This window comes from Variovorax sp. CF079 (genome assembly GCF_900101545.1).
Taxonomy (GTDB): Bacteria; Pseudomonadota; Gammaproteobacteria; order Burkholderiales; family Burkholderiaceae_C; genus Variovorax.
In genome coordinates this window covers 1-56328 of the sequence record NZ_FMZU01000012.1, presented here as the reverse complement: position 1 = coordinate 56328, position 56328 = coordinate 1, and the positions used below count along the sequence as shown (strand labels likewise).

The 56328-nt window shown below is 66.4% G+C and carries 53 protein-coding genes (1 of these 53 only partly in view); 19 read left to right on the top strand and 34 right to left on the bottom strand.

Features of this window, described 5'->3' with window-relative positions; genetic code table 11:
- On the bottom strand, positions 1 to 1051 hold the 5' portion of the coding sequence (locus tag BLS74_RS17145) for a 2-oxoadipate dioxygenase/decarboxylase HglS (RefSeq protein ID WP_093108342.1). It extends 338 nt beyond the left edge of the window; 1051 of the gene's 1389 nt are visible here — the first part of the coding sequence; the start codon lies at positions 1049 to 1051; its stop codon lies off the left edge, out of view.
- A gap of 163 nt (positions 1052 to 1214) precedes the next feature.
- Between BLS74_RS17145 and BLS74_RS17140 the strand changes: the two genes are divergently transcribed.
- Positions 1215 to 2162, top strand: coding sequence for a LysR family transcriptional regulator (locus BLS74_RS17140; RefSeq protein WP_093108494.1), 948 nt, complete (start codon positions 1215 to 1217; stop codon positions 2160 to 2162).
- Here the strand turns inward: BLS74_RS17140 and BLS74_RS17135 are convergent.
- The 4 genes from BLS74_RS17135 to BLS74_RS17120 form a co-directional block, all read right to left on the bottom strand.
- Positions 2130 to 2504 carry a GFA family protein gene (locus BLS74_RS17135; RefSeq protein WP_093108341.1) on the bottom strand — a complete coding sequence of 125 codons (375 nt, stop codon included), beginning with the start codon at positions 2502 to 2504 and terminating at the stop codon, positions 2130 to 2132. The two genes, BLS74_RS17140 and BLS74_RS17135, sit on opposite strands and share 33 nt — an antisense overlap.
- A complete protein-coding gene (locus BLS74_RS17130; RefSeq protein ID WP_093108340.1) occupies positions 2501 to 3289 on the bottom strand; it encodes an amino acid ABC transporter ATP-binding protein in 789 nt (262 codons plus the stop codon). The genes BLS74_RS17135 and BLS74_RS17130 overlap by 4 nt, the downstream gene beginning before the upstream one ends.
- Position 3290: 1 nt before the next feature.
- The gene (locus tag BLS74_RS17125) at positions 3291 to 3998 is read right to left on the bottom strand and encodes an amino acid ABC transporter permease (protein ID WP_244503918.1); all 708 of its coding nucleotides are present in this window, start codon (positions 3996 to 3998) and stop codon (positions 3291 to 3293) included.
- Positions 3999 to 4104: 106 nt separating this feature from the next.
- A complete protein-coding gene (locus BLS74_RS17120) occupies positions 4105 to 5025 on the bottom strand; it encodes a transporter substrate-binding domain-containing protein (protein ID WP_244503917.1) in 921 nt (306 codons plus the stop codon).
- Positions 5026 to 5467: 442 nt separating this feature from the next.
- Here BLS74_RS17120 and BLS74_RS17115 point away from each other — a divergent pair, with 442 nt between their 5' ends.
- The 6 genes from BLS74_RS17115 (at position 5468) to BLS74_RS17090 (ending at position 13730) form a co-directional block, all read left to right on the top strand.
- Positions 5468 to 6604, top strand: a complete 1137-nt coding sequence (locus BLS74_RS17115) for a saccharopine dehydrogenase family protein (protein WP_093108338.1) — start codon at positions 5468 to 5470, stop codon at positions 6602 to 6604.
- A gap of 72 nt (positions 6605 to 6676) precedes the next feature.
- Positions 6677 to 8428, top strand: a complete 1752-nt coding sequence (locus tag BLS74_RS17110; RefSeq protein ID WP_093108337.1) for a thiamine pyrophosphate-binding protein — start codon at positions 6677 to 6679, stop codon at positions 8426 to 8428.
- Between the two features lie 54 nt (positions 8429 to 8482).
- Positions 8483 to 9988, top strand: coding sequence for an L-piperidine-6-carboxylate dehydrogenase (locus BLS74_RS17105; protein WP_244503904.1), 1506 nt, complete (start codon positions 8483 to 8485; stop codon positions 9986 to 9988).
- Positions 9989 to 10051: 63 nt separating this feature from the next.
- Positions 10052 to 10882: a transporter substrate-binding domain-containing protein gene (locus BLS74_RS17100; protein WP_244503903.1), complete on the top strand. Its 831-nt coding sequence runs from the start codon at positions 10052 to 10054 to the stop codon at positions 10880 to 10882.
- A gap of 68 nt (positions 10883 to 10950) precedes the next feature.
- Positions 10951 to 12066 (top strand): enolase C-terminal domain-like protein, encoded by a 1116-nt coding sequence (locus BLS74_RS17095; RefSeq protein ID WP_093108334.1) that lies wholly within the window; start codon positions 10951 to 10953, stop codon positions 12064 to 12066.
- 407 nt (positions 12067 to 12473) lie between these two features.
- Positions 12474 to 13730, top strand: a complete 1257-nt coding sequence (locus BLS74_RS17090; protein ID WP_093108333.1) for an NAD(P)/FAD-dependent oxidoreductase — start codon at positions 12474 to 12476, stop codon at positions 13728 to 13730.
- 36 nt (positions 13731 to 13766) lie between these two features.
- Here the strand turns inward: BLS74_RS17090 and BLS74_RS17085 are convergent, their stop codons facing one another.
- From BLS74_RS17085 to BLS74_RS17050, 9 genes are all read right to left on the bottom strand, one after another.
- Positions 13767 to 14411, bottom strand: coding sequence for an alpha/beta hydrolase family protein (locus BLS74_RS17085; protein ID WP_348272431.1), 645 nt, complete (start codon positions 14409 to 14411; stop codon positions 13767 to 13769).
- Between the two features lie 90 nt (positions 14412 to 14501).
- Positions 14502 to 15485, bottom strand: a complete 984-nt coding sequence (gene dhaK / locus BLS74_RS17080; RefSeq protein ID WP_093108331.1) for a dihydroxyacetone kinase subunit DhaK — start codon at positions 15483 to 15485, stop codon at positions 14502 to 14504.
- The gene (gene dhaL, locus BLS74_RS17075) at positions 15482 to 16114 is read right to left on the bottom strand and encodes a dihydroxyacetone kinase subunit DhaL (RefSeq protein ID WP_093108330.1); all 633 of its coding nucleotides are present in this window, start codon (positions 16112 to 16114) and stop codon (positions 15482 to 15484) included. Before dhaL ends, dhaK (BLS74_RS17080) begins: the two co-directional genes overlap by 4 nt.
- Positions 16111 to 17142 carry an ABC transporter ATP-binding protein gene (locus BLS74_RS17070; RefSeq protein WP_093108329.1) on the bottom strand — a complete coding sequence of 344 codons (1032 nt, stop codon included), beginning with the start codon at positions 17140 to 17142 and terminating at the stop codon, positions 16111 to 16113. Before BLS74_RS17070 ends, dhaL begins: the two co-directional genes overlap by 4 nt.
- Positions 17129 to 18241: an ABC transporter ATP-binding protein gene (locus BLS74_RS17065; protein WP_093108328.1), complete on the bottom strand. Its 1113-nt coding sequence runs from the start codon at positions 18239 to 18241 to the stop codon at positions 17129 to 17131. The genes BLS74_RS17070 and BLS74_RS17065 overlap by 14 nt, the downstream gene beginning before the upstream one ends.
- Position 18242: 1 nt before the next feature.
- Positions 18243 to 18413, bottom strand: coding sequence for a hypothetical protein (locus tag BLS74_RS34415; protein ID WP_170855626.1), 171 nt, complete (start codon positions 18411 to 18413; stop codon positions 18243 to 18245).
- Positions 18410 to 19357 carry a carbohydrate ABC transporter permease gene (locus BLS74_RS17060; RefSeq protein ID WP_093108327.1) on the bottom strand — a complete coding sequence of 316 codons (948 nt, stop codon included), beginning with the start codon at positions 19355 to 19357 and terminating at the stop codon, positions 18410 to 18412. The genes BLS74_RS34415 and BLS74_RS17060 overlap by 4 nt, the downstream gene beginning before the upstream one ends.
- Entirely contained in the window at positions 19354 to 20304 is a 951-nt protein-coding gene (locus BLS74_RS17055) for a carbohydrate ABC transporter permease (protein WP_093108492.1), read from the bottom strand. The genes BLS74_RS17060 and BLS74_RS17055 overlap by 4 nt, the downstream gene beginning before the upstream one ends.
- A 23-nt stretch (positions 20305 to 20327) precedes the next feature.
- A complete protein-coding gene (locus BLS74_RS17050) occupies positions 20328 to 21668 on the bottom strand; it encodes an ABC transporter substrate-binding protein (RefSeq protein ID WP_093108326.1) in 1341 nt (446 codons plus the stop codon).
- Positions 21669 to 21833: 165 nt separating this feature from the next.
- Between BLS74_RS17050 and BLS74_RS17045 the strand changes: the two genes are divergently transcribed.
- From BLS74_RS17045 to BLS74_RS17005, 9 genes are all read left to right on the top strand, one after another.
- Positions 21834 to 22865, top strand: a complete 1032-nt coding sequence (locus BLS74_RS17045) for a LacI family DNA-binding transcriptional regulator (protein ID WP_139191705.1) — start codon at positions 21834 to 21836, stop codon at positions 22863 to 22865.
- 58 nt (positions 22866 to 22923) lie between these two features.
- Positions 22924 to 23910, top strand: a complete 987-nt coding sequence (gene dhaK / locus BLS74_RS17040; protein ID WP_093108324.1) for a dihydroxyacetone kinase subunit DhaK — start codon at positions 22924 to 22926, stop codon at positions 23908 to 23910.
- 27 nt (positions 23911 to 23937) lie between these two features.
- On the top strand, positions 23938 to 24969 hold the full coding sequence (locus BLS74_RS17035; protein WP_093108323.1) for a LacI family DNA-binding transcriptional regulator: 1032 nt from the start codon (positions 23938 to 23940) through the stop codon (positions 24967 to 24969).
- Positions 24970 to 25089: 120 nt separating this feature from the next.
- Positions 25090 to 26076, top strand: coding sequence for a Bug family tripartite tricarboxylate transporter substrate binding protein (locus BLS74_RS17030; protein WP_093108322.1), 987 nt, complete (start codon positions 25090 to 25092; stop codon positions 26074 to 26076).
- An 8-nt stretch (positions 26077 to 26084) separates the two neighbouring features.
- Complete coding sequence (gene gudD, locus BLS74_RS17025; RefSeq protein ID WP_093108321.1) at positions 26085 to 27419, top strand: glucarate dehydratase; 1335 nt, start codon at positions 26085 to 26087, stop codon at positions 27417 to 27419.
- Between the two features lie 25 nt (positions 27420 to 27444).
- Positions 27445 to 28239 (top strand): HpcH/HpaI aldolase family protein, encoded by a 795-nt coding sequence (locus BLS74_RS17020; RefSeq protein ID WP_093108320.1) that lies wholly within the window; start codon positions 27445 to 27447, stop codon positions 28237 to 28239.
- Between the two features lie 15 nt (positions 28240 to 28254).
- Positions 28255 to 29139 carry a 2-hydroxy-3-oxopropionate reductase gene (locus BLS74_RS17015; protein WP_093108319.1) on the top strand — a complete coding sequence of 295 codons (885 nt, stop codon included), beginning with the start codon at positions 28255 to 28257 and terminating at the stop codon, positions 29137 to 29139.
- A 260-nt stretch (positions 29140 to 29399) separates the two neighbouring features.
- Positions 29400 to 29567: a hypothetical protein gene (locus tag BLS74_RS34410; RefSeq protein WP_170855625.1), complete on the top strand. Its 168-nt coding sequence runs from the start codon at positions 29400 to 29402 to the stop codon at positions 29565 to 29567.
- Positions 29568 to 29575: 8 nt separating this feature from the next.
- Complete coding sequence (locus tag BLS74_RS17005; RefSeq protein ID WP_093108317.1) at positions 29576 to 29824, top strand: hypothetical protein; 249 nt, start codon at positions 29576 to 29578, stop codon at positions 29822 to 29824.
- 6 nt (positions 29825 to 29830) lie between these two features.
- On the opposite strand, the gene BLS74_RS17000 is transcribed toward BLS74_RS17005, so the two are convergent.
- From BLS74_RS17000 to BLS74_RS16985, 4 genes are all read right to left on the bottom strand, one after another.
- Complete coding sequence (locus BLS74_RS17000; RefSeq protein WP_093108316.1) at positions 29831 to 30814, bottom strand: S1C family serine protease; 984 nt, start codon at positions 30812 to 30814, stop codon at positions 29831 to 29833.
- A gap of 81 nt (positions 30815 to 30895) precedes the next feature.
- Positions 30896 to 31735, bottom strand: a complete 840-nt coding sequence (locus BLS74_RS16995) for a pirin family protein (RefSeq protein WP_093108315.1) — start codon at positions 31733 to 31735, stop codon at positions 30896 to 30898.
- Positions 31732 to 32319, bottom strand: a complete 588-nt coding sequence (locus tag BLS74_RS16990; protein ID WP_093108314.1) for an NADPH-dependent FMN reductase — start codon at positions 32317 to 32319, stop codon at positions 31732 to 31734. Before BLS74_RS16990 ends, BLS74_RS16995 begins: the two co-directional genes overlap by 4 nt.
- 38 nt (positions 32320 to 32357) lie before the next feature.
- A complete protein-coding gene (locus tag BLS74_RS16985; protein ID WP_093108313.1) occupies positions 32358 to 32735 on the bottom strand; it encodes a DoxX family protein in 378 nt (125 codons plus the stop codon).
- A 129-nt stretch (positions 32736 to 32864) separates the two neighbouring features.
- On the opposite strand from BLS74_RS16985, the gene BLS74_RS16980 reads away from it, so the two are divergent.
- A complete protein-coding gene (locus tag BLS74_RS16980; protein ID WP_093108312.1) occupies positions 32865 to 33785 on the top strand; it encodes a LysR family transcriptional regulator in 921 nt (306 codons plus the stop codon).
- Here the strand turns inward: BLS74_RS16980 and katE are convergent.
- Together katE and BLS74_RS34405 are read right to left on the bottom strand one after the other, a co-directional pair.
- A complete protein-coding gene (gene katE, locus BLS74_RS16975) occupies positions 33782 to 35962 on the bottom strand; it encodes a catalase HPII (protein WP_093108311.1) in 2181 nt (726 codons plus the stop codon). The two genes, BLS74_RS16980 and katE, sit on opposite strands and share 4 nt — an antisense overlap.
- A 49-nt stretch (positions 35963 to 36011) precedes the next feature.
- Positions 36012 to 36158 (bottom strand): hypothetical protein, encoded by a 147-nt coding sequence (locus BLS74_RS34405; RefSeq protein ID WP_170855624.1) that lies wholly within the window; start codon positions 36156 to 36158, stop codon positions 36012 to 36014.
- 303 nt (positions 36159 to 36461) lie between these two features.
- Here BLS74_RS34405 and BLS74_RS16970 point away from each other — a divergent pair, with 303 nt between their 5' ends.
- The gene (locus BLS74_RS16970; RefSeq protein WP_093108310.1) at positions 36462 to 37277 is read left to right on the top strand and encodes a transglutaminase-like domain-containing protein; all 816 of its coding nucleotides are present in this window, start codon (positions 36462 to 36464) and stop codon (positions 37275 to 37277) included.
- Positions 37278 to 37281: 4 nt separating this feature from the next.
- On the opposite strand, the gene ligD is transcribed toward BLS74_RS16970, so the two are convergent.
- The 13 genes from ligD to BLS74_RS16905 all read right to left on the bottom strand — a co-directional run bounded on the left by ligD (position 37282) and on the right by BLS74_RS16905 (position 52098).
- Positions 37282 to 39822 carry a DNA ligase D gene (gene ligD, locus BLS74_RS16965; RefSeq protein WP_093108309.1) on the bottom strand — a complete coding sequence of 847 codons (2541 nt, stop codon included), beginning with the start codon at positions 39820 to 39822 and terminating at the stop codon, positions 37282 to 37284.
- Between the two features lie 8 nt (positions 39823 to 39830).
- A complete protein-coding gene (locus BLS74_RS16960; protein WP_093108308.1) occupies positions 39831 to 40784 on the bottom strand; it encodes a non-homologous end joining protein Ku in 954 nt (317 codons plus the stop codon).
- An 80-nt stretch (positions 40785 to 40864) separates the two neighbouring features.
- On the bottom strand, positions 40865 to 41689 hold the full coding sequence (locus BLS74_RS16955; protein WP_093108307.1) for an amidohydrolase family protein: 825 nt from the start codon (positions 41687 to 41689) through the stop codon (positions 40865 to 40867).
- Complete coding sequence (locus BLS74_RS16950; protein ID WP_093108306.1) at positions 41686 to 42684, bottom strand: hydroxyacid dehydrogenase; 999 nt, start codon at positions 42682 to 42684, stop codon at positions 41686 to 41688. Before BLS74_RS16950 ends, BLS74_RS16955 begins: the two co-directional genes overlap by 4 nt.
- Entirely contained in the window at positions 42681 to 43778 is a 1098-nt protein-coding gene (locus BLS74_RS16945; RefSeq protein ID WP_093108305.1) for a LacI family DNA-binding transcriptional regulator, read from the bottom strand. The genes BLS74_RS16950 and BLS74_RS16945 overlap by 4 nt, the downstream gene beginning before the upstream one ends.
- A gap of 17 nt (positions 43779 to 43795) precedes the next feature.
- Positions 43796 to 45667: a TRAP transporter large permease gene (locus tag BLS74_RS16940; RefSeq protein WP_093108304.1), complete on the bottom strand. Its 1872-nt coding sequence runs from the start codon at positions 45665 to 45667 to the stop codon at positions 43796 to 43798.
- Positions 45668 to 45671: 4 nt separating this feature from the next.
- On the bottom strand, positions 45672 to 46700 hold the full coding sequence (locus tag BLS74_RS16935) for a TRAP transporter substrate-binding protein (protein ID WP_093108303.1): 1029 nt from the start codon (positions 46698 to 46700) through the stop codon (positions 45672 to 45674).
- Between the two features lie 128 nt (positions 46701 to 46828).
- The gene (locus BLS74_RS16930; RefSeq protein WP_093108302.1) at positions 46829 to 47113 is read right to left on the bottom strand and encodes a hypothetical protein; all 285 of its coding nucleotides are present in this window, start codon (positions 47111 to 47113) and stop codon (positions 46829 to 46831) included.
- 74 nt (positions 47114 to 47187) lie between these two features.
- Positions 47188 to 47868 (bottom strand): response regulator, encoded by a 681-nt coding sequence (locus tag BLS74_RS16925; RefSeq protein ID WP_093108301.1) that lies wholly within the window; start codon positions 47866 to 47868, stop codon positions 47188 to 47190.
- Positions 47865 to 49412, bottom strand: coding sequence for an ATP-binding protein (locus tag BLS74_RS16920; protein ID WP_093108300.1), 1548 nt, complete (start codon positions 49410 to 49412; stop codon positions 47865 to 47867). The genes BLS74_RS16925 and BLS74_RS16920 overlap by 4 nt, the downstream gene beginning before the upstream one ends.
- 57 nt (positions 49413 to 49469) lie before the next feature.
- A complete protein-coding gene (locus BLS74_RS16915; RefSeq protein WP_093108299.1) occupies positions 49470 to 50210 on the bottom strand; it encodes a response regulator in 741 nt (246 codons plus the stop codon).
- A gap of 19 nt (positions 50211 to 50229) precedes the next feature.
- On the bottom strand, positions 50230 to 50973 hold the full coding sequence (locus BLS74_RS16910; protein WP_244503902.1) for a nuclease-related domain-containing protein: 744 nt from the start codon (positions 50971 to 50973) through the stop codon (positions 50230 to 50232).
- Entirely contained in the window at positions 50974 to 52098 is a 1125-nt protein-coding gene (locus tag BLS74_RS16905; RefSeq protein ID WP_093108298.1) for a TolC family protein, read from the bottom strand.
- A 344-nt stretch (positions 52099 to 52442) separates the two neighbouring features.
- Here BLS74_RS16905 and BLS74_RS16900 point away from each other — a divergent pair, with 344 nt between their 5' ends.
- The gene (locus BLS74_RS16900; RefSeq protein WP_093108297.1) at positions 52443 to 53600 is read left to right on the top strand and encodes a porin; all 1158 of its coding nucleotides are present in this window, start codon (positions 52443 to 52445) and stop codon (positions 53598 to 53600) included.
- 154 nt (positions 53601 to 53754) lie between these two features.
- Here BLS74_RS16900 and pilQ read toward each other — a convergent pair whose 3' ends face one another.
- Positions 53755 to 55851, bottom strand: a complete 2097-nt coding sequence (pilQ, locus tag BLS74_RS16895; protein ID WP_093108295.1) for a type IV pilus secretin PilQ — start codon at positions 55849 to 55851, stop codon at positions 53755 to 53757.
- Between the last annotated feature and the right edge of the window lie 477 nt (positions 55852 to 56328).

The window sequence follows — 56328 nt, the reverse complement described above, 5'->3', positions numbered from 1 at the left end:
CAAGTCCCGCCCGCTGCAGCGCCCGTGCATCATCCGGGAAGGCTTCGAAGACTCGCGCCAGAGCCGATGCCCTCGACCCTGCATCGCGCCCGGCCTCCAAAGAAGCTTTCAATAGATCGTCGTAGAGCGCACGCCCTTTGGGCGTGAGCGCGCAACCGCGCTGTTCGATCTCGCCGAACCGGGCCGTGTGAGTGCCGTCAGCGCCTTCGGCTCCCTGGAAGCGGATCGGCTCTTCCAGGGCGAGAAAGCTCGTTTGGCGCAACAGGATCGGGCACTTGCGCTTCGGCGGACCTTCGATCGCGTCTTTCGCACGGATGCCCTTCTCCAGCATCGCCGCCTGCGCCTGGTCGATGTCGAGCACGCGGGGGGTCAGATGGTTGATATGCGGCCCCTTGAAACACACCACATCGGCGATGAGCGGATGCGACGCTCTCAGCTGCCGATAAGTCTCGATGTCGACGGTCGCCTCGCTGTGCCAGCGAAAGGTCTCGAGCGCCTGCGCGACGAACTCTTGCGTGTCCCGGCCGGACAGGCCGCCATCGCGCTCCGCGCGGTCAATGAGCTCGAGGCAGCGCGGCGTGAAGATGCTGCGCCCGACGAGGATCTTCGCGGCACGCTCGCGCAGTGCGGCGTCGCCGATCAAGTCCAGACGCAAGAGCGACGTGAACACCCGGAAAGGGTTTCGCTTGAGCGAAGAATCTTCGACGGGACGGAAGGCTGTCGCGTGCACCGGAACGCCGGCCACCGAAAGGTCGTAGTAGCCGACCGCTCGCATGCCCATGACGGCGAACAAGCGGCGCATGACCGCGAGCTCCTCGACGGTCCCGAGACGAATCGCGCCGTGACGCTCCACGTCCAGGCGATCGAGCTGGCCGGCCACACGCAGGCGGTCGGCGAGCTCTTTGCTCTCTTGCAGCACCTCGGCATTGATATCGGCGACGAGATCGAGCAGGGCACCGTACTGAGGCACCTCGGTCTTGTACATGCCGGACAGTGCCCGCGAAAACAATGTACGGATGTCGTCGGGTTCCACAAACGCGTTCGTCTTCATGGGCGGTTCCTGTGAAGAATTCGGAGGGGTAACTATCGTCAAAAGGGCGAGCGATTGATAGCGATATGTTGGAACGATTTCATGTCAAAATGGAATCAACTCGCTCAGCAGGCGCGCACGCCGTATATAGGGCAGCCCTTCAACCTATTGCGCATTGATCATCATGTTCAGACGAGAATTTCTTCCCTCCATGGCGCAGCTCATGGCGTTCGAAAGCGCTGCACGCCATGCAAGCGTTTCGCGCGCAGCACAGGAACTCCATCTCACGCAAAGTGCGATCTCGCGCCAGATCAAGCAGCTGGAGGATCAGCTCGGCACAGCACTCTTTCATCGCGTGCGTCAGCGCATCGTGCTGACGGATGCGGGCCGCGTCTATGCGGCGGAGCTGCGCGCAGGCCTGGAGACAATGTCGAACGCCACCCAGCGCGTGATGACCATGGGCGGCATCGGCGAGGTTCTCAATCTGGCCGTGCTGCCGACGTTCGGGACACGATGGCTCATTCCCCGGATGAGGCGCTTCGCTGCGCTGCAGCCTGGCGTCACGGTCAATTTCGCGTCAAGAACGGAACCCTTCGACTTTGCGCGCGAGCCCTTCGACGCGGCCATCCACTTCGGCGTCGACTTCTGGCCGGGCGCCTCCTGCGATTACCTTCTCGGCGAAAGCGTCGTCCCTGTTTGCAGTCCTGAGTTCAAGCGCCGCAGCGGCATTCACACCCGCGAGGATCTTGCGGGTCAGTGCCTCCTTCACCAATCGTCGCGGCCCATGCAGTGGGCGGAATGGTTCGAGCAGGTCAAGATCGCGGCGCCGCATGCCATGCGCGGCCCGCGCTTCGAGCAATTCGCAATGCTCGCGCAGGCCGCGGCGAATGGACTCGGGGTGGCGCTGGTACCCAAGTTTCTCGTCGAGGAAGAGCTCGCATCGGATCGATTGATCGTCCTGTTCCGTGAGGCGCTGATCACCCAGCGGGCCTACTACGTCGTCGTTCCAGAGACCGGCGCAGAAAATCGCCTTGTGCTGGCATTTCGGGACTGGCTCGTTGGCGAGGCCGCCGCGGCGCGGCCGCGCGGCCAGACGAAATCACGCGAGCCAGCTGCGGCCGTCGTACGCTGAAACCTCGATGGCGCGGCCCGCTGTCGCGACCTCGTCGACGCAATTCAGGTTCACGTTCACCTGTTCAGGCGCCGAGCGCGGGTTGCAGTGCGTGTGGATGCCACAGTGCCGACAGAAGTAATGATTGGCGCGTAGCGTGCCAAAGCGATACACGGACAGCTCGTCTGCTCCCGACTTCAGAACGAAGCGCTCCGCCGTGACCCGGTGATGCAGTGCAGCCTTGCGCACGCAATAGCTGCAGTTGCAGCGCACACCCTTGGTGAGATCCGAAGAAAAACAGAAGCGGACCGCACCGCAGTGGCATTGTCCAGGGTGCCAGGACAGTCGCGCCTCCACGCTCATGCCAACGCAGCGTTGGCAGACTCCGACGCCTTGAATCGCCCGAGAAAGGCGCGCGTCGATTCCTGCCGCGGGTTGTCGATCACAACGCTCGGCGGGCCGCATTCCGCGACAACGCCGTCGCGCATGAAGATCACCTGATCGGCGACCTCTCGCGCGAAGCCAATCTCGTGCGTCACCAGGATCATCGTCATGCCTTCTTTGGCCAGGGCCTTGATGACGTTCAAGACTTCCCCGACCAGTTCCGGATCCAAGGCCGAAGTGGCTTCATCGAACAGCATGACCGTTGGCTTCATGGCGAGTGCTCGCGCGATCGCGACGCGCTGCTTCTGTCCGCCGGAAAGCTTGTCCGGGTAGTAGTCCGCTCGGTCCAGCAAACCCACCTTGGCCAGCAGCGCGCGCGCCTCGGACTCGGCTTGCGCCTTTGGCGTCTTGAGGACGGTGACCGGGCCTTCCATGACGTTCTGGAGGGCCGTCATGTGCGGAAAGAGATTGAAGTGCTGGAACACCATCCCCGTAGACGCCCTGAACCGCGCGAGCTTTCGCTCGTTGGGCAGCGTCGTGTGCGCACCGTTGAACTCGATCGTCTGCTCACCCACCGTGATGCGACCACCGTTCGGGACCGACAGGAGATTGATGCAGCGCAGAAGCGTCGACTTGCCGGACCCGGACGGCCCGATCATCGCGACGACTTGGCCGCGCTCGATCGTGAGCGTGATGTCCTTCAGGACCACGTTCTGTCCAAAGGCCTTTTTCAGGTTGGAGATTTCGATCAGGGGACGGGACACTTCACACCTCCTTCGGGCCAGCGCCGAATTCCATGCGTTTGGCCCAGATCGTGATGGGCAGCAGAACCGCGAAGTACGTGATCGCGATGAAGGTGTAGATCTCCAGAGGACGGTAGGTGTCGTGTGCGATCACCTGACCTTGATACAGCAGGTCGGGGACGGCCAGTACGGAGAGCAGCGAAGTGTTCTTCAGCTGCATGATGGATTGGTTCATCAGCGGCGGGACCATCTTCTTGAACGCCTGAGGAAGGATGACGCGTCGCAGCAGTTGCAGGCGCGTCATGCCGAGCGCCTTCGCTGCCTCCGTTTGTCCGGCGTCGATCGAGATGATCCCCCCGCGAACGATCTCCGAGTAGAAGGCGCCGCCATAGAGCGTCAGGCAGAGCGTGGCGGCCACCATGGCCGACATCTCGATGCCGGTCAGAACAGGCAAGGCGTAGTAGAACCAGACAAGCTGAACGAGCACGGGCGTGCAGCGGAACACCTCGATGTAAGCGCGCAGTGGCGCGGTCAGCAAGGGACTGCTGGAGAGCCGGCCCAGGCCGGTCACCAAGCCAACCAACAGCCCCAGGATGACGCAGACCACCGTGAAGATCAGCGTGTACATCAGGCCGCTGAGCAACAAGCCCCGGTACTTCCACAACACGGCGAAGTCCCAGTCATACCCTGCTGCCCCGGGGACCGGACCACCGCCGGAGAAGTGCTTCATGGCCGCCCAGATGCCAGCAAGGGCGAAAAGCACCAGGAGCGCTATGCCAAGTTGAGAACGGCTCTTCGGCTCGTTCGAGGTGTCCGCGTAATCCATGAGAGTCTCCTCAGAACTTGATTTCAGGCGGGAATGCGCTTGCGGGAACGCCTGCGAGCTTCTCCATGTTCTTGAGGATCACGCCGCGGACTTCGCCCTTGCCGCGAACTTCGGACAACCAGGCGTTGACCGCCTTCTGCATGCCCGGATCCGACTCCTTGCGCAGGCCGATGCTCACCGGCGCGGTGTAGACGGGCTGCGGGATGTACATGGTACCGATGGAGCCGCGCTTCGCGAGCAACGGCTGCGCCAGCAAGATCACGAGAATCTGGCAATCAGAGCGTCCCGCTTGCAGGGACATCGTGGCGGCGCCCGAGTTTTCCAGGCGCGTGACCTCAGCCTTGGGCAGCACGCGCGTCGCCAGTTGGTCATGACTCGAGCCGACGTCCACGACGATCTTCGTCTCGGGCGTGTTCAGCTGCTCCCAGGTCTTCTGCGGACTGCCCTTCTTGCAAACCACGGTGTAGGTGTTGTCGAAGAGCGTCTCGGAGAAGTTCACAACTTCCTTGCGGGCCGGCGTCGGCGCCATGCCGAACATGGCATCGATCTTGTTGGATTGCAGGTCGAGCACGGCGTTGCCCCAGGTGGTCTCGACGTACTCGACCTTGGCCCCGAGCTTTTGTGCAAGGCTTTCCGCGAAGTCCGGTCCGAAGCCTTCCCACTTGCCACTGCTGATGTCCTTGGCGAAATACGGAACGGCGCCGGCAACCGCACCGACGCGCAGGACCTTGGTTCGTTGCACCCTTGCCAACGAGCTTTCAGGCTCTTGCGCGGAAGCCGAACCGAAAGCGCAGACGGTAGCCACGGCCACGAGAGCGCGGAAGAGGTTTCGTTTGGTAAACACGGTATCTCCAAGCAAGAAGCTCGCCATTGAAAAAAAGGAAAGAACGCTTTCCAGCTCGGGATGAAGTCTAGAAGTCAGTGCTGTCACAAACAACGTGGCACATCGTCAATACGACGAAAATCTATCGTCATACCGACAGCGTTCTCGGCGAAACGTATGCTATCTCGCCTTTCCGCGGTTTCTTAGCCGCTGACTGCCGCAACGGGTGCGCAGGCCGACTTCAGACCTAAAGCTCATCAGCCTCGGCGATCTTGCGTTCGGAATGCGTCTGCGATGGACAACTTGAGGCGCGTGGTGCACCAGTTGCAAGCGGCACGAGGATCTCAACCGCGACGCATCCAGCCAATCGGGAAAAACGCGAGTGCGCTGCGTGCTCACACACGCTCAACCTCGCGCGCTGGCAACTCGACGAACACCCTCGTCAGTTTGACGAAGCGGCTGGCTCTTTCGACGATCTGCTCTCTACCATCTGTCAAGACTCGCTTCTACATTTTCATTCAACGGGCACACATGCTCACTGGGGAATGAAATGACGAAGCTGCAGATCGACAACGTTCTGGTTCTGGGTGCTGGCAAGGTCGGCAGCACGGTGGCGGACATGATCGCGGAGTACCACCGCTTGCCAGTCACGCTCGCCGATGTGAAGCCGGGTCGCGGTGTTGAGAGCGACACGTTGGTGCGCCGAATCGCGCTCGACGTTGAGAGCGCGAAGGATCTGGGCGCGGCGCTCTCGGCCCATTCGGTCGTGATCAACTGCCTGCCCTTCTACCTCGCGCAGCGCGTGGCCACCGAGGCTGCAAGGCGCGGCGTCCACTACTTCGACCTCACCGAGGACGTGGCTGCGACGAAGGCCATCCGAGAGATCTCGAAGGACGCGACTTCGGTCCTCATGCCGCAGAGCGGCCTGGCGCCCGGCGTGATCGGCATGCTCGGAGGCTACCTGGCCGGCCGCTTCGACGAGCTCTACGACCTGCGTCTGCGCGTCGGCGCCCTGACGCGCAACGCAACGAACAGCCTGCGGTACAACTTCACGTGGAGCATCGACGGCGTCATCAACGAGTACTGCAACCCGTGCGATGCCATCGTCAACGGCCAGCTCGTATCGGTGCAACCGATGGAGGGACACGAGACCTTCACGCTCGACGCAGAAGCGTTCGAAGCCTTCAACACGTCGGGCGGCCTGGGTACCCTGTGCGAGACCCTGAAGGGGAAGGTCAGAAACCTCGACTACAAGACCATCCGCTATCCGGGGCACCGCGCCGCGATGGACTTCCTCCTGCACGACCTGCGCCTGATCGAGCGCCGCGACCTGCTGCGCCAGGTGCTCGAGCACGCCGTCCCGCACAGCCGTGAAGACGTCGTGATCCTGTTTGCCTCGGCGTCCGGCCTGCGCGACGGCCGCTTCGAACAGGAGACGCGCGTCGGACGTGTGTTTGGTGCTCCGCTGCGCGGAAAGGACCGCACAGCCATCGAACTCACCACCGCCGCTGGCGTTGTCGGCGTGTTCGAGTTGCTGCAGCAGGGGAAGCTTCCGGCGCGCGGCTTCGTCGGCCAGGAGCAGGCCCCGCTCGAACAGTTCCTCGCGACCAAGGTCGGTCACTACTACAAGGGCCTCGGTGTCTCGTCCGCCGCCAGCGCGGCCACAGGCGAACCCGCGCACGCCTGATCAGTTCTTCGGCGGTGCCGGCATCGGGTCGGCACCGCTGCCCTCTTTCGCAATCCAAAAGTGGAGCTTCCCATGCGTGGTGCAGATGTGCTCGTGCAAATGTTGATCAACTACGGCGTCGACGTTCTCTTCGGCGTCCCCGGGGACACGAACGTTCCCTTCTATGAAGCGCTCCAGCGCCGCACGGGCGATATCGAACACGTGATGGCGCGCGACGAGCGCTCCGCCGGGTACATGGCCGACGCATACGCGCGCCTGACCGACAAGCCGGGCATCTTCGAGTGTCCGTCGGGAGCCGGCGCGATGTACTCGATTCCTCCGGTTGCCGAGTCGAACGCCTCCTCGGTGCCTGTCATTCTCCTGACGATCGACCTCCCGCTGCCGGGCGAAGGCCGCGGCATGATCACCGAACTCGATTGCGCGAAGCTGTTCGAGCCGGTGACGAAGATGTCGGTGCAGATCAAGTCGGCGGACAAGCTCCCCGAGATCATCCGGCGCGCGTTCCGGGTCGCCTGCTCCGGAACCCCCGGCGCAGTGCACCTGCAGATCCCGGAGGACATGCTCCTCGCCGAGATCGACCCGAACACGATCTCGCTGCACGCCGAGCCCGAGTGCAAGACCTTCCCCGCATTTCCGATGGCGCCGGCTCCTGGAAAGCTGGACGAACTTTTCGGCCTGCTCAAGGCGGCGCGCAAGCCGCTGTTCGTTGCAGGCGGTGGCGTGAACCGTTCGTGCGCCGGAAGCGCTCTCACCGACATCGCGGCCAGGCTCAACGTTCCGGTCGTCAACACGATCACCGGGCAGGGCTCCTTGCCGGACGACCATGTCCTGGCCATCGGCGTCATCGGCGACAACGGCTTCCACCCCCACGCCAACCGCGCCCTGGAAGAGTCCGACCTGGTGATCTTCGTCGGCTCGCGGATGGGCTCCGTGGTCACGGTGGGGTGGACCTTCCCGAAATCGACGCTGAACAAGCGCGTGGTGCAGATCGACATCAATCCCGAGCGTCTCGCGAACAACTACGAGAACCTGCTGTCGATCGCCGGCGATGCGCAGCTCGTTCTGCAGCAGATGTTGAAAGAGACTCCCGTGGACTTCGACACGTCGAAGCACCAGAAGTGGGTCGACCACCTCAACGAGTACCGTTCGAATTTTTGGGAGCATGCCGAGTCGGTGCTGTCCCTGGACGACGTGCCGCTGCGGCCCGAGCGCGTCGTTCGCGAGTTCAACAAGCGCCTGGAGAAGTACGGCAAGGCCGTCCACATTCTTTCGGACGCCGGCACGCCGACCCCCTACATGACCCGCTTCCTGCGGATCGGCGATCGTCGCACTCGTTTCGTGATTCCCCGCGCATTCGGTGGCTTGGGTTCGGCCATCCCGGCGGTGGTCGGCGCCTGGTACGCGGACAAGAACCGACGGCCGATCGGCATGTTCGGCGACGGGTCTTTCAACATGACCGTAGGCGAACTCGAGACGCTGGTGCGCAAGAAGGTCCCCGCGCTGATGATGCTGTTCAACAATGGCTGCTTCGGCTGGATCAAGGGGCTTCATCGCCTGAAGGGTCACGACGAGTGCTTCGGCGTCGACTTCCTGCCGCCGCGCGGCCAAGCCATTGCAGAGGCCTTCGACATCAAGGCCTGGACCGTCACGACGCCGGACGAGTTGATCGCGGCGCTGGACGAAGCTTTCGAATACGACGGCCCTTGCCTCATGGACATCCGCGTCGAATCGCTCGCCGATCGAGTGCCGCCGGTCTATTCCTGGCTCACCAAGAAGGGGCTCGACCCCCTGGCGCTGCAGCCCGAAGACGTCGCCTACCTGTAAACCCGTGGGCGCGCGCAGCCGCACGCCCAGTTGCCGATGAGTCGAGGAAACAACATGAGTGAACTGCTGTCCGTCTTCCAGCGCTGCGGCATCGAGCCGGGCGAATACCAAAGCGGCTCGCTTGCCGTGCGCTCTCCCGTTGACGGCGCCGAGCTGGCCCGCCTGCACGAAACGCCTGCGTCGCAAATGAACGGGATCATCTCCAGGTCCAAGGCCGCCTTTCTCAAGTGGCGCACCGTGCCGGCCCCCGTGCGCGGCGAACTGGTGCGCCTGTGGGGCGAGGAGTTGCGCCAGGCGAAGAAAGACATCGGCTACATCGTCTCGATCGAGGTCGGAAAGATCATCGAAGAAGGCCAGGGCGAGGTTCAGGAAGGCGTCGACATCTGCGAGTTCGCGCTGGGCCAATCGCGGCAGCTTTGCGGCAAGACCATCGTGTCCGAGCGTCCTGGCCATCGGATCATGGAGCAATACCATCCGCTGGGCCCGGTCGCGGTCATCACCGCGTTCAACTTTCCGAGCGCGGTGTTTGCGTGGAATGCGGCGCTCGCCCTGGTGTGCGGCGATCCGGTGATCTTCAAGCCGTCGGAAAAGGCACCGCTGTCGGGGCTCGCCACATTCAAGGCGCTCGAGCGCGCCATCGCCCGCTTCGGCAACAAGGCGCCTGAAGGACTGGCCCAGATCGTGATCGGAAAGGCGCCACTGGCCGAAGCCCTGGTCGAAAGCCCATCGATTCCGCTCATTTCGGCGACCGGATCCACGCGGATGGGTCGCGCCGTCGGCCCCAAGGTCGCCAGCCGGTTCGGCAAGCGCATCCTTGAACTCGGCGGCAACAACGCCATGGTCGTCACGCCGGCGGCAGACCTTGACATGGCGCTGCGTGCCATCCTGTTCGGCGCTGTCGGCACCGCGGGGCAGCGCTGCACGTCGCTGCGCCGCCTGATCGTTCATCGCTCCGTCAAGGACGCGCTCCTCCAGAAGCTGTTGAAGGCCTATTCGACACTGCGGATCGGAAATCCCCTGACATCCGGCACCTTGGTCGGCCCGCTGATCGACGAAGACGCCTACAACGCGCTGCAGAAGTCGATCGCGGCCGCCAAGGAGCAAGGCGGCAAGGTGTTGATCGGCGGAGAGCGCGCGCTCGAGCAGGAGTTTCCGAAGGGGTTCTACGTGCATCCAGCCATCGTCGAGATGCCTGAGCAAACTGCCATCGTGCGTCACGAGACCTTCGCCCCCCTGCTCTATGTGCTGACCTACGACGACTTCGACAACGCGATCGAAGTGCACAATGATGTGCCGCAGGGCCTGTCATCCTGCATCTTCTCGAACGACATGCGCGAGGTCGAGACCTTCATCTCCGCAGCCGGCTCGGACTGCGGGATGGCCAACATCAACATCGGGCCGAATGGCGCCGAGATCGGCGGCGCCTTCGGTGGGGAGAAGGAAACCGGCGGCGATCGTGAAAGTGGCTCCGATTCCTGGAAGCAGTACATGCGTCGCACCACCAACACCATCAATTACTCGACCGAACTGCCTTTGGCCCAGGGCATCAGCTTCTTCTGAGCTCAACCGGCGCTGCACCCCTCTTCCTTCCCTTTCCTCAACGCATCCGAAATGGAGTCGATCATGAAACGTCGCAATTTTGTTGCTGGTTCGATGTTGGTGGCCTCCGCCGCTCCGTGGACGGCGGCGTTCCCGCAAGCGAACGAATCGACTTGGGAGCGCGTGACGCGCACCAAGGTCATGCGCGTCGGCGCCGTGGATGGCGGACTCCCGTACTACAAGAAGGATCTCGTGAGCGGTGAGTGGCTCGGCTGCATGGCCGACCTTTACCGCGGTCTGGCGAAAAGCATGGATGCAAAGCTCGACATCACACCGACCAGCTGGGGCAACTCCGTGCTCGAACTGCAGTCGCAGAAGATCGATATCTTTTTCGGCCTGAATCCGACGCCCGCACGCTTGGCGGCGATCGACTTCACAGATCCGATCCTCAATATCGCATTCACCGCGGTGTGTAGAAAAGGCTTCACGCCCAAATCCTGGGCAGATCTCGATCAGCCCAACATCAGGATCGTGGTGGACAAGGGCTCTTCGCATGACACCCTCGTCACGCGGCTACTCAAGAGCGCGAACATCACGCGCCTGGAAAGCGCGGTTGATGCGACGCTCGCGTTGCAGGTCGGTCGCGCTGACGCTCAGATCCTTGTCTTGCCGTTGGCCCTGAGCCTGGCCAGCAAGAATCCCGCGGTGGGTCAAGTGGTCATACTGACGCCCGAAGAAAATGCGACCTCTAATGGCGGCGTTCGCAAGGAGGCCGACTCGAGGTGGCTCAAACATGTCAATGGTTGGCTTGCCGCCGAACGCGCAAGCGGCAACATTCGCAAGATCTTCATCTCGAACCTCAAATCTGTCGGGGGCGTCAGCGAAGACAAGATTCCGCCCCAGATCAAGGTCTGACCGTCGGGGCCCATGGTCTCAGCAGAAAACGGACCGCGTTTGACCTTTAAAGATCACGATTACACATCATGAAAATCCAAAACATTGAGGTACACCTGCTCGAATCGCCCATCAAGATGAAGCGTTCGCAAGGTGTCGGAAGCATTGCCGCCTCCATCAAACGCGTGGTGGTCCGTGTTCGAACCGACCAAGGCATCGATGGCATCGGCGAAGGGCAGGCATGGGAGGTCTTTTCGGGAACCAACGAGAACCTGTTCCATGGGATCGCGCAGTACTTGCGGCCCGTGCTCTTGGGCAAAGATCCACGCGATATCCCACTGCGCATGATGGAGTGCGACCGCGCGCTGGTCGGTAGCCCAGAAGCGAAGGCGGCCGTGGAAATGGCGCTGTTCGACATTTGCGGCAAGGCGGCAAGCTTGCCCCTGTACGCGTTGATCGGCGGCAAGGTAAGGGACAAGATTCCCTTTTCCTTCTCCATCGCCAATCCAGACATCGACGACGACATCGAGCTGGCAAAACAGATGCTGTCCGATGGACATCACATTTTCAAGATAAAGACTGGATTCGCATCGCATGCCGAAGACATGCGCAGGCTCTCGCTACTTAGAGAACATCTTGGCTTCGAATTCGATCTCCGGATCGACTACAACCAGGGTCTTCAGCCCTACAACGCGCTTCAGCAGCTGCGCGATGTCGAACAGTTTAAGCCCACTTTTATCGAGCAACCGGTGCCGCGAGATGCCATCGCGGCGATGACGCAGATCGCGGCGGCATTGGACACGCCTGTCATGGCCGACGAAAGCGTATTCTCGCCGGCCGAGGCGCTTCGCACTATCGTGGAGCGCGCCGCCGACATCATCAGCATCAAGCTCATGAAAGCCGGCGGAATTGGCAAGGCCATGAAGGTGAATGCGGTGGCCGAAGCTGCAGGTCTTCCATGCTACGGCGGCACGCTATGGGAGGGCGGCGTCGCGCTCGCTGCGGCTTCTCATTTCATTGCCGCGAGCTCCAACGTGTCTTTGGGCTGCGAGTTCTACATGCCCAAGTATGTCTTCCAGGAGGACATTCTTGTGCAGATGACACCGGCCGAAGCAGGGCACGTGCATGTGCCGAGCGGCCCGGGAATCGGCGTCGAGATCGATTGGAAGATCGTAGAAAAGCAACGCATCGCGCTCGCCGCGTAAATGTGGATATCAGCGCACGCAGCGAGACCGCGCCATCCGGCGCCATGGACCGGCCGAGTGTGGGCATCCAGCCATTGGGCAGCATCTATGGACAATAGCGTTCTGCTCGTGGGCGTCGATCTGGGGGGCTTTCCCTGCGCTCTCGAACTCCAGCGTCGGCGCGCCACCATCACCCTGCTGGAGCGCATGGAATCGGTCCGGGAAACGTCACGATGCAATGTCGGCGCCATCGCATGCAGCTCGTTGATGCTGGTCAGCAGTCCCTGCCAGCGGCGCTCCCGCTCCAGCCTTCTGGGGAATTGCACGACCCCGTCTCGCAACTGCCGCTGGCGCAGGCCATCACGGTCGATTGATCCGACTGCGCCCTGCGCCGCCGGCATGCAAACTCGGATGGATCTGTTCACCCGATGAAAAACACCGTTGCCATTCTGGGCGCCGGCATCGTTGGCGTGTCGTGCGCGCTCGAGCTGCAACGGCGGGGCCATGACGTGACGATCTTCGATCGCGTGGCGCCAGGTCGCGAGACCTCGTACGGAAACGCCGGCGTCATCGCACGCAGCTCGCTGATGCCCTTCAACAATCCCGGGCTGTGGGCATCTCTTCCAAAGCTGTTGAAGAACAATTCGGCGCAGTTCCGCTACGACCCACTGTTCCTGGCAAGGAACCTGCCTTGGGCGCTGGGCTTTCTTTCCAGCGCGCGCTCGAGCGTCTTCAATGAGACCACCGCCGCGCTCGACGCATTGATCCAGCTCTCGACCAAGGAGCACCAACGCTTGCTCGCCGAGGCGGGAGCCGCACACCGATTGCGCGCCAATGGCTGGCTTTTTCTCTATCGAAGCGAACAGGGCTTCGACGGCAGCCGGCTGTCTCGCGACACCTTCGACAAGTTCAGCATCTCGACACAGGCGCTCGATGCGCAAGAGCTTTCGGACCTCGAGCCTGATCTGAAGCATCTTTTTCCCCGTGCGCTCTGGATCAAGGACACGTCCTCTGTCGACAGTCCCGGCCGAGTGGTGGAAGCGTACGCGAAGCTTTTCGTCTCACGAGGAGGACGGATCAAGCAGGCCCTCGTCGGCGGACTTCGCCGGGCGGCTGCAAATGACGCGTGGCAGATCGTCGAGGAGGACGGCAGAGCCCATGAGGTCTCTCGGGTCGTGCTCGCCCTGGGACCATGGACCAAGGAATTTGCCAGGAAGTCGCTCGGCATATCGGTGCCGATGGCGTTCGAGCGTGGCTATCACATGCACTATGGCGCCGCCGGCGGCGCCACGCTCAGTCGCCCGATCTACGACACCGGCGGCGGGTATGTGCTTTCACCCATGGAGCAAGGCTTGCGCTTGTCCACCGGTGTGCAACTCACCGCGCGCGATGCGCCGAAAAACCTGAGCCAGCTCGAACTCGCAGAACGATCGGCACGGGAAGCTTTTCCCTTGGACGGACGGCTCGAAACAGACCCTTGGCTCGGAAGCAGACCCACGCTTCCGGACAGTCGGCCGATGATCGGTGAATGCCCTCGACATCCCGGCCTGTGGCTCGCGTTCGGTCATCAGCACATCGGCTTCAGCACCGGCCCCGGCACTGCCTCCTTGCTGGCGTCCATGATGGTCGGCGAAGCTTGCGCCTTCGACCCGGCGCCATTCCGGCCTTCTCGTTTCATTCACTGAGGACAAGCGTGGGCCTGGCGCTCGCACGCCCGGTCTCTATGGCATTGCCAGGTGCCAAGCCTGCATCCAGATCGCCATGCCGTCGATCACTTCTTCCATCACCTCGCCGTCGTCGCGGCCGGAGCGCCGGGGCACGTGAAAAGAGTGGTCCGCATAAGCGACCTCCATCAGCGACCCGCGGTCTCCCAGTTCCTCGACCACCGAGCGAATCCTGCAGAGCTCGGCGAGCTTGTCCTCCGTGCCTTGAATGAACAGCATGGGCAACTGCACGTCGAACAGGTGCGCCGCGCGGTCGGTCGAAGGCACCCCTGCCGGATGCAGCGGAAAACCCAGGAAGACGAGGCCGGCCACGCCGGGCAGCGGCGCCAGCGCCTGCGCCTGCGACGTCATCCGGCCGCCGAACGACTTGCCGCCCGCGAAGAGGGGAAGCGCGCCGAACATCTCGGAGGCCCGCGCGGCAGCGGCCCGAACCGCGGCATGGGCAACGCGAGGTGAATCAGGACGTTTGCTGCCAAGCTCCATGTACGGAAACTGGTAGCGCAAGGTCGCGATCCTTCGTGCGGCCAAGCCGTCCGATACCGCGCCCATGAACGGATGCGCCATGCCCGCACCCGCGCCGTGAGCGAACACATAGCAGGCAGTCGGATCAGCCGGCGCCTGCACGAGCGCGGAGACGCTCACGCTGCCGTCGACGGGAATGGAGATCTTCTGCGTTTCAGGCGTCATGCAGAGTGGGAGGGAGTTGAACCCCAAGTATGCAGCGCACCGCCCCTACCAGCGCAGCGCCGCCGTGTGCACCGGCGCATCCCACAGCGACACCAGTTCGTCATCGAGCAAGCTCACGGTCAGTGAGGCGCCCGCCATGTCGAGCGAAGTCGTGTAGTTGCCGACCAGCGATCGGACCGGCTTGAGTCCCTCGGCCTCGAGGCGCCGGTTCGCCGCATGGTGCAGCAGGTAGAGCTCCATCAAGGGTGTGCCGCCGAAGCCGTTGACGTGCAGCAGCACCTGGCGCCCAGCCTGGGCCTTCAGGTCGCCGAGGATCGCATCCATCAGCGTGCGCACGATCTCGTCGGCCGGCATGTGGGCGGCGCGCCGCCGCCCGGGCTCGCCATGGATGCCGACGCCGATCTCGATCTCGTCGGGCCCGATGTCGAAAGTGGGCCGCCCGGCCGCCGGCACCGTGCAACTCGTGAAGGCCACGCCCATCGATGCGGTGGCCGCGTTCACGCGGTCGCCCAGCGCCTTGCACTCAGCCAGCGTCGCGCCCTGCTCGGACAGCGCCCCGACCATCTTCTCGACGACCAGCGTGCCGGCCACGCCGCGGCGGCCGGTCGTGTGGGTTGAGTTCTCCACCGCCACGTCGTCGTTGACCAGCACGGTCGCGTTCTCGGTTTCGAGCATCTCGCTCGCCATCTGGAAGTTCATGCCGTCGCCGGCATAGTTCTTGACGATGAAGAGCACACCCTGGCCGGTTTCGGTGGCGGCCGCGGCGGCCAGCATCTGGTCGGGCGTGGGGCTGGTGAACACCTGGCCCGGGCAGGCCGCATCGAGCATGCCGCGGCCGACGAAGCCGGCGTGCAGCGGCTCGTGGCCCGAGCCGCCGCCGGAGATCAGCGCCACCTTGTTCGCCGCGCGCTCGCGCCGGGCGACGAAGGTGGGCTCGAACTCGACGCGCAGCAGCTGCGGATGCGCCTCCACCATGCCGGCCAGCGCCTCGCGCAGCATCGCGTCCACGTCGTTGACGAACTTCTTCATGCGATTTCCTTCCATGTGTCGCACACCGCGGTAATGGCGACTTCGCAGGTCTTCGAGCCCGGGTCGATGTGGCCGAGCGCGCGTTCGCCGAGGAAGGAGGCGCGGCCCTTGGTGGCGGTCATGTCGCGCGTGGCGAGCATGTTGCGGTGGGCCTCGGCCGTGAGCTGCTCGCACACCTGCGGCAGCGGCGTGTTTTCTTCGGCGAGGCGTTGCAGCAGGCGCGAGACCGGGATCAGCACGTCGAGCATGGTCTTCTCGCCGAGGTCGGCCTTGCCGCGGCTCTTGATGGCCTCGACGCCATCCGCGAAAGCGGCGGCGAACTGCCGGCGGTCGGGCTCGTCGATGCCGGCGAGGGTCTTGCCCATCGCGATGAAGAAGCTCGATATCAGCGGACCCGAGGCGCCGCCGATGGTCGACAGCAGCTTCAGGCCGATCTTGCCGAAGGCCGCACCGGGCGCGAGCGGCGCCAGCTCGTCGCGCATCGCCATCAGCACATCGCAGCCGCGGCGCACGTTGATGAAGTGGTCGCCGTCGCCGATCGCGCGGTCCAGCGATTCGATCTGGCTCTCGTTGGCGAGGATCGCCGCCTGCACGGCTTCCAGCGCGTCGATGATGTGTACCGTTTTCATGGGACTTCCTGGATTCGGGGTGCGGCGATGCGGCATCCGGCCGCATCGAAGAAAAGACAGCGCTCGGCGGGAAAGCCGAAGCGCGCCTCGGAACCCGGCGCGAGCGGCGCGTCGAGCATCACGCGCGCATGCACCTCCACGCCCTGCCGCTCGGCCACCAGCTGGTGCTTGACCAGTGAGCACTCGATGATCTGGAAGCCGGCCGCCTCGCCCTCCGGCGAGAGCAGCACGTCCTCGGGGCGGATCGCAACGTGCGCGGTGCCGGCCGGCGAGCGGCCGTCGAACCATTGCGCCGGCAGCACGTTGATGGCCGGCGAGCCGAGGCGCTGCGCCACCGGCAGCGTGTGCGGGTCGCCGTAGACCGCGAGCGGTGTGCCCACCTGCTGCAGCACGCCGCGTTCGAGGATGCCGATGCGGTCGGCCATGGTGGTGGCCTCCACGTGGTCGTGCGTCACGTAGATCACGGTGGCGCCGGTGCTGCGCTGCAGGCGCCGGAGCTCGACGCGCAATTCCTCGCGCAGTTGCGCATCGAGCGAGGAGAGCGGCTCGTCCATCAGGAACACGCGCGGCCGGCGCACCAGCGCGCGGCCGATGGCCACGCGCTGCATCTCGCCGCCCGAGAGCTCGGTGGCGCGGCGCGTGAGCTTGGCCTCGATGTGCAGCATGGCCGCCACTTCCTCCACCCGGCGCTTGACCTCGGCCGGCTCGCTGCGCCGCAGCGGCGAGCGCAAGGGGAAGGCGAGGTTGTCGAAGACGGTGAGATGCGGGTAAAGCGAGTACTGCTGGAACACGAAGGCGCAGTCGCGGCTCGCGGGCAGGCTGTCCGTGATGTCGTGGCCGTCCATGCGGATGCGCCCGGCATCGGGACGCTCCAGGCCGGCGATGAGGCGCAGCGTGGTGGTCTTGCCGGCGCCGCTCGGGCCCAGCAGCACGAGGAATTCGCCGTCGGCGACGTGGAGGCTCAGCTCCGTCACCGCCTTGACCTCGCCGAAGGCGCGGCTCACGCCGCTAAGTTCAATGCTGGCCATGGCGCAAGGCCTCCCGGTGGTGGCGCGTGGTCGCGCTGGCAAGCAACTGCTCGGTGCCGGCGTCGAAGAGCACGATGCGCGCGGTGTTGAAGCCGATGGCGACACGGTCGCCCAATGCCGGCCGTTGCGACTTGTCGATCAGCGCCTTCAGTGTGCCGGCCGCGGTGGCGAGCTCGGCGATCCAGTGCGAGCCGAAGTACTCGACATGCCGCACCTCGGCCGCGAGCCCTTCGCCCGGTGCAGCGACCTGCACGTGCTCGGGCCGTACGCCGAGGACCGCTGCGCCGGCGCCTTGCTCGATGCGCGGCACCGTCACCGGCAAGCCGGCCAGCGAGACCGCGTCATCGCCCGCGCGCACCGCGCCCGAGATCGGCACGAAGTTCATCGGCGGCCGGCCGATGAAGCGCGCGACGAACATGCAGCTCGGAAAGTTGTAGATGCCGCCCGGCTCGTCGGCCTGCAGGATCTCGCCCTGGTTCATCACGACGATGTGGTCGGCCAGCGCCATCGCCTCGTTCTGGTCGTGCGTGACGAACACGGTGGTGGTGCGCAGGCGCTCGTGCAGCTTGCGCAGCTCTACGCACATCAGCTCGCGGAACTCGGCGTCGAGTGTGCCCAGCGGCTCGTCCATCAGGAAGGCCTGGGGCTGCCGCACGATCGCGCGGCCCAGCGCGACGCGCTGCCGGTCGCCGCCCGAAAGCCCGCCCACGCGCGCGCCGAGCAGGTGCTCGATGCGCAGGATGGCCGCGACATCGGCCACGCGCCGATCGATCTCGGCGCGCTTCAAGCCTTCGTTGCGCAGCGGGAACTCGAGGTTGCCGCGCACGCCCAGGTGCGGGTAGAGCGCGAAGAGCTGGAACACCATCGCGATGTCGCGTTCGCGCGGGCGCAGGTAGGTCACGTCCTGGCCCGCGAGCGTGATCGAGCCGGAGGTCGGGAACTCGAGGCCGGCCAGCATGCGCAGCGTGGTCGTCTTGCCGCAGCCCGAGGGGCCGAGCAGCACGACGAACTTGCCGTCTTCCAGCGTCAGTGTGGAGTCGCGCACGGCGACGAAATCGCTGAAGCGCTTGTGCAGCTTTTCGATGCGGATCTCGGCCATGTCAGTGCAGCTTTCCGGCGACCGTATAGCCCGCGACCCCGGCCAGCAGAACGGCGAAGGACCAACTGTAGATCTCGAGCGACCAGGGCTGCATCAGCATCGCGAGGCCGAGCCCGATGAGGGCGATGCTGGCGGGCTCCCAGCGCGCGCGGGACAACCAGTTCTTCTTCATTTCCGAATCGCTCCGAAGGTGATGCCGCGCAACAGGTGCTTGCGCAGCAGCACGGTGAACACCAGCACCGGCAGCAGGAACAGCGTGGTGCCCGCGGCCATGGCCGGCCAGTCGAGGCCGCCCTCGCCGATGATGGTCGGGATGAAGGGCGGCGAGGTTTGCGCCGTGCCGCTGGTGAGCAGCAGCGCGAAGGCGTACTCGTTCCACGCGAAGATCAGGCAGAAGATCGCGGTGGTCGCGATGCCGGTGGCGGCCTGCGGCAGCACCACCTTGATGAAGGCCTGGAAGCGCGTGTAGCCGTCGACCATGGCGGCCTCCTCGTACTCGCGCGGGATCTCGTCCATGAAGCCCTTGAGCAGCCAGACCGAGAGCGAGAGATTAACCACCGTGTAGAGCAGGATCAGCCCGAGGTGCGTGTCCGACAGGCCGACCGCGCGGTACATCAGGTAGATCGGGATCGCCACCGCGATCGGCGGCATCATCCGCGTCGACAAGATGAAGAACAGCAGATCGTCCTTGCCCGGCACGCGAAAGCGCGAGAAGGCATAGGCCGCGAGCGTGCCCAGCACCACCGACAGCAGCGTCGAGCCGAAACCGATCAGCACCGAGTTGAGATAGCGGTCCGAGAAGCGCGAGGGCCCGGCCAGGATCATCTGCTGCTCGCGCACCAGGCCTTCGTACCAGGTGGCGGGCGGCGGCAGCGCGGCCAGTTCCTGTGCGCCCACGCGCGAGCGGGTGGTGAAGAGGTTGACGTAGCCGATCAGCGAAGGCTGCGTGATGACCTGCGGCGGATAGGCGATCGCATCCTGCGGCGTGCGGAAGCTGGTGAGGAGGATCCACACCAGCGGGATTAGCGAGATCAGCGCGTAGCCGATCACGACGATGCCGGCGAAAGCCTTCGCGCGCGGCGTCGGGTCGAGCGGGCTGTGGACGGCGTTCTTCATCGTTGCTTCACCCGATCGAGGAATCGCACCGTCACGAGCGAGAGCCCGTAGATGGCCACGAAGAGGATGATGGCCAGCGCCGAGCTGTAGCCGGTGCGCCATTTCTCGAAGGCCTCGCGCTTGAGCTTGATCGACGCCAGCTCGGTCACCGAGCCCGGGCCGCCGTTGGTGAGCTGGTCCACGAGGTCGAACATCTTGAAGTTCTCGATCACGCGGAACAGCACCGCGAGGATGATGAAGGGCATCACCATCGGCAGCGTGATGCGCCAGAACTTGGTCCACTCGCTCGCGCGGTCGATCTCCGCGGCCTCGTAGAGATAGGGCGGGATCGAGCGCAGGCCGGCCAGCAGCAGCAGCATCACGTAGGGCGTCCACATCCAGGTGTCGACCAGCACGATGGCCCAGGGCGAGAGCTTCGTATCGCCGAGCATGGTGAAGGTGCCGGGCCCGCCGAAGAAGTTGACGATGTAGTTGAAGATGCCGTACTGCGGCTCGAAGAAATACTTCCAGAAGGTGCCGACCACCGCCGGCGCCAGCATCATCGGCAGCAGGATCGCGGTGCTCCAGAAGCTGTGCGTGCGAAAGCGCCGGTTCAGCATCAGCGCCAGGCCGAAGCCGAGCAGCAGCTGCAGCGTGATCGAGCAGGTGAGGAAGTGCGCGGTGGCGCGCATGTTCTCCCAGATCGACTCGTCGTTGAGCACCCGCGAGTAGTTGCCGATGCCGACCCACAGCACCTCGGCGCCCGGCCGGTTGGCGCGGAAGTTGGTGAAGGACAGCCAGATCGTCCAGATGAGCGGGAAGATGTTGAAGGCCAGCAGCAGCAGGATCGTCGGGCCGACGAAAAGCCATGCCAGCGCGCGGTCGGAGAGGCCTTGGCCGGGCACCCTGCCGCGAACGGCGATGCCCGGCTCGGCGCGAACGGTGGTGGCCAACGGGAGGGCGCTCATGGTCGGCTCCGCCGTCTCACGCTTCAAGGCTTGATCTTCCCGTCTTCCTTGAAGACCTCGGTCCAGTCCTTGAGCAGACCGTCGAGCGCTTCCTGCGGCGTGCCCTTGCCGGCCACCACGTAGTCGTGCGTGCGCTTCTGCATCGCCAGCAGCAGTTGCGCGTAGCTCGGCTCCTGCCAGAAGTCACGCACGATCTTCATCGAGTCGAGGAACACCGGCGCGTACGAGGTGCTCTTCTCGAAGCCCGGCTTGCCGAGCACCGCGTTGTGGCACGAGAAGCCGCCCGCGTCCCACCATTTCTGCTGCACCGAGGGCTGCGCGAACCACTTGATGTAGTCGAGTGCGAGCTCCTTCTTGTCGGAGTACTTGACGACCGAGATGCCCTGGCCGCCGAGCTGCGCCGCGGCGACCTTGGCCTTGGGCATGGTGAAGAAGCCGGTCTTCTCGCCGCCCACGTTCGGGTCCTTCGCGATGCCGGGGAAGAAGGCGATGAAGTTCATCTGCATCGCGACCTGGCCCGACTTGTAGGAGTCGAGGTCCTCGGTCATGTAGGCGTTGGAATGCCCGGGCGGCGTGCAGCAGTCGAACAGCTCCTTGTAGAACTTGAGGCCGGCCACGGCCTCGGGGCCGTTGATGAAGCCTTTCATGTCGTACGGCTTCTTTGGGTTGTCGTACTGCATGCCGTAGGCGTACAGGGTGTTCGTCACGCCCATCGTGATGCCCTCGGAGCCGCGCTCGGTGTAGAGCGCCGCGCCGTAGACCTTCTTGCCGTCGATCGTGCGGTTCTGGAAGAACTGGCCGATCTGCTTGAACTCGTCCCAGGTCTTGGGCGGCGCGAGCTCGCGGTTGTACTTGGTCTTGAACTCCGCCTGCAGCTCGGGCCGGGCGAACCAGTCCTTGCGGTAGGTGAAGGCCACGGCATCACCCATCGCGGGCAGCGCCCAGTAGTTCTTCGTGCCCTTGGGCCAGGTCGAGTAGCCCTCGACGGTGGCGGGCATGAAGTCGCTCATCTTGATGCCGTTCTTGTCGAAGAACTCGTTGAGCTTGATGTAGTGGCCCTCGGTCGCGGCCGAGCCGATCCACTGGCTGTCGCCAATCAAAAGATCGCACAGCTTGCCCTTGGAGTTGAGCTCGTTGAGCATGCGCTGCGCGAAATTCGGCCAGGGCACGAACTCGTACTTCATCTGCACGCCGGTCTGGGCGGTGAAGTCCTTCGACAGCTCCACCAGCGCGTTGGCCGGATCCCAGGCCGCCCAGCACAGCGTGAGCTGCTTGGTCTGGGCCTGCGCGGCACCGGAGGCCAGCGTCAGCGCCGCGAGGAGCGCCGTGCCGAAAGTCGATCGCTTGTTCGTCAACCACTTCATTGCTTCATCTCCTGTTGGTCATGGGACGATTGAAGAATAAAGATTGCAGTAAATAAATCAATCAACGCAAACCCTAAGACCTCAGACGGATCGGGATAGTCCGGTGAAACCCGGCGATCGACATCGGCGACACTCCTGATTGATTTATTGAGGCGCTTTCCGCACTTGGCCACTTCCGTCACCATCACCCAGATCGCCGAGGCGGCCGGCGTCAGCACCGCCACCGTCGACCGCGTGCTGAACAGCCGCCCCGGCGTCAACCCGGTCACCGTGCAGCGCGTGCGCGACGCGATGAAGGAACTGGGCGGCGCCGTGCCGATGCGCGGCCGGCCGCGCTCGACCGAGAGCTATCGCTTCGCCTTCGTGCTGCCTTCGACCCGGCGCGGCTTCTTCGACCTGGTGGATCGCGTGATCGCGCAGGCGGCAGGCGACTTCCGCCACCAGCACATCACCGAAGTCACGCGCCGCCTGCCGGCCCACGATGCGGCGGCCTTCGCCGAGGAGCTCGCGCGCCTCTCGGACATGGACGGCGTGGCCCTGCTGGCGCCCGACACGCCGGCGGTGAAACTGGCCGTCAACGAACTGGTGCGCGCCGGCGTGCACGTGGTCACCCTGTTCTCCGACGTCGCGGGCTCGATGCGCGAGACCTTCATCGGCGCCGACAACCGCGCCGCCGGCCGCACCGCGGGCCTGCTGCTCGGGCGCGAGGCGCCGGCCGGCCAGGGTCACTGCGCGCTGCTGTCGCCGGCCACGCGCTATGCGGCGGAGATCGATCGCGGCATCGGCTTCGCGCAGGTGCTGGAAGAGCGCTTCGCGGGCGCGCGGCTGCTGCGCGTGGACGACATGCCGGAATCGGAAGACGAGGCCTACCGCCGTGCGCGCGAGGCGCTGGCCCCCCAGGCCACGGGCGGGCGCCTGACCGCGGTCTACAACGTCGGCCCCGGCAGCCACGGCGTGCACCGCGCGCTGGCCGAGCACGGCTACGACGCCTCGCTCGGCGTGATCGCGCACGACCTGCTCGACATGCACCGCGCGATGCTGATCTCGGGCGCGTTGAGCTTCGTGCTGCACCAGGACGTGCATTACGTGGTGACCACCGCGGCGCGCGTGCTGCGCGCGCTGTGCGAAGGCGTGCGCGGCGCGCTGGCGGTCAGCAACCCGCGCGTCGACATCCTCACTGCGGAGAACCTCGCATGACAGCCGCACCCGATCGCCCCACGATGCCCTCTTCATGTTCGCCCCGCGAGGACACGCGATGAAGAAATTCATCAACTACGTCGACGACGCGGTCGTCGAAAGCCTGTCGGGCCTCGCGTCGGCGCACGAGGCGCTGCTGGCCGTCGAGTTCGACCCGACCTTCGTGTGCCGGCGCGTGCCCAAGAAGGACGCGGTGGCCGTGGTGTCCGGCGGCGGCTCGGGGCACGAGCCGCTGCACACCGGCTACGTGGGCCGCGGCATGCTGGACGCGGCCTGCCCGGGGCAGGTCTTCACCTCGCCCACGCCCGACCAGTGGATGGCCGCGGCGCACCGCGTGAACGCCGGCCGCGGCGTGCTCTTCATCGTCAAGAACTACGCCGGCGACCGCCTCAACTTCCAGATGGCGAGCGACATGCTGGTCGATCTCGACCACCTGATGGTGGTGGTCGACGACGACGTCGCGATCGACCATTCGACCCACGGGAGCGGCCGCCGCGGCGTGGCCGGCACCGTGATCGTCGAGAAGATCGTCGGCGCCGCGGCCGAGGCCGGCGCCGACCTGTTCGACTGCAAGGCGCTGGGCGACCGCATCAACAGCTGCACCGCCTCGATGGGCGTGGCCTTCAACAGCTGCATCGTGCCGGCCTCGGGCGTGGCGACCTTCGAGATCGGCGAGCAGGAGATGGAGCTCGGCGTCGGTATCCACGGCGAACCCGGGCGCCAGCGCCTGCCCTTCGCGCCGGCGGTCGAGATCGTCGACCTCTTGCTCGACCCGATCCTCAAGGATCTTTCGCTCGCGCGTGGCCGCGAGGTGCTGCTGCACGTCAACGGCCTGGGCGGCACGCCGCTGATGGAGCTCTACCTGCTGCAGCACCATGCGCGCCGGCGGCTCGCCGCCGAAGGGCTGACGGTGGCGCGCACGCTGGTGGGCAACCACACGACCTCGCTCGAGATGGCGGGCGCCTCGCTCACCGTGACCGCGCTCGACGACGAGGCCAAGCGGTTGTGGGACGCACCTGTGCATACGCCGACACTGCACTGGTAGCGCTATCGCGCCGCTAGAATCCGGCCCATGAACCCCGAGGCCACCCCGGCGCGCCGCACCCGTCGCGGCAGCGGTGCCGTCACGCTGCACGACGTCGCCAAGCTCGCCGGCGTGGCGCCCATCACCGCGTCGCGCGCGCTCAACACGCCGGCGCAGGTGTCGGCCGAGGTGCTGAAGAAAGTCACCGACGCGGTGGCCCGCACGGGCTATGTGCGCAACGGCCTGGCCGGTGGCTTGGCATCGACGCGCAGCCGGCTGGTGGCCGCGGTGGTGCCGACCATCGCCGGGCCGGTGTTCCTGCAGACCGTGCAGGCGCTGACCGAGGCGCTCGCCGAGAGCGGGTACCAGCTCATGCTGGGCCAGAGCGGCTATGCCGAATCGCGCGAGGATGCGTTGCTCGAGGCCATCATCGGCCGCCGGCCGGATGGCATCGTGCTCACCGGCATCATGCATTCGGCCGAGGGACGCAAGCGCCTGCTGGCCGCGGGCATTCCGGTGGTCGAGACCTGGGACCTCACGCCCACGCCGCTGGACATGCTGGTCGGCTTCTCGCACGTCGAGGTGGGGCGCGCGGTGGTCGACTTTCTACGCAACAAGGGGCGCAGCCGGCTCGCGGTGGTGGCCGGCGACGACGAACGCTCGCGGCGGCGTCACCAGGCTTTCCAGGATGCGGCGCGCGCCGCCGGCCTGCGCGAGGTGCGCCTGATCTACGTGCCGGCGCCCACCACGATGAAGAGCGGCCGCCGCGCGCTGGCCGAACTGCTCGCGGTCGCGCCGGGCATCGACGCCGTGTTCTGCAGCTCCGACCTGCTCGCGCTCGGCGTGATGACCGAGGCGCAGGCGCGCGGCATCGCGGTGCCGGCGCAGCTGGCGGTGGTCGGCTTCGGCGACCTCGAGTTCGCGGCCGACCTGAATCCGGCGCTGAGCACGGTGCGCATCGACAGCAAGGCCATCGGCCGGCAAGCCGCGCGCTTCATCGTGGACCGCGCGGAAGGCCGCCAGGTCGACCCCCGTGTAATCGACATCGGCTTCTCGATCGTCGACCGCGACAGCGCCTGATCCGTACAAACCCCTAGATTTGGCTGCTTGACGCCGCATTTGGTAGCGCTATCATTTAAACCATCGAATGGTAGCGCTACCCAAGCCATCGACCTCTTTCAATTTCAAGAAGACAAACCCATGAAGAAGCTACTCAGCGCCCTCGCCATCGGCCTGGCCGCCAGTGCAGCCGCCTACGCCCAGGCCACTTCGACAAGCTCAGGACAGGATTGGCCCCAGAAGCCCGTGACGCTGGTCGTTCCCTTCCCGCCCGGTGGCTCCACCGACATGGTGGCGCGCGCCATCGGCCCCAAGCTCACGGAGAAGCTCGGCCAGCCCTTCCTGGTCGACAACAAGGCCGGCGCCACCGGCACCATCGGCGCGACGCTGGTCAAGCGCGCGGCACCCGACGGCTACACCTTCCTCGTCACCTCGCTCGGCCCGCTGGTGATCGCACCCCACCTCATCAAGGGCATGCAGTACGACGCGCTGAAGGACTTCGACCTGATCACGGTGGCCGTGCAGGCGCCCAACGTGCTGGTGGTGCCTGCGAGCTCGCCGCACAAGACAGTGGCCGACGTGATCGCGCACGAGAAGAAGAACCCCGGCAAGATGAGCTTCGCCTCCTCGGGCAACGGCTCCAGCGACCACCTCACGGCCGAGCTGTTCTGGCAGCAGACCGGCACCACCGGCCTGCACGTGCCCTACAAGGGCGGCGCGCCGGCCATGACCGACCTGCTCGGCGGCCAGGTCGATGCCTCGTTCCAAAACGTCAACGCGGTGGTGCCGCACATCAAGTCCGGCAAGCTCAAGGCGCTCGCGGTCACCGGCGACAAGCGTTCCCCGGTGCTGCCCGAGGTGCCGACGATGAGCGAAGCCGGCGTGAAGAACGTCGAGGTCTATTCCTGGCAGGCCGTCGTCGCGCCCAAGGGCCTGCCGCCGGCACTGCGCACCAAGGCCAGCGAGTCGGTGGTGGCCGCGCTCAACGACCCGGCCATCAAGCAGCAGTTCACTTCCATCGGCCTCGAGGTGGTCGGCAACACGCCGGCACAGTTCGCGACTTTCCAGCAACAGGAGTTCGCCCGCTGGAAGAAAGTGATCGAGACCGGCAAGATCAGCATCGATTGAGAAAACCCATGTCCCTCAACGCCACCCCCCTGATCACCGACCTGCGCGTGATCCCCGTCGCCGGCCGCGACAGCATGCTCTTGAACCTGAGCGGCGCCCACGGCCCCTTCTTCACCCGCAATTTGCTGATCCTGACCGACAACGCCGGCCGAACCGGCGTCGGCGAGGTGCCCGGCGGCGAGAAGATCCGCCAGACGCTCGAAGATGCACGGCCGCTGGTCGTCGGCCAGCCGATCGGCGCGCACCAGCGCGTGCTGCAGCACATGGGCAAGCAGTTCGCCGATCGCGATGCCGGCGGCCGCGGCCTGCAGACCTTCGACCTGCGCACCACGATCCACGCGGTGACCGCGGTCGAATCGGCGCTACTCGACCTGCTGGGCCAGCACCTGGACGTGCCGGTCGCCGCGCTGCTCGGCGAAGGCCAGCAGCGCGAGGCGGTCGAGATGCTGGGCTACCTGTTCTACGTCGGCGACCGCGACAAGAGCGATCTGCCCTATGCGCGCGAAGCCGATGCCGGCAACGACTGGTTCCGCCTGCGCCACGAGAAGGCGATGACGCCCGAGGCCATCGTGCGCCTGGCCGAAGCGGCGCGCGAGCGCTACGGCTTCAACGACTTCAAGCTCAAGGGCGGCGTGCTGCGCGGCGAGGAAGAAATCGAGGCCGTGACTGCGCTGCACGAGCGCTTTCCGCAGGCGCGCGTCACGCTGGACCCCAACGGCGGCTGGCTGCTGAAGGACGCGATCCGGCTCATGCGCGACATGCGCGGCGTGGTCGCCTATGCCGAAGACCCCTGCGGCGCCGAAGAAGGTTTCTCCGGCCGCGAGGTGATGGCCGAGTTCCGGCGCGCCACCGGCCTGCCGACCGCCACCAACATGATCGCCACCGACTGGCGCCAGATGAGCCATGCGCTCGCGCTGCAGTCGGTTGACATCCCACTGGCCGATCCGCATTTCTGGACCATGGCCGGCTCGGTGCGCGTGGCGCAGACCTGCCGCGACTGGGGCCTCACCTGGGGTTCGCATTCGAACAACCATTTCGACGTCTCGCTCGCCATGTTCACGCACGTCGGCGCCGCCGCGCCCGGCCGCGTGACCGCGATCGACACGCACTGGATCTGGCAGGACGGCCAGCGCCTCACCAAGGAGCCGCTGCAGATCCAGGGCGGCCTGGTGCAGGTGCCGAAGAAGCCGGGCCTGGGCATCGAGCTCGACATGGCCGAGGTCGAGAAGGCGCATCAGCTCTACCAGCAGCACGGGCTGGGTTCGCGCGACGACGCGGTGGCGATGCAAGCCCTCATCCCCGGCTGGAAATTCGACCCCAAGCGGCCGGCCTTCGACCGCTGAACCCACCATCCATCAAGGACGCCCCATGAGAGAAAACCGCCTGCGCACGCTGTGGAAATCCGGTGGGGCTGCCGTCAACGGCTGGCTCGCGATTCCGAACAGCTTCTCGGCCGAAACCATGGCCCACCAGGGCTGGGACTCGCTGACCATCGACCTGCAGCACGGCGTGGTCGACTACCAGGCCATGCTCCCCATGCTGCAGGCGATCTCGACCACCAACACGGTGCCCGTGGTGCGCGTGCCGTGGCTGGAGCCGGGCATCCTCATGAAGACGCTGGACGCCGGCGCCTACGGCGTGATCTGCCCGATGGTCAACACGCGCGAGGACGCGCAGCGGCTGGTGGCCTACACACACTACGCGCCGCGCGGCACGCGCAGCTTCGGCCCGGTGCGCGCGCTGCTCTATGGCGGCGCCGACTATCCGCAGCATGCCAACGACACCATCGTGACCTTCGCGATGATCGAGACGGCACAGGCGCTCGACAACCTGGACGACATCCTCTCGGTCGAAGGCCTGGACGCGGTCTACATCGGCCCCTCGGACCTCTCGCTCGCGCTCGGCTGCCGGCCCGTCTTCGACGACGTGGACCCGCCGGTCGCGCAGGCCATCGACCACATCCTCGAACGCGCCAAGGCGCACGGCCTGGTCGCGGGCATCCACAACGGCCGGCCCGACGTGGCGCTCGCGCGCATTGCCAAGGGCTTCCAGTTCGTCACCGTGAGCTCGGACGCACGGCTCATGGCCGCGGGCGCCCAGCAGATGCTCGCAGCGATGCGGGCCACGCCGGCGCCTGCGGCTTCTTCTTCCTCCACCTACTGAACCAAGGAAATCGAAATGAAAGTCGGATTCATCGGCCTCGGCATCATGGGCGCGCCGATGGCGCAGAACCTCCTGGCCGCCGGCCACGAGATGTTCGTGCGCACGCGCAGCAAGGTGCCCGAGGCGCTGGCCAAGGCCACGCAGTGCAAAACCAACGCCGACGTCGCGCGCGCAGCCGATGTCATCGTGCTCATGCTGCCGGACACGCCCGATGTCGAGTCGGTGCTGTTCGGCAAGGACGGCGTCGCGGACGGCCTGAGCGCCGGCAAGATCGTGATGGACATGAGCAGCATCTCGCCCATCGAGACCAAGGCCTTCGCCAGCAAGATCAACGCACTCGGCTGCGAGTACCTCGACGCGCCGGTCTCCGGCGGCGAAGTCGGCGCCAAGGCCGCCAGCCTGACCATCATGTGCGGCGGCTCGCAAGCCACCTTCGACAAGGTGAAGCCGCTGCTCGAAGCCATGGGCAAGAACATCACGCTGGTGGGCGGCAATGGCGACGGCCAGACCACCAAGGTGGCCAACCAGATCATCGTCGCGCTCAACATCGCCGCAGTCGGCGAGGCGCTGCTGTTCGCGAGCAAGGCCGGCGCCGATCCGGCCAAGGTGCGGCAGGCGCTGATGGGCGGCTTCGCGGCCAGCCGCATTCTCGAAGTGCATGGCGAACGCATGATCAAGCGCACCTTCAACCCGGGCTTCCGCATCGCGCTGCACCAGAAGGACCTGAGCCTCGCGCTCGCCGGCGCCAAGTCGATGGGCGTCGCGCTGCCGCAGACGGCTTCGGCCGCGCAGCTGATGCAGTCCTGCGCCGCCCACGGCTGGGACCAGCTCGACCACTCGGCGCTGGTCAAGGCCCTGGAGCAGATGGCGGCGCACGAGGTGGCGCCGGCCGCCGGCTGAGGGTGGCGCCGCGCCCAGCGCAGGGCGCGGCTTGCATGCGGCCGAGGCGGGCTTCGTTAAAAAGTAAGTAAAAAGATTAGATTGGGGACTTGTTACGTTGTGTCAGGATAGGCACAATGTATTACATGGAACGTCAAAACCTCTCCCAACCGCGGTGGTCCCCCGAGGGACTGCTCAGTCTCTTGCGCGCCAGCCTGCCGCCTGCGGGACCCGGGGCGACCCCACTCCCTCCGCCCCCGGCGCGCCTCGACAGCCGTCAGTTGACCGAGGTGGCCAGCCAGTGGCGCAGGCGTTCGGAGTCGGGCGACGAAGGGGCAGAATCCGTGGCGGCTGCACTGGACTACATCGCCACGCGCCGCGCGCGGGAAAAAGGCGCGCGGATCCAGGCGATGGGGAAGCGTCTTTCGCAACTGATGCAACTGAGTTGAGGCGCGCCATGAAGACCCAGACCGAAGCCATTCACGAAGGCTACGAAGTCGATCTGTCCGGACCCGGCCGGCCGTTGGGAGCGCGAGGCAGATACCCCGACTACGAAATGATTCCCTTGCTGACCGACATGGAAGCGGAACTGCTCAACACGCTGAGCCTGGTGCGCAAGATGCTCGCCGAAGGCCCGCCCAGCAGGGACGCGCAGCAGGGCGTGGTGCTCGCGATCGACGGCCTGCTTTCCGTCGCGCGCGCCTGAAGGCGCTCAGCGCCGCGCGGCCGCCGGCTGCACGCGCTCCTGCGCCGTGACCGTGCGTGTCACGAGCCGCCCTTCCCGCAGCAGCGACACCTGGACCGGCCGCCCGATGCGCTCCGCATTGAGCAATCGCAAAAGATCGTCCGCACCGGCGATCGTCACGCTTTCCAGCGCGACGAGGATGTCGCCCACCCTCAGCCCTGCCAGGTCCGCGGGGCCGCCGGCCTGCACTTCGCCGATGCGCACCGCGTTGGCGCCCGCATGAATGGCCAGGGCCACGCGCCGCGCCAGCGGCACCGTCTGCGCCGCGATGCCGAGATGCGCGCGCCGAACCCGGCCATGGGCGATGAATTCGCCGATCACGAAGCGGGCCGTGTTGCTGGAGACGGCGAAGGCGAGCCCCTGCGCGCCGGCGATCATGGCGGTGTTGATGCCGACCACCTGGCCCGACGCAGCCACCAGCGCGCCGCCGGAGTTGCCAGGGTTCAGCGCCGCGTCGGTCTGGATGACATCGTCGATCAGGTGCCCGCTTTGCGAGCGCAGCGAGCGGCCCAGCGCCGAGACGATGCCGGCCGTGACGGTGGATTCGAAGCCCAGCGGATTGCCGATGCCCACCACCAGGTGGCCGCGCTTCAGCACCTTCGAATCGCCCAGCGTCGCAGTCGCGGCGCCGCGCGGGAGTTCGACGCGCAGCAGCGCCAGGTCGGTGGCCGGATCGTCGCCGAGCACCTCGGCCTCCCGGTCGCCGCCTTCCGGGAGCCCGACACGCACGCGCCGCGCCGCTGCCACCACATGGCTGTTGGTGAGCACCAGCCCGTCGCCGGCGATGACCACGCCGGATCCGAGGCCGCCGCCGCGCCGGCCGGGCGCTGCGCTTTGCACCCGCACGACGGCCGGTCCGGCGCTGTCGGCCACTGCGGCGACCGCGCGCGAGTAGGCGTCGATCAGGGCGTCCTGGGCCGGCTCGGGGCCGGTGCCTTCCGTGTTGAGCATGGCTTCAGATGACTTCATTGTGTGAAGCCACAAGGGCTGAAGCCACTGCCCGGATGGGCAGGTACCCGCTCGCAGCGTCGATCACCCCAGCCGCCCCTCCTCCCGCAGCCGCGCGCCGATGCGTCGGATCTCGGCCTCGCCCTGATCGAGCGCCGCCTTGCTCGTGTGCACCGAGTAGTAGCCCATCACCATTTCGTGCGGATGCTTCACGGCCGAGCCCAGAACGAAGGCCGTGTCGCCGTGGGCCACGAAGTCGATGGCGTCTTCGGATTCCTCGAACACCGCGAGCTCGCCGGTAACGACCGGCCCACCCGCATCGAGCCCGCCCGCATTGACCGCGACCCAGCCCACCGTGTGGCCGGCGGGCGGCGTGTAGCGCCAGCGCTCGCCGTCTTTCAGGCGCACGGCCAGATAGTTCATCGACGCCGGCGCCGGAATGGCGCTTTGCGCCTTGCCGTAGCGCCCGAGGAGCACGCGCACCGGGCCCTCTTGCGGCACCTGCGAGGGCGCGAGGTAGAGGCTCTGAGCCGGTGCGTTCTCTTCCGAAGCGGGCAACGCCACCCAGAGCTGGAAGCCCAGGACCGGCGAGTTGCCGACCGGCGCGCCGGTGTGCCACACGCCGTTGCCGGCGCGCATCCACTCCACGCCGCCAGCGGGCAGCACACCCTTCTTGCCGGTCGTGTCTTCATAGCCCACTTCGCCTTCGATCATGAAGGTCAGCGTCGCGATGCCCGAGTGCGGGTGCATGCCGAAGCCCTTGTGGTCGGGCTCGGGCTGCAAGCCGAAGAGGTCGAGAAAGACGAAAGGCTTGAGAAACTCGCCGAGGTCGCCCGGACTCACGAGCCGCGTGATCGGCCCGTGCGTGCTGCCGCTTGTGCGGTAGACGATGGCACGGGCTTCGGTGGCAACGTCGGTCGTCATACCGCTTCCCTCGCCGACTTCAGCGCCTTCGCCCACCAGGCCATGTCGTCTAGCAACCCGTTGGCGGCCTGCGCCAGGTGCGGAAAGTCTTCGAAGCTCTTGCCCTGCTGCCAGATGCCGAGGAACTCCACCATGCCGATGTGAACGGCATTGCGCACCGGCGCCATCTGAAGCTCGGTAGCCACCAGCCGAAGCTGCTCGACGGCACGTGCCGCGCCCACGCCGCCATAGCCCACGAAGCCGATCGGCTTGCGGATGAATTCCTTGTACGCGTAGTCGAAGGCGTTCTTCAGCACCGCGCTCGGGCCGTGGTTGTACTCGGGCGTGACCACGATCAGGCCGTCGGTTGTCGCGAGCTTGTCGGCCCAGCGCCGCGCGGCCTCGTTCTTCACCGGCGCCCAGGCCGGCGACATCGGCTCGTTGAAGAAAGGCAGCGGGTGATCGCGCAGGTCGATCAGCTCGAAGGCGAGGTCGGTGCGCTGCCTGGCGATCTCGCGGATCCAGTGCGCGGGCTTTTCGCCGAAGCGGCCTTCGCGAGTCGAGCCGATGACGATGCCGATGCGGGGTTGTTGCTGTTGGGCCATGGGTACCTCTGACAAATTGATGAGGGGAAATGAAAGGGTCAGCCCGCCGCCAAGAGCGAGACGGGCCGCAGCCGCCAGGCCACGAAGGCGGCGAGCGCACCGAGCACCACGGCCGGCGCGGGATTGCCGCCGATCAGCACCACGTGCGTCGCCACCGCACCGACCATGGTTGCGGCGAGCAGCAGGCCGCCGAAGAAGCCGGTTGCAGGTACGAGCAGCAGCACGGCGCCCACGACTTCGACCGCGCCCGTCAGGTAACGAAACCACTGGCCGAAGCCGATGGCATCGAACACCTGGACCATCTGCGGCACGCCGGCCAGCTTGGAGAGGCCAGCCGCGCCGAAAGCCAGCGCCAGAAGAATGCGAACGCCCCAGACGATGCGGCGCTGCGTGGGGGAAACCGGAAAAAGAGCCATGGAAAGAGGTGTCCTTGCGTGTGCGTTGAGGCGTGGGAGCCCGATGCGCAGAAGATTAGGGTCGCACCCATTGATCGACTAGACGGCACAATCGGATTGCACTCGTCCACAGATAGAAGGAATCGCCTCGTGTTCGACCTGAACGACATCGCCATGTTTGTGCAGGTGGTGCGCTGCGGCAGCTTTGCCGAGGCGGCGCGGCGGCTGGGCGTGCCGCCCAACACCGTGAGCCGGCGCATCCAGCAGCTCGAAGCCCGGCTCGGCACGCGGCTGATGCAACGCTCCACCCGCAAGCTCACGCTCACCAGCGCCGGCCAGGCCTTCCACGAGCGCTGCGCAGGTGCGGTCGACGGGCTGGTCGAAGCCGGCCAGGCGTTGTTGACGGGCAGCCAGGAACCCAGTGGCCTGGTGCGCGTGGCGGCGACAGCCGATTTCTTCGACTTCTTCCCGATGGAGTGGGTGGCCGACTTTCTGGCCGCGCATCCGCTGGTGCGGCTCGACTTCGTGCTCAGTGATGCCAAGGCCGATCTGATTGCCGAGCAGATCGACGTCGCGTTTCGCGGCGGCCCGCTGCGCGACTCGGGCTATGTCGGCCGCCGGCTCCTCGGCGCCCGCAGCGGCGGCATGGTGGCCAGCCCCGCCTACATCGCCGCGCGCGGCGCGCCCGCCACGCTGCAAGACCTGGCGAACCACGACTGCGTGAGCTCCGCCCACCCCAGCGGCCGCACCACCTGGCGCCTGGCCGGCCCCGATGGGGTGGAGGAGGAAGTGCAGGTCGCCGGCCGCTTCAGCGGCAACACGGCCCAGGCGCTGCGCAAAGCCACCCTGGCCGGCCTCGGCATCGCGCTGCTGCCGCCCGCCATGGCCAGGCTCGACATTCAGGCCGGCCTGCTCGTGCCGGTGCTGCCGCAATACCAGCGCACCAGCCAAGGCCTGAGCGTGCTCTACCCGAGCCGGCGGCACCTGCCGCTGGCGGTGTCGGCGTTCATCGGGTTGGTGTTGGAGAAGCTGAGTGCGGTAGAGACGTTGCCGGAGGTGCTCCGGTCCTAGGCCGGCACACCGTCCACGTTCGCCCGGTCCCAGTGCCGGTGCTTCGCGATCGCCGCGATGAAGTCCTGCGCGATCTGCGTGGCGGCGCTGGTGTCGCCCAGGTTGGTGGTCGGCGTCGCGGCCACCACCACGCCGGCCGGCGCCTTGCCCGGATCGGCGCCGACGCCCAGCGTCGCGAGCAGCTTCACGCCCTCGCCCACCGTGCAGATGGCCTTGCAGTGCTTGTAGGCCTCGAGCACGAAATGCAGCGCATCGCCGTTGCGCGCCAGCGCCTCGGCGCCCTGCGCGCCGGCCGGCACGAGCACGGCGTCGAACATCACCGAAGGCATGTTGGCGAAGGTGGCATCGACACCGAGCTGGCGCCTGGATGCGCTCGCGACGGTGCCGAGCCGCGGACCGACCACCTTGCACTGCGCGCCCGCCTGTTCGAGGGCTTCGCGGATCGGCTTCAGCGAGGCCGAGTCGATGCCGTCCATCACCAGGACCGCCACCTTGCGTGTCTTGATCGAGCCATCGCCGGTGTCGGCCATGCTGAGCGCACGCGATTCCTCGATCGGCAGCGTCATGCGGTGTTCGCGATAACCGGCCCGGCCCGCGGCCGCCTTGGCATCGGGGGCGTCGATGCCCAGCGGCTCGGCCACGCGGCGCGCGAGCTTCTCGTCGACGTGCGCGAGGTTGTCCACCATGCGCTGGCGTATCGCCGGCGCCTCGACCTTCGAAAGCTCGAAGCGAAAGGCCGCGATGATGTGCTCCTTCTCGGCCGCGCTCTGGCTGTTGAAGAACAGCCGCGCCTGCGTGAAGTGGTCGTCGAAGGAGGGGCTGCGGCGCCGCAGCTTGGGCGGGTCGATTTCCTCGGGAAAGGACTGGAAGCCGCCGCTAGCGCCGTCGATGCGAAATTCCTTGCCGTCGAGGAGCGAGTGCGGTTCGTAAGCCACCTGGCCGCGCGCGATGGTCTGGCGGTGCATGCCGTCGCGCTGGAAGTTGTGGAAGGGGCAGACGCTCCTGTTGATCGGCAGCTCGTGGAAGTTGGCGCCGCCCAGGCGCGAGATCTGCGTGTCGGTGTAGGAAAACAGGCGGCCCTGCAGCAGCGGATCGTTCGTGAAATCGATGCCCGGCACCACGTGGCCCGGATGGAAGGCCACCTGCTCGGTCTCGGCGAAGAAATTGTCGGGGTTGCGGTTGAGCACCAGGCGGCCGATGCGCTGCACCGGCACCATCTCCTCGGGCACGATCTTGGTCGGGTCGAGCAGATCGAAACCGAAGGCATGCTCCTTGTCCTGCGGAATCAGCTGCACGCCCAGCTCCCACTCGGGGAAATCGCCGCGCTCGATGGCCTCCCACAGGTCGCGCCGGTGGAAGTCGGCATCCTTGCCGGCGATCTTCTGCGCCTCGTCCCAGGCCAGCCCGTGGATGCCGAGCTTGGGCTTCCAGTGGAACTTGACGAAATGGCTCTCGCCGCGCGCATTGATGAAGCGAAAGGTGTGGACGCCGAAGCCTTCCATCATGCGCAGGCTGCGCGGGATCGCGCGATCCGACATGATCCACATCAGCATGTGGGTGGTCTCGGGCATCAGCGAGGCGAAGTCCCAGAAAGTGTCGTGGGCGCTCGCGGCCTGCGGCATCTCGTGGTGGGGTTCGGGCTTGACGGCGTGGATCAGGTCGGGGAACTTGATCGCATCCTGGATGAAGAACACCGGGATGTTGTTGCCCACCAGGTCGTAGTTGCCCTCGCGCGTGTAGAACTTGACCGCGAAGCCCCGCACGTCGCGCACCGTGTCGGCCGAGCCGCGCGAACCCGCCACGGTCGAGAAGCGCACGAAAATGGGCGTGCGGACCGCCGGGTCCTGCAGAAAATCGGCAGAGGTGAACTGCGACATCGACTTGTAGACCTCGAAGTAGCCGTGCGCCGCCTCGCCGCGTGCATGCACCACGCGCTCGGGAATGCGCTCGTGGTCGAAGTGCGTGATCTTCTCGCGCAGGATGAAGTCTTCGAGCAGCGTCGGCCCGCGCGCGCCCGCCTTCAGCGAGTTGTGGTTGTCCGGGATCTGCAGGCCCTGATTGGTGCTGAGCTGCGGGGTGTTGTCGCTCGTGAAGGCGGCCAGTTGTTCCTGCTTGGCATTGCTGCCGTCCCCCGGCTTGGGGCGACGGGCGGCGGCCGCCTTGTTCTGTGGCGTCATCGAGATTCCTTCGTTCTCTTGGAATGCGGCGCCTCGAAGCGCCGCAGGATCAGCCGGCTTCCGCGTCGAAGAGCACGTCCAGTGCGCTGACCACCGCCACGAGTCCGACGACGCCGGCCGCAGCCGCTATGGCCCAGAACAGGACATCGTCGATCCAGGCATCTCCGAGCGCGCCGAACAGTGTGGAAAGCTCCATGATTCGCTCCAGATCATCGTTGCGGGACGGTTCGACAGGCGCTGCATGCCGGCTGCGAGCAAGCCATGAGCTTAGATTTGACACCGCGCAAACCCCGTAGTGGCCGCGCGCTCCGGCGTGTGGGAGCGGCGAGGAGTACACAGTAGGACCGCACTGACGGCTTTGTGGGCTTGCCTACGCCGCTTCGCGTACCTATCTATGCCCGCCAGCCGCGGCGGGCTATAGGATGAAGCGGCTGCGCTCGGCACCAAACCTGCTTGTGCGGCATCACACCTCTGACCTTCGCAACCGGCCCGCGCCACCATGCTCATCAAAATCGGTTTCGACATCGAACTCGGCGTCACGGCGCCCACGGCGTTGCTCTACATGCTGCAGGTGCATCCTTCGCGCGCCGCCGACATCGCGGACGGCGAGCACATCACGATCAGTCCGCCGCTCTACACCGACCACTACCGCGACGCCTTCGACAACCATTGCGCGCGCGTGCAGGTGCCCGCCGGCGTGAGCAGCGTGCGTCTGCGCAACGAAGCGGTGGTCTTCGACACCGGCTGGGCCGACCCGATCGACCTGGGGGCCGTCGAGCACATGCCGGCCGATCTGCCGGTGGAAACGCTGCCCTTCCTGCTGCCCAGCCGCTACTGCGAGGTCGACAGCGAACTGCTGCAGTTCGCATGGAACACCTTCGGCCAGGTGCCCAAGGGCTGGCCGCTGGCGCAAGCCATCTGCGACTACGTGCACCAGCACTTGCGCTTCGACTACCAGCGTGCACGCGCCACGCGCACCGCACTCGAAGCGTGGCGCGAGCGCGTCGGCGTGTGCCGCGACTTCACCCACCTGGCGATCACGCTGTGCCGCTGCATGAACATTCCGGCGCGCTACGTGACCGGCTACCTCGGCGACATCGGCATTCCGCCCGTGCCCTACCCGATGGATTTCAGCGCCTGGTTCGAGATCTACCTCGGCGAGCGCTGGCACACCTTCGATGCGCGTCACAACACGCCGCGCATCGGCCGCATCACCATCGCGCGCGGCCGCGACGCGGCCGATGTGCCCATCACGATGGTGTTCGGGGAGAACACGCTTCAGCGCTTCGAGGTGACCACCGACGAGGTGGTCTGAAGTTTCAGTCCGGCGGCGGCGTGTAGCCGAGCGTCTTCATCGCCGCGCCCAGGCCCTTTCGGCTCTTCTCCATCGCAGCCCACGGCTTGTTGCCGATGGCGATGCGCTCGCCGATGTTGCCGACCGTCCATTGCGATGCGCTCTTCAGCTCGGGCAGCTCGTCCCATTCGAGCGGCACCGACACGCCCAGCCCCGGCCGCGAACGCGCCGACCAGGCGCTGACCGTGGTGGCGCCGAAGCCGTTGCGCAGGTAGTCGACGAAGATCTTGCCGACCCGGTTGCGCGGCCCGCTCTTGGCGACGAAGCGATCGGGGATGGTCTGCGCCAGGTGCTGGACCGCCGCCTGCGAGAAGCCCTTGACCGCATCCCAGCCGTGGTGGCGCCGGATCGGCACCAGCACGTGCAGGCCCTTGCCGCCGCTGGTCTTCAGGAAGGCCGGCAGGCCGAGTTCGGTGAGCAGCGTGCGCACCAGCATCGCGGCCTCCAGCATCTTCGGCCATTCGACGCCATCGCCCGGGTCTAGGTCGAAGGTCATGCGGTCCGGCTTGTCGATCGCATTCGAGGTGGCATTCCAGGTGTGCAGCTCGATCACGTTCATCTGCGCGGCCGAAAGCACGCCTTTGGCGCTGTCGATCTGCAGCATCGGCTCGTGGTCGGGGTCGAGCGCCGGGTCCAGCAGCTTCACGCCCGGCAGCTCGCTCTGGTTGGCATGCTTCTGGAAGAACAGCTCGCCGCCGACGCCCTCCGGCGCGCGCACCAGTGCCACCGGCCGGCCCTTCAGATGCGGCAGCAGGAGCGCCGACACCTCGTGATAGAAGGCGACGAGCTCGCCCTTGGTGGTGCCGCTCTTCTTGTCGATCACGCGCTCGGCGTGGGTGATGCGCAGGTCCATGGTGCGGCTCGCTCCTTTGTTGCTGCTGCTGCCGGCGCGCGCGGCGGCAGCCGGCTTGGGCGGCGCCTGCGCTTTCTCGCGGCGGATCTCGGTGGCCGGCTTGTCGGTGCGCAAGCCCTGGAAGACGGCCTGGCGCACGCGACCATCGCGCGTCCACTCGCCGAAGGAGATCTCGGCCACCAGCTTCGGCTTGACCCATTGCGCCTTGACGCCGGCGGGCCGCTCGTCGAAGGGGCAGTCGTCGCTCGCCAACTTGTCGAGCCGGGCCTTGATGTCCGCCAGGCGATCGGCGTCGAAGCCGGTGCCGACGTTGCCGCAGTACTTGAGCGCGCCCTGGTCGTCGCACACGCCGAGCAACAGCGAGCCGAAACCCGTGCGCGCGCCCTTGGGTGCGGTGTAGCCGCCGATCACGAACTCCTGCCGCTGCTGGTTCTTGAGCTTGATCCAGGTCGGCGAGCGGCGCGAGACATAGCCCGAACCCTTCAGCTTGCCGATGATCCCCTCGAAGCCGAGCTGCGCGGACGACGCCAGCAGAGCGCGCGGCGCGGCCTCGAAGGCCTCGGACAGCCGCAGCGACGCCGGCGGCTTCTTGCCCAGCAACTTCGCCAGCAACGCGCGGCGCTCTTCCACCGGCGTCTCGCGCAGGTCGCGGCCGTCGAGGAAGGGCGCATCGAAGAGCCAGTAGACGATCGATGAGGTGGCGCCGCGTTCGAAGGCGTTCTGCAGCGCCTGGAAATCCGGCGCGCCGTTCTCGCCATGCACCACGATCTCGCCGTCCAGCCAGGCCGAGCGCGTGGGCAGCTTCGCGAGCGCCTTCACCAGGCCGAGAAGCTTCGCGCTCCAGTCGTGGCCGTTGCGCGTGATGCATTGCACCTTGTCGCCGTCGATGCGCGCCAGCAGACGGTAGCCGTCGAACTTGAGTTCGTACAGCCAGTCGTCGGCCGCCGCGGGCGGCGCCGCGACCAGCGTGGCGAGCTGGGGTTCGAGGCCGCGCGGCAGCGCGGCCCTGGGTGCGGCTTTCGCCTTCTTCGCTGCAGGCGGCTGCTTCGTCGTCGTCTTTGCGGCCGGCGGCACCGGGTCGTCGACGCCGCGGCCGCTCAGCACGCTGTCGGGCAGTTCTTCCACCACGTCGAAGTCGGCCAGCGGGCGCGCTTCATCGTCGTTCTCCTTGATCAGGAGCCAGGGCTCCTGCTTCTCGTCCTTGCCGCGCATGCGCACCAGCGTCCAATGGCCGCGCAGCTTGTCGCCGTACAGCTCGAACTTGAGCTTGCCCTCGGCCAGCCCCTGGCGCGCATCGCCCTCGGCCGCCCACTCGCCGCGGTCCCAGACGATCACCGTGCCGGCGCCGTACTGCTTGGGCGGGATGGTGCCTTCGAAGTCGGCGTAGGAGACCGGATGGTCTTCCACGTGCACCGCCATGCGCTTGACGCTCGGATCGAGGCAGGGGCCCTTGGGCACGGCCCAGCTCTTGAGCGTGCCGTCGAGCTCGAGCCGGAAGTCGTAGTGCAGGCGGCTCGCATGGTGCTTCTGGACCACGAAGGAATGCGCGCCTCGGCCGGCACGGCCGGCCGTGCGCGGCTCCGGCGTCTTCTTGAAATCGCGCTTGCCGTGATAGCGCGCCAGCGCTTCGCGCGCACTCGGTTTGCTCGCCACGCGCTGCCTCAGGCCGCCTTATGGCGCGATGCGGACTTGCGGGCCGGCGCGCGCTTGCGTGCCGTGGCCTTGGCGGCCGGCTTGCGGGTCGGCTTGGCTTCTTCCGGCTCTTCCTCCTCGTCTTCAGCCGCCGCCTTGCCGCCCTTGCGCAGGCTGCGCTGCAGCAGCTCGGTGAGGTCGAGGATCTTCGCGCCAGAACGCCCTGCCTGTTCCTCGATCGGCTCGAGCTTCGTGACCTCCTCGGTCTGGCCCGCTTCGACCTTCTGGTCGACCAGCCGCATGATCTCGTCCTTGAACGAGTCCTTGAATTCATCGGGGTCCCAGTCCGAGCTCATGTCCTTGACCAGTTCCCCGGCCATCTTGAGTTCGCGCTCCGAAAGGCCCACCTGCTTGGCGCTTTCGGAAGGCAGGGGCAGGTCTTTCCATGGCCGGATGTCGGCACCCCAGCGCAGCAGGTTCAGCACCAGCCCCGGCCCCACCGGCACCAGCGCCGCGAGATGCTGCTTGGTCTGGATCACGACCCGGGCGACGCCGATGCGGCCGGCGCGCTTGAGCGTTTCGCGCAACAGCGCGTAGACCTTGCCGCCGCGGTTGATCGGCGCGACGTAGTAGGGCCGCTCGAGGTAGACGAAGGGGATGCTGTCGGCCGGCACGAAGGTCTCGATCTCGATGGTCTGCGTGGTCTTGGGGTAGGCGTCGGCGATTTCCTTGTCGCTCAGCACCACGTACTCGCCGTCCTCGTACTCGATGCCCTTCACGATCTGCTCGCGCGCGATCTCCTTGCCGGTCTTCTTGTTGACGCGCTTGTAGCCCACCGGGTCCATGGTGCGCTTGTCGAGCCAGTCGAAGTCGATGTTGTGGTCGACGGTGGCCGAGTACAACGCCACCGGGATGTGGACCAGGCCGAAACTGATGGCGCCCTTCCACAGGACGCGCGGTGCGGGGGTTTTGGATGTGGGCATGACGGCGATCCTCCGGAGCGCCACCGTAGGGCGGGCGGCCGGCGCCGCATGTAGGAACGCGGCGTTGCGCGTCGTAAGGCCTAGGCGGCGAAGCCGTAGAGCTCGGCCGGGTTGTCCACCAGCAGCTTGCGGCGCGCGGCTTCGCTGTCGAAGAGCGCCAGCGCCCAGTCGAGCAGGGCCGCATTGGAGGGCTCGGGCTTGACGTTGGGATGCGGCCAGTTGCTGGCCCAGACGCAGCGCTCGGGATAGCGCCGGGCCAGCAGGCGCGCGAGCGGCACAGCGTCGGCGTACGCGGGCGGGCCGCTCTTGGAGGTCTCGTAGGGCGCGGCCAGCTTGATCCAGCAGTTGCCCTTGTCGAGCAGGCGGCAGAGTGTGCCCACGGCCTCGCCGTCGAGCGCCACGGGTCCGAGGAACTTGCCGATGTGGTCAATGACGAAGCGCCCCGGCAGGCGCGCCAGCATCGCCATGTGCTGCGGCAGCTCGCGCCCGTCGAGCTGCAGGTTGATGTGCCAGGAAAGCGGCGCGATCCGCGCGGCCATGCCCTCCAGACTGGACCAGGGCAGCAGGCCGCCCGACAACATCATGAAGCGCACGCCGCGCATGCCGGCACGGTGCAGGCGCTCGAGCTCGGCATCGGCCACCTCGGGCGGCACCACCGCGATGCCGCGCGCCTCGGCGCCCAGCTGCTCCAGCGCCGACAGCGTGCAGCGGTTGTCGAAGCCGTAGCCCGTGGGCTGGACCACGATGGTGCGCGTGAGGCCGAGCGCCTGCTGCACCTCGCGGTAGGCCGAGGCCGGCGCATGCGGCGGCTTGAAGGTCGCGGTCGGCGCGAGCGGCCAGGCGTCTTCGTAGATGTGGACATGGCAATCGCAGGCGCCGGCGTAGTCGATGGGAGCAATCGTCATGCGGCAAGCCTCCATTGCGCAATCCGCGTGGCATGCGCCGCATTCACGGCGCCGGGCGGCATCTCGCCGCGCATCAGCGCGGCGATCTGAGACACGGTCTCGAGCGCCTGGTGCTCCACCGCCGGCAGCGTGAGCCCGCCGATGTGCGGCGTGGCGACGACGCGCGGATGGCGCGCGAGCGCCGGCGCGGGCATCTGGTCGGGCGCGCGCCCGACGTCGAGCGCGGCGCCGGCCAGGCGGCCGGATTCGAGCGCGGCGAGCAGGGCCTCGTCGTCAACCAGCTCGCCGCGCGCCGCATTGATGAAGAAGGCGCCCGCCTTCATGGCCGCGAAGGCTTCGGCGTTCATGAGCTTCTCGGTCTGCGCGTTGGCCGGCGCCAGGCAGACGACGAAGTCGGACTGCGCCAGCAGCGCCGGCAGCGCGACCTGCTCGCGCATCGGCTGCCTGGCGATCGGCTGCGGATCGTTGACCAGCACGCGCATGCCGAAGGCCTGCGCCAGATCGCCGAGATAACGGCCGATCGCACCGAAGCCGATGATGCCCAGCGTCGACGCGCGCAACTGCCGGCCCATGAAGGGCGCCGGCGGCTCGCCGCGGTGATAGGCCTGCGTGTAGCGCCCGATGCCGCGGGCGAGGTCGACCATCGCGGCGACGATCCACTCGGCAACCGCCGGCACGAAGCCCGGGCTGGCCTGCGTCACCAGCACGCCGTGCCGGCTCGCGGCCTGGACGTCGACGGTGCGGATGTCGACCGCGCAGCGCACGAAGGCGGCCAACTGCGGCAGGTCGCGGAAGAGCGATTCGGGGCCGGGCGTCTGCCGGTACGCGATCAGCGCATCGCAGCCCTGCGCCGCGGCCACCAGTTCGGGCGTCGAGAGCTCGCGCGCCTCGGGATTGAAGCGCACTTCGGCGATCGCCTCCAGCGCCTGGGTGGCCTTGGGGCCGAAGTACTGCGTCAGCTTGTCGGCTGGATGCGTCACGAAAACGGTCGTCATGTGGCTGCCTTCTCGGGCTTTGTTTTTCTTGTGCTGCGGGGCCGGCCGGCCGCGGGCGGCGGCGGCGCGACGGACTCGCGTTCGATCAGTTGAACTTCGGCGAAGACCTGCTCGCGTTCGTCCTCGCCGGCCTCGCTCGGGTGTTGCATCACGCGCTCGACCATGGCGCGCGCCATCTCGCGCACCGGCAACTGCACCGTGCTCAGCATCGGGTTCGACAAGGTCGCGAGGAACAGGCCGTCGATGCCCACCACCGAAACCTCCTCCGGCACGCGCAGGCCGGCTTCGCGCAGTCCCGCCATCAGCCCGAGGGCCATCAGGTCGTTGAGCGCGACGATGCCTGTCGGATGCTCGGGTAGGCCTGCGATCTGCAGCGCGGTCGCGCGGCCGACCTCGGCGATCACCGAATCGCCGTATTCGTTGAGCGCGCCGCCGTCGAGCACCTGAGCACTCGCACGCAGGCCTGCGGCCTCGGCGGCGGCGAAGAAGCCGTCGATCTTGGCGCTGCGGCTCATGGTCATGCCGGCCACGGTGGCGAAGGCCAGGCGCCGGTGGCCCTTGTCGATCAGGTGCTGCGTCGCCAGGCGCGCGGCCTCGAAGTTGTCGGGCATCACGTGGCCCACCTTCGAAGGCTTGCCCGGCGTCGCGCCGCGGTCGTAGCTCACCACCACCATGCCGCGCTCCACCGCCGACTCGAAGTGGCGCTCGTCGGCCAGCGAGGAGATCACGATCACGCGCCGCACGCCGTGCGCCAGCAGGTCTTCGAAGAAGGCGCTTTCCTTCTCGCGGTCGCGGTAGGTGCTGCCGATCAGGAGGCGAAAGCCGAAGCGCTCCTGCGCGATGCTTTCGATCTCGCGCGCGATGTAGCCGTACATCGGGTTCGCCATCGACGGCACCAGCAGGCCCAGGAGCGGCGTCTGTCCGGTCTTCAGCTGCTGGGCCAGCTTGCTGGGCCGGAACTGCAGCGCCTGGATCGACGCCTCGACGCGCGCCAGCGTTTCGGCGCGCATGCGGTCGGTGCGGCCATTGAGCACGTTGGACACGGTGCTCACCGACACGGCGGCATGGCGGGCGACGTCCTGGATGGTGGTCATGAATTCGGTTTTCTCGGCTACAGCCCGAGCCGGTTCGGGAGCCACAAGGAGAACGACGGGACGAGCACCAGCACGACCAGCGTCACCAGGAGCACTGCCAGGTATTTCATCATGGGCCGGGCCACGTTCTTCACCTCGGTGCCGGTGATCGCGCAGGTGGCGAACAGGCCGAGACCGATGGGCGGCGCGAACAGGCCCAGGCCCATCGCGATCACCATCACCGTGCCGAAGTGCAGCGGGTTGATGCCCAGCTGCTGCGCGATCGGCGTCAGCAGCGGGCCGAAGATGATCAGCGCCGGCGCGCCTTCGAGCACGGCGCCGAAGACGATCATGATCGCCACCGACAGCAGGATGAACATCACGCTGCCGTACTGCTGCGCGAAGGCGATCATGGTGGACGACACCAGCTGCGGGATCTGCTCGATGGTCAGCGCGAAGGACACGCTGGACGCGGCCGCGACGATGAACAGGATGCTGCCCGCCATCGAGGCCGAGCGCACGAAGAGCTGCGCCATGGCGCGCGCGCTGAGCTCGCGGAAGGCCAGGCTGCCGACCACCAGCGCATAGACCACGGCGAAGGCCGAGACCTCGGTCGAGGTCGCGACGCCCGAGGTCACGCCTTTGCCGATCATGCCCACCATGACGATCGCGACCAGCGCGCCGCCGAGCAGTTTGAAAAGCGGCGTGCGCTTTTCGAAGGCATCGTCGGGATTGATCTTGCGCCCGACGATGATCGCCAGCGCGCCCAGCGTCAGCGCCATCACGGCCGCGGGCACCAGGCCGGCCATGAAAAGGCCGGCGATCGAGATGTTGGCCACGAAGCCCATGATGATCATGTTGATGCAGGGCGGGATGGTCTCGGCCATCACGGCCGTGCAGGCCAAGAGGCCCGCGGCTTCATTCGGGTCCTGCTTGGTGCGGCGCACCGCCGGCATCACGATGCCGCCCACCGCGGCGATGTCGGCCAGCTTGGAGCCCGACACACCCGAGAAGAAGGCAGTCGCGGTGATGGTGATCAGGCCCAGCCCGCCGCGCACGCGGCCGAAGATGCGCAGCAGCAGCTCGATCAGCCGCGAGGACATGCCGTTGGACTCCATCAGCAGGCCGGCCAGCACGAAGAAGGGAATGGCCAGCAGCACGAAGTGGTCGGTGCCGGCCATGACCTGCTGCGAGTAGATCAGCATCGGCAGCGAAGGATCGGAGAGAAAGTAGAGCAGCGCCGAGAAGGCCAGCACGAAGCCGATCGGCACGCCCAGCACCAGCCCGCCGATGAAGCCGGCCGCCAGCAGCAGGCCGCTCGGGATCGCATGCTGCGGCACCAGCGCGTTCCAGCCGAAGACCGTCGCCGCGAGCAGCACGCAGGCAGCCAGCGTACCGAGCACCACGCGGCGCGGACCGTTGAGCGCATTGGCCAGGCCGAACAGCGTCATGAACAGGCTGCCGATCACCACCGGATAGACGTAGAGCCATTGCGGCAGGCCGATCGAGGTGGTCTGTCCGTAGGTGTCGACGAGCAGCAGGGTCGACGAGACGAAGAGGCTCGCGGCCACGCCCGCGATGATCCAGTGGCTCACCTGCATCAGCGCCGGCTGCCAGTGCGCGGGCAGCAGGTGGCGGAACAGGTCGATGCCCACGTGCTGGCTGCGCGCGAGCACGGTGGCAGCGCCGAAGAAGACCAGCACGATCATCAGCGCACGTGCGATCTCCTCGGCCCAGTCCACCGGGTCGTGCAGGAAGTAGCGGAACACGACCGAGAGGAAGACCACGACCACGTCGGCCGCCAGCACGACGGCCGACAGGATCTCGGTCCAGCGGTTCAGTGCGCTGAGCCAGCCGCCCGAGACGGTGTCGTGGCGAAAGCCCAGCGCGGGTGCGGCAACCGCGGACATGGTCTCAGGCCCTGGCCGCGTTGACGGCAGCGAAGAGCGGCGCCGTCACCGGGTACTGCTTGGCGAAGTCGGCCCAGAGCCTGCTTTCCATCTCCTTGCGCACAGCGGCGCGGTCGGCCGCGGCCATCGGGAAGAAGCTCATGCCCTTGCGCTGCAGTTCCTCGATCGCGGCCTTGCCCTTGTCGCTCGCGATGGCGCGCTGCTGCGTGGTCGCATCGTGGACCGCCTTCAGGAAGGCCGGGCGCAGGCTGGCGGGGATCTTGTCCATGCCGCGCTTGCCGATCACCACCACCATCGGGCTGAACAGGTGCTCGGTGAGCCAGCAGGACTTGACCACCTCGTTGAGCTTGCTGGCCAGCACCGTGGCCGCATCGTGCTCGAAGCCGTCGACCACGCCGGTCTGCGCCGCCATGTAGAGCTCGCCGAAGGGAATCGGGGTGGGGATCGCGCCCATCAGCTTGAAAGTCTCGATGAAGGCCGGCGTGGGCAGCACGCGCAGCTTCACGCCCTTGATCTCCGCCAGCGACTTGACCGGTGCCTTGGTGTAGACGCTGCGCGCGCCGAAGTGCGAGGCCCAGGTCAGGATGGTGCAGCCCGAGCGCTTCTGCAGCAGTTCGTTGAGGGTTGTCCCGGCCGGGCCTTCGAGCGCCTTGCCGGCATGGGCGTAGCTGTCGAACAGGTAGCCCAGGTCGAGCATGCCGATCTCGGGCGAGATGGTGGCGAAGATGGAGGAGCCGGTCACCATCATGTCGACCGAGCCGACCTTCACCTGCTGAACCACGTCGCTTTCCTTGCCCAGCTGGTTGTTGGGGAAGTAGTCGATGCGGATGGCGTCGCCGACGGCCGCCTTGAGATTGGCCTGCAGGCGCTGGCACCACACGTAGTGGGCGGCGTTGTCGTCCGCCAGCATCGAGGAGGAGAAGCGCAGCGCAATGGTCGATTGCGCGCGGACGAGGGCAGGAAATCCTGCAAGGGCGGCCAGCGATGCGGCAGCGCCCGCATGCACGAATCGGCGGCGTGGGATCGAAACCATGCTTTGTCTCCAGTCTTGTATCGAAAGAGTGCACAGAATCGCGGTGTATCGATTTACTGTACCGGTTTACTATATCGATATACAAGCTGGCTGCCGATCAGGGTTTCCCCGCCCTCCGCGGGGAAATGTCAGCGCGAACCGTCCGGCCTCAGGATCAGCCTGCCATCGGGAGCTCGCTCGCAGGTGCCCGAGAGGGTGTCGCCGCGCCGCCCCGGCATCTCGAAGCGCGCGCCTTCGGCTTGGCCGGCGCAGGCGTCCGACACTTCCGGAGGCGGTCCGCGGTAGGCGAAGGGCGGCATCGAAGCGCCGGGCCGGGGCGGCGGCGCGAACGGTGGAGGCGGGGGCGGCAGCATGATGCAACCCGTCAAGGTCGCGGCCAGCAGAAGGGCCGTGCAGGCGTGTGTCGTTTTCATTCGTTCATCCAGTCGAGGGATGGGACGAAGTGTGCGAATCGACTTGGGAGAAATCTGGGAAGGGTTTCCTATTCCTATTCGAGCGGCGCCTCGAACGCGAAGCCCACACCGTAGACGGAACGGATCCAGTCGTGCGAGGGTGCGGCGCACGAGAGCTTGCGGCGCAGGTTCTTGACGTGGCTGTCCACGGCCCGTTCGGACACGTCGGCGTCGTCCTCGTAGGCCAGTTCCAGGAGCCGGGCGCGCGAGAAGATGCGGCCGGGGTGCCGAGACATCGCCTGCAGCAGACGGAACTCGCGCCGCGTCAGGTTGAGCGCGGTGCCGTTCAGCGATGCGCGCCAGTGCACGTCGTCCAACTGGAGGGACGCGGTCGCCTTGTCCGCCGCCTCTTCGGTTTGAACGCGCCGCAGAACAGCCTTCACGCGCGCTACGACTTCGCGCGGCGAGAAGGGCTTGCACACGTAGTCGTCGGCGCCCAGTTCCAGGCCAAGCAGGCGGTCGACCTCCTCGATGCGCGCGGTGAGCATGATGATCGGGTGCCGGGTGTGCACGCGGGCCTGCCGCAGCACACTCAGGCCATCGAGGCCCGGCAGCATGATGTCCAGCAGGCTGAGGTCGGGCGGCGCCTCGAGCATGCGGGCCAGCGCGCTGTGGCCATCGGCCATGTGCTCGGTCTCGTGGCCGGCATGGCGCAGGTAGTCCTGCAGCACCGAGGCGATGTCGGCTTCGTCTTCGACGATGAGGATTCGGCTCATGACGTTGGCGCCAGCGGGAGCCACAGCGTGATCTGCACGCCGCCGAGGGGAGACGCCGAGGCGTCGATCTCGCCGCCGTGCGCCTCGATCGTGGCGTGGCAGATGGACAGGCCGAGGCCGGAGCCGCCCAGCGCGCGGCTGCGCGACCCTTCGGCGCGGAACAGCCGCTCGAACAGCCGCGGCAGCTCGTCGGCCGCGACGCCCGGCGCGCTGTCGTCGAAGCGCAGCACCAGCCGCTGCGCGCCGCTGCTGCCTTCGACGGCGGCGCCGATGCGCAGAGCGCCGCCCGCATCGGTGTAGGAGAGTGTGTTTTCGAGCAGGTTCATGAAGACCTGGTGCAGGCGATGCGCATCGCCGTCGACCACCGGTTGCGATTGTGCCGCCAGGGCCTCGATAGCCTGCGCATCCACCGCAATGCGGTGCTGGGCGAAGCGATTGCGCGTCATGGCCAAGGCCTCCTTCAGCAAGGTGAGCGGAAAGACGGGCGCCTTCGTCAACGATTCGGCCGGCGGATCGCGCATGCTGCTGCGCAGGTCGTCGACCAGCTGGCCCAGCCGCATGACCTGCCGGTGCAGCCGCAATGCGGTGCGATCGTCGAAGCTGCGCACGCCATCCTGCAAGGCCTCGATCTCGGCGCGCATGGCGGCGAGCGGCGTGCGCAGCTCGTGCGCCACGTCCGCCAGCCAGGCGCGCCGCGAGGTCTCGACCGTGTCCAGGCGCTCGGCCATGTTGTTGAAGGTGCGGCCCAGCAAGGCCAGTTCGTCCGAACCGCGCACCTGCACGCGGGTGCCGAGCCGTCCGCGCGCCACGTCCTGCGCACCCTGCGTGAGCGCATCGATCGGGCTGAGCCAGCGCCGCGCCAACTGCCAGGACAGCACCAGCGCGAAGACCAGGCCGACGAGGCCGGTCAGCACGATGACCCCCGACTGGCGCGCGAAGAACGCCCGGTCGGCTTCGCTGTCGAGTCCTTCGACGGGCGCCAGCACCAGATGGCCGATGACCAGGCGGCCGCTGCGTATCGGCAGCAGGGCGGCCGACGCCATATCGACGCTGGCGCCGGCGACCCGTGCGCCGGATGCGTCCACCACGCCCAGCCGCTGGTAGATCGAATCTGCCGCTTCTCGCGGATCGGCGAAAAAGCCGGGCGGAGGCGGAGGCATGAAATGCCTGGGCAAGAGCTCCAGCTGCGGCGCGAAACCAGGCGGAGGACGGTCTTCGAAGCGCCGCGGCCGTGCGTACCACGGCGGCAGCCGGGCATCGTCCTTGTCGCGGGTCTCGACCTGCGCCGTGCCCGGATCCCCCATCTGCAGCCGATGCCAGGCGCCCTCGTCCTTGCGCAGCTTGTCCCAGCTGCCGTTGGCGGCGTAGTGCTTCTGCAGCAACTGCGCCAGCCAGTCCATGCGGCGGATCTCGATCTCCGCGACATAGGGGCCCAGGCCGCGCTGCAGCGCAAAGATGGAAAAGGCCGCGGAAAGCAGCAGCAGGACGACCAGCAGGGTGGCCAGGGCGAAGAAGATCTTTCTGCTGAGCGTCAGGCGTGGCATTGGTGGGGAGGTCGGCGCATGGCCGCATTCTGCGGCACGCGCGTGGCGGCAGTTCCATCACGCGCGGCGGGCGGATGTTGGAAGCCGAATTGGGAGGAAATTGGGAGAAGGTCCGAGCGGAGGCTCCCACGCAAACCCTGCGCCATAGACCGATCGGATCCACTCGTGCGTGGGCGTGACGACGCCAAGTTTGCGCCGCAGGTTCTTGACGTGGCTGTCGATCGCACGATCGGTCACGTCGGCTCCGGCGCTGAACGTGAGTTCGAGCAGGCGTGCTCGCGAATAGATGCGGCCCGGATGCCGCGACAGCACCTGCAGGAGGCTGAACTCGCGGCGCGTCAGATTGAGCGCTGTTCCGTCGAGCGAGGCTCGCCAGTACACGCCGTCGAGCACCAGGCCTGGCAGGTCCTGCCTGGTTCGGGTCCTTGCATCGTTGGGGGAAAAGCGCCGCAACACAGCGCCCACGCGTGCGACCAGCTCGCGCGGAGAAAAGGGTTTGCACACATAGTCATCGGCACCGAGCTCGAGGCCGAGCAGGCGGTCGAGCTCCTCGATCCGGGCAGTGACCATGATGACCGGGTGGTCGGTGTGCTCGCGCGCGCTGCGAAGTACTTCGATGCCATCGAGGCGTGGCAGCCCGATATCGAGCAGTGTCAGGTCGGGCGGCGATTCGACGATGTGCTCGAGCGCACCTTGGCCATCGGCGAAATGCGTGGTTTCGTAACCCGCAGCGCGCAGGTAGTCCTGAACGACCGATGCGATGTCGAGTTGGTCCTCGACGATGACGATGCGGGCCATCAGGTTGCCGGGACGCGACTCATTGAGTCGTCAGGGCCGAGGCTCCTTCCCTGCCTTCCCTGCCTTCCCTGCAGTTGTGCATGTGGTCGTCGATCGTCAGCTCGCCCTGGATGTCCACCAGCAATTGCACCGTCCGTTCGATGGCATCGGCACTCAGGAGCGGATAGCTTCGCGCGGTACGGCCGTTGTTGCGTGCCAGGCGCGCGATATAGGACAGGTCCTGATGCGTGACGATGGCGGCCGGCATCACGCCTTCGAGCTCGACGCCTTCGCAAGGCAGCAGGACGAAATACTGCAGCCTCAGGTCGTCGGGCAGCAGGCTTCGCAGTTGCGTGGTCTTGCGGCCGCCCTGCAAGGCAGGGTCCGAGACCTCGCGAGCCCTGCTGCACCCATGGAGGCGCAAGAACCAGCGCGGCGGCGCCTGGTCGGAGTTCTTCCGGTAGACAAAGGCGTTTCGCCAAGCCTTGATCTCGAAGAGATAGACGCCGGTTTCGCACACGATCACGGCATCGATCCTGGCGGTGCGCACCGGGCAAGCTGCGGGCATCGGGATGACGAGGTCCCGCAAGACGCGCATGTGAGGGAACGCAGGACCGAATGTACGGACGAGCTGCTGCACGCCCAGCGATGCCGCCAGCTCGTGGAAAGACGCTGTGCCGGGGATGCGGTATGGGCTCTGGACCGGGTCCGATGTCGGGTATCCGTGGCGGGGCAGCATGGACACTGCGCCGCCGTGCGTTCTCTGCAAGGAAATGGTGGTCATTCAGGGCTCCTTCGAATCCCGAGGATCACGCGTCTTTTGGGAGACTTTAGGTAGAGCATCGAGCAGCGCCGATCTCGAAGCCGGGCTGCCGTCGATCGACGTTCCGTTGCCCAGCCGAGCAAAGAGTGCGATCCAAGCGACCGCGAGATCGCCGTTGGCGACGGCGACCATTTGCAGATGCTGCAACAGTCCCAGGAAATCCTCCATGAGCTGGATTTCCGACATTTCGCCCCGATCGCGGCGCTTCTTGGCCGCCTCGAATTCGGCATTCGCGTCGCGCATCCGGTTGTATGCGGCGTTCGCGATATCGCTTTGCGTTTGCAGGCGCTGCAAGGCCTCGGACACTTCGTTTCGCGCCTGGGCCACGATGGCGAGATAGAGGGGATGGCCGAGGAGCGCCGCCTGAGCCTCATCGTTCGCCGCGCGCTCGCTCGACGCATCCGTGGTCTCGATCGCGTCGGCGAGTGCTGCCGCCGAGTCGATGCCGTAGAGCGCCGCAGCGAGATTGACATCGTCGCGGTTTGCGAGCAACCCCTCCGGCAGCGCACTCGGCACCGGCGCAAGGAACTTGGGAAGCGTTCTCGTCCGGTCTGCGAGGGCGGCGCCGATGACGTCGGTCAGGGCCGCTTCCGACATGCCGCACTGGGCGGCAAGAAACGCGATATGGATTTCGCGCTGCGCCCTGATCTTCCTGATCGCATCGTCAGCCTTGGTCTTGCGGCCGACGAGTTCCTTGATGAAGTCATCGTGCTCCGGATTGCTCGCAATCATCAGCTGCAACTGCCGTGTGACGGCGGATCGCGCGTTCTCCAGGTACGTCAGGCTGAAGGCCTGTACCCTGAGCGAGACGTATGCGGCGGCAACACCGATCTCGACAGGCACTGCATTCAGCGGCCTCGCAGCGCTCGTCGAAGCTGGATGCCGGCGTGCCATCCCGATCAGCTCGTTCATCGTCTCGTCGTCAAAGCCGGACCACCAAGACTGCGAACGGGAGGGCATCGCGCCGTCGAGGAACGATGCGACTTCGAGGGCCGAATTGGAACTCGTCGTAGCGCGGCTTGTGTCGGCGCAGCCAAGCGCCAGCGTGCCGCAGATCACTGCCATCAGTGGCCAGGAGCGAATCATGTGTGTGGATCTCCAGCAGTCGGTCTTCAACCGCTCGCGCTTTCGCGTTGCGACAGCGGGCGATGCCGACATCATTTCGTGCGAATGGGGAGAAATCTAAGCGGCTCGCTGAGACGAGGTTCCAAGCCGACGCTTTGCAGATGGTGCGTACAAACAACGGGCAATGCGATGCATCCCGCACTTACCAGATTCCTCCAACTTTGAACGAGACCATCCGACCAGCTGCCCGATGAGGGCGGTCGCGATGTTGTCCAGGATCGCCTCGCACCTGGACCAATTTCGGCCTGTTGAGCGGGTCATGGCTCGAAGAGGTCGTGCCTCGTTCGAAACCGGAGAAAACCTGAATGAAAAAATCCCTTACGGCAATCGCCGCTCTCGCTGTGACCGGCCTGGCCGCTGCGCAGTCGTCCGTCACGATGTTCGGCGTCGTTGACGCCGGCGTCAGCTATCAATCTGCGACTTCACGAGATGCGGCGACCGGCGCCAGCTCCAAGCAGACCAGGACGACGCTCTCCAATTCCGGCTACAACTCGAGCCGCATCGGTTTCCGCGGCACCGAAGACCTCGGCGGCGGCCTCGCCGCCAGCTTCTGGCTCGAAGCGCCGATCACCAACGACGACGGCGCGACGGGCATCTCCACCTTCAACCGCCGCTCGACGGTGAGCCTGTCCGGCGGCTTCGGCGAACTGCGCCTGGGCCGCGACTACACGCCCACCTTCTGGAACGACACCGTGTTCGACCCCTTCGGCACCAACGGATCGGGCACCAACGTGATCAGCTCCGTCAACGGCAGCACCGGCCTGAACAACACGAACTACGTGCGCGCCAGCAACTCGATCGGCTACTTCCTGCCGCCGAACCTGGGCGGCTTCTACGGCCAGCTCCAGTACAGCCTGCACGAGAACACCGACAGCAGCACGGCGGCCGACACGGCGTCGACCAACAGCAACGCCGGGCGCTACATCGGTGGGCGCTTCGGCTGGGCGAACGGGCCGCTGGACGTCGCAGTGTCGGCGGGCCAGAACATCGCCGTCGACACCCTGGCACTCACGCGCAAGGTGCAGACCATCAACCTCGGCGCGTCCTACGACTTCGGGCCGGTCAAGCTGTTCGGTGAACTCTCGAACGTGCAGAACAAGTTCGATACCGCGCTCGGCAACGCTCATGACAGCTACAACGGCTACCTGATCGGCGCGACCGTTCCCGTGGGTGCAGGCCTGATCCGCGCGTCGTACTCCACGGTCCGCTACAACGAAGGCGCCGCCGGCATCACCGGCGAGGATCCGCGCGTTCAGAAGTTGGCCCTGGGCTATGTGCACAACCTGTCCAAGCGCACCGCGCTGTACGCCACCGTCGCGCGCGTGAACAACCGCAACGATGCGGCCTACACCGGCAGCCTGAGTTCGGCGATCACCACGGGCTACAGCAGCAACGGCGTGAGCTACACGGGCCTGCCGCGCTCCTCCACCGGCTACGACTTCGGCATCCGCCACGCTTTCTGATAGCGCACTACGAGTCGCGACGGGACTCTGCCCCGTCGCGACCCGGCCTTGTCATCAACCTAGCGCCCCGAGTGGTGCCATTTGCCGTGCCTGGCATCACGGCTCCCCTGCCGATTGCCAAGGCGAGAAACCCCGGAGGTTTCGGGCTGGATGCCTACCTGGCCGCGTTGCGGTCGGCAATCATCTTCGGCGTGATGAAGATCAGGAGCTCGGTCTTCTTCATCTCGCGCGTGCGCGATCGAAACAAGGTGCCGACGACCGGGAGTTCGCCCAGCACCGGAACGCGCGACTCGTCGTTGTTGTCCGTCAGTTCGAAGATGCCGCCAATCACGACCGTCCCGCCGTTGTCGACCAGCACTTCGGTCTGCACATGCTTGGTGTTGATCGCGTAGCCGGCGGTTGTCGATTGCCCGACGGAATCCTTGTTCACGTCCAGCGTCAGGATGATGTTGCCTTCCGGCGTGATCTGCGGCGTGACCTCGAGCTTGAGGTTCGCTTTCCTGAACGCGACCGAGGTGGCACCGCTCGAAGTGGCCACCTGGTAGGGAAGCTCGGTGCCCTGTTCGATCAGGGCCTTGGTCTGGTCGGCGGTGACGACGCGCGGGCTCGCCACGACCTTGCCCTTGCCATCCTCTTCCAGCGCGGATATTTCGAGGTTCAGGATCTTCGACATGCTGGCGTTGTAGAGGGAGACGGCAAAGCTTCCCACCGAGGCGCCGCTTGAGCTGCTCGCCGGCAGGTTGACGAAATTGCTGGTGGAGGTCTCCGAAAAGGAGGCGGTGCCGTCGCTGCTCGTCGTGGGCTGGGTGCCGATCGAGCTGCGGCTGCCCCTGGACGACCCGCCGAACTTGACGCCCAGCGATTTGCTGAAGGTGTCCGACGCCTCGACGATGCGCGCCTCGATCAGCACCTGGCGCACGGGGACGTCGAGCTTCTGGATCAGCTCGGCCACCTGCGCGAGGCGCGAGGGGATGTCCGAAACGAAGAGCTGGTTGGTGCGCGATTCGGCGATCACGCTGCCGCGCGCGCTGAGAATGCGCGTCGTCGTGCCCGCGCCGCCGCCGCTGGAAGTGCCGGTGCCGGTCAGGCCCTGTGCGATCGCGATGGCCTTGGTGTAGTTGAGCTGGAAGGACTGGGTGCGCATCGGCTCCAGGTTCTGGATCGTGGCCTGCGCCTCGAACTTGAGTTTCTCCTTGGCGTTGATCTCGTCCTCGGGTGCGATGCGCAGCACGCTGCCGCTCTTGCGCATGCCCAGGTTCTTGGCCTCCAGGATGATGTCCAGCGCCTGGTCCCAGGGCACGTCCTTCAGGCGCAGCGTGAGCGTGCCGGTGACGGAGTCCGAGGTCACGATGTTGAAGTTCGTGAAGTCGGCAATCACCTGCAGCAGCGAGCGGATCTCGATGTTCTGGAAGTTCAGCGAGAGCTTCTCGCCGCTGTAGCCGGCGCCCTGCGCGAGCTTGGTCGGATCGACCTTGCGCGGGCGCACTTCGACGACGAGCTGGTTCTCGCTCTGGTAGGCGCTGTGCTCCCAGTCGCCCTTGGGCTCGATGGTCATGCGCACGCGGTCGCCGGACTGCTGCGTCGTCACCAACTGGACGGGCGTGCCGAAGTCCGAAACGTCCAGACGGCGGCGCAGGCCCTCGGGCAGGGTCGACTTGGTGAATTCGACCACCAGGTTCTTGCCTTGCTGGCGAATGTCGACGCCCACCTGGTTGTTGGCCAGGTCGACGATCACGCGGCCGGTGTTGTCCGAGCCCAGGCGGAAATCGACGTCGCGCAAGGGCAAGGTGTCCCGGTTGCGGTTCTCGGCAAATGCGGAAGGCGTGGAAGCAACCAATGCGGCGCCCGGAACGGGCTCCAGCGAAATCAACAAGGACTTGCCCTTGATCTCAGCCTTGTACGCGGTAGCCTGCTTCAGGTTCAGGACCAGGCGCGTTCGCTCAGCCGCCTGCACCACGTTGACCGAGCGCAGATTGCCCTGGTTGACGTCGATCGCCGAGCGGCCGACGGCGTTCGCGACCTCCGGGAAATCGAGCGCGATGCGCGCCGGCGACTGGACGGAAAAGCCGTTCGGCGGCGCGGCCAGCGGCTGCGCGAAATCGACACGGATGACTTCCGAGCCGGATTGCATCGAACTCGTGACCGATTCGATCGCGTTCTGCGCCTGGGCTGCGACGGCGGCACCGGCCATCGCGAGCAGAAGAGATGCGGTGCGCAGCAATGGCGCGATGGGCGAGTTTTGTTCGTTCACTTGGAGCTCATGTTGGCAGCGGTTATGGACAGCCAGTGCCGGCATTGATTGGGTGTGACCCCTCTCCAGCGCACTGGTCTTCGCCCTGTGACTTTGTGTGTCAACTGCGGAGACATTGAGGAATTCGCAGATCGGCGCCGTCAGCCTTCGATCGCTGTTGCCGCGGCCCCACGCCGGCGGTGCGGAGCAGCTCCCAGATTTCTCCGAACTCGGCATCGATCATCGGTGCCATGAACTTCGCTCGGCATGTGCGCCGCTCACCCGACGGCACCGCCCCTGCGGCGCCGTGCTTCGCCCCATTCATCCCTGCAACAGGCACTCGCTTCCGCCTCCGTCGCGTGGCGGCGTTCATCGGCATGGCCGTGTCCGCATGCGCCGCCTGGGCCGCCTGGGCCGTCGAGCCCTTCACGGTACGCGACATCCGGGTCGAAGGCCTGCAACGCGTGGAGCCCGGCACCATCTTCGCCTCGCTGCCGC

What these genes read in the sequence shown, in the direction of transcription:
- BLS74_RS17110 (WP_093108337.1), top strand. Translation starts at nt 6,677, where the DNA reads ATGCGTGGTGCAGATGTGCTCGTGCAAATGTTGATCAACTACGGCGTC.
- BLS74_RS17060 (WP_093108327.1), bottom strand. Translation starts at nt 19,357, where the DNA reads ATGAAGAACGCCGTCCACAGCCCGCTCGACCCGACGCCGCGCGCGAAG.
- BLS74_RS17020 (WP_093108320.1), top strand. Translation starts at nt 27,445, where the DNA reads ATGAGAGAAAACCGCCTGCGCACGCTGTGGAAATCCGGTGGGGCTGCC.
- dhaL (WP_093108330.1), bottom strand. Translation starts at nt 16,114, where the DNA reads ATGAAAACGGTACACATCATCGACGCGCTGGAAGCCGTGCAGGCGGCG.
- BLS74_RS16985 (WP_093108313.1), bottom strand. Translation starts at nt 32,735, where the DNA reads ATGGCTCTTTTTCCGGTTTCCCCCACGCAGCGCCGCATCGTCTGGGGC.
- dhaK (WP_093108331.1), bottom strand. Translation starts at nt 15,485, where the DNA reads ATGAAGAAGTTCGTCAACGACGTGGACGCGATGCTGCGCGAGGCGCTG.
- BLS74_RS17095 (WP_093108334.1), top strand. Translation starts at nt 10,951, where the DNA reads ATGAAAATCCAAAACATTGAGGTACACCTGCTCGAATCGCCCATCAAG.
- BLS74_RS17050 (WP_093108326.1), bottom strand. Translation starts at nt 21,668, where the DNA reads ATGAAGTGGTTGACGAACAAGCGATCGACTTTCGGCACGGCGCTCCTC.
- BLS74_RS17055 (WP_093108492.1), bottom strand. Translation starts at nt 20,304, where the DNA reads ATGAGCGCCCTCCCGTTGGCCACCACCGTTCGCGCCGAGCCGGGCATC.
- BLS74_RS17115 (WP_093108338.1), top strand. Translation starts at nt 5,468, where the DNA reads ATGACGAAGCTGCAGATCGACAACGTTCTGGTTCTGGGTGCTGGCAAG.
- BLS74_RS34415 (WP_170855626.1), bottom strand. Translation starts at nt 18,413, where the DNA reads ATGAAGAAGAACTGGTTGTCCCGCGCGCGCTGGGAGCCCGCCAGCATC.
- BLS74_RS17090 (WP_093108333.1), top strand. Translation starts at nt 12,474, where the DNA reads ATGAAAAACACCGTTGCCATTCTGGGCGCCGGCATCGTTGGCGTGTCG.
- BLS74_RS16900 (WP_093108297.1), top strand. Translation starts at nt 52,443, where the DNA reads ATGAAAAAATCCCTTACGGCAATCGCCGCTCTCGCTGTGACCGGCCTG.
- BLS74_RS17065 (WP_093108328.1), bottom strand. Translation starts at nt 18,241, where the DNA reads ATGGCCGAGATCCGCATCGAAAAGCTGCACAAGCGCTTCAGCGATTTC.
- BLS74_RS17035 (WP_093108323.1), top strand. Translation starts at nt 23,938, where the DNA reads ATGAACCCCGAGGCCACCCCGGCGCGCCGCACCCGTCGCGGCAGCGGT.
- BLS74_RS16990 (WP_093108314.1), bottom strand. Translation starts at nt 32,319, where the DNA reads ATGGCCCAACAGCAACAACCCCGCATCGGCATCGTCATCGGCTCGACT.
- BLS74_RS17070 (WP_093108329.1), bottom strand. Translation starts at nt 17,142, where the DNA reads ATGGCCAGCATTGAACTTAGCGGCGTGAGCCGCGCCTTCGGCGAGGTC.
- BLS74_RS16935 (WP_093108303.1), bottom strand. Translation starts at nt 46,700, where the DNA reads ATGGTTTCGATCCCACGCCGCCGATTCGTGCATGCGGGCGCTGCCGCA.
- BLS74_RS16955 (WP_093108307.1), bottom strand. Translation starts at nt 41,689, where the DNA reads ATGACGATTGCTCCCATCGACTACGCCGGCGCCTGCGATTGCCATGTC.
- BLS74_RS17140 (WP_093108494.1), top strand. Translation starts at nt 1,215, where the DNA reads ATGTTCAGACGAGAATTTCTTCCCTCCATGGCGCAGCTCATGGCGTTC.
- BLS74_RS17005 (WP_093108317.1), top strand. Translation starts at nt 29,576, where the DNA reads ATGAAGACCCAGACCGAAGCCATTCACGAAGGCTACGAAGTCGATCTG.
- BLS74_RS34405 (WP_170855624.1), bottom strand. Translation starts at nt 36,158, where the DNA reads ATGGAGCTTTCCACACTGTTCGGCGCGCTCGGAGATGCCTGGATCGAC.
- BLS74_RS16920 (WP_093108300.1), bottom strand. Translation starts at nt 49,412, where the DNA reads ATGCCACGCCTGACGCTCAGCAGAAAGATCTTCTTCGCCCTGGCCACC.
- BLS74_RS16970 (WP_093108310.1), top strand. Translation starts at nt 36,462, where the DNA reads ATGCTCATCAAAATCGGTTTCGACATCGAACTCGGCGTCACGGCGCCC.
- BLS74_RS17000 (WP_093108316.1), bottom strand. Translation starts at nt 30,814, where the DNA reads ATGCTCAACACGGAAGGCACCGGCCCCGAGCCGGCCCAGGACGCCCTG.
- BLS74_RS17030 (WP_093108322.1), top strand. Translation starts at nt 25,090, where the DNA reads ATGAAGAAGCTACTCAGCGCCCTCGCCATCGGCCTGGCCGCCAGTGCA.
- BLS74_RS16930 (WP_093108302.1), bottom strand. Translation starts at nt 47,113, where the DNA reads ATGAAAACGACACACGCCTGCACGGCCCTTCTGCTGGCCGCGACCTTG.
- BLS74_RS17100 (WP_244503903.1), top strand. Translation starts at nt 10,052, where the DNA reads ATGAAACGTCGCAATTTTGTTGCTGGTTCGATGTTGGTGGCCTCCGCC.
- BLS74_RS16925 (WP_093108301.1), bottom strand. Translation starts at nt 47,868, where the DNA reads ATGAGCCGAATCCTCATCGTCGAAGACGAAGCCGACATCGCCTCGGTG.
- BLS74_RS16915 (WP_093108299.1), bottom strand. Translation starts at nt 50,210, where the DNA reads ATGGCCCGCATCGTCATCGTCGAGGACCAACTCGACATCGCATCGGTC.
- BLS74_RS17105 (WP_244503904.1), top strand. Translation starts at nt 8,483, where the DNA reads ATGAGTGAACTGCTGTCCGTCTTCCAGCGCTGCGGCATCGAGCCGGGC.
- BLS74_RS16995 (WP_093108315.1), bottom strand. Translation starts at nt 31,735, where the DNA reads ATGACGACCGACGTTGCCACCGAAGCCCGTGCCATCGTCTACCGCACA.
- BLS74_RS17135 (WP_093108341.1), bottom strand. Translation starts at nt 2,504, where the DNA reads ATGAGCGTGGAGGCGCGACTGTCCTGGCACCCTGGACAATGCCACTGC.
- BLS74_RS16910 (WP_244503902.1), bottom strand. Translation starts at nt 50,973, where the DNA reads ATGACCACCATTTCCTTGCAGAGAACGCACGGCGGCGCAGTGTCCATG.
- gudD (WP_093108321.1), top strand. Translation starts at nt 26,085, where the DNA reads ATGTCCCTCAACGCCACCCCCCTGATCACCGACCTGCGCGTGATCCCC.
- BLS74_RS16960 (WP_093108308.1), bottom strand. Translation starts at nt 40,784, where the DNA reads ATGCCCACATCCAAAACCCCCGCACCGCGCGTCCTGTGGAAGGGCGCC.
- BLS74_RS16940 (WP_093108304.1), bottom strand. Translation starts at nt 45,667, where the DNA reads ATGTCCGCGGTTGCCGCACCCGCGCTGGGCTTTCGCCACGACACCGTC.
- BLS74_RS16905 (WP_093108298.1), bottom strand. Translation starts at nt 52,098, where the DNA reads ATGATTCGCTCCTGGCCACTGATGGCAGTGATCTGCGGCACGCTGGCG.
- BLS74_RS16945 (WP_093108305.1), bottom strand. Translation starts at nt 43,778, where the DNA reads ATGACCACCATCCAGGACGTCGCCCGCCATGCCGCCGTGTCGGTGAGC.
- BLS74_RS16950 (WP_093108306.1), bottom strand. Translation starts at nt 42,684, where the DNA reads ATGACGACCGTTTTCGTGACGCATCCAGCCGACAAGCTGACGCAGTAC.
- BLS74_RS17125 (WP_244503918.1), bottom strand. Translation starts at nt 3,998, where the DNA reads ATGAAGCACTTCTCCGGCGGTGGTCCGGTCCCCGGGGCAGCAGGGTAT.
- katE (WP_093108311.1), bottom strand. Translation starts at nt 35,962, where the DNA reads ATGACGCCACAGAACAAGGCGGCCGCCGCCCGTCGCCCCAAGCCGGGG.
- dhaK (WP_093108324.1), top strand. Translation starts at nt 22,924, where the DNA reads ATGAAGAAATTCATCAACTACGTCGACGACGCGGTCGTCGAAAGCCTG.
- BLS74_RS17015 (WP_093108319.1), top strand. Translation starts at nt 28,255, where the DNA reads ATGAAAGTCGGATTCATCGGCCTCGGCATCATGGGCGCGCCGATGGCG.